This window comes from Marinibactrum halimedae, assembly GCF_021234875.1.
Classification (GTDB): Bacteria; Pseudomonadota; Gammaproteobacteria; order Pseudomonadales; family Cellvibrionaceae; genus Marinibactrum; species Marinibactrum halimedae.
The window spans coordinates 1-57,671 of the sequence record NZ_JAJQVM010000007.1; the positions used below are offsets into that span (position 1 = coordinate 1).

General features: G+C 44.1%; 46 protein-coding genes (1 of these 46 running past the window's edge). 30 read left to right on the plus strand and 16 right to left on the minus strand.

The genetic code is table 11. The annotated features are described in order from the left end of the window. From LU351_RS05635 to LU351_RS05675, 9 genes are all read left to right on the plus strand, one after another. Positions 1–1,124: thioesterase domain-containing protein (locus LU351_RS05635; RefSeq protein ID WP_232593085.1), on the plus strand; the 1,124-nt coding region annotated here is incomplete at its 5' end. Positions 1,125–1,175: 51 nt separating this feature from the next. Continuing rightward, entirely contained in the window at positions 1,176–1,907 is a 732-nt protein-coding gene (locus tag LU351_RS05640) for a thioesterase II family protein (protein ID WP_232593086.1), read from the plus strand. Between the two features lie 223 nt (positions 1,908–2,130). Next, positions 2,131–3,510 carry a sigma-54-dependent transcriptional regulator gene (locus LU351_RS05645; RefSeq protein ID WP_232593087.1) on the plus strand — a complete coding sequence of 460 codons (1,380 nt, stop codon included), beginning with the start codon at positions 2,131–2,133 and terminating at the stop codon, positions 3,508–3,510. Beyond that, the gene (locus tag LU351_RS20880; protein ID WP_232593088.1) at positions 3,494–4,774 is read left to right on the plus strand and encodes a sensor histidine kinase; all 1,281 of its coding nucleotides are present in this window, start codon (positions 3,494–3,496) and stop codon (positions 4,772–4,774) included. Before LU351_RS05645 ends, LU351_RS20880 begins: the two co-directional genes overlap by 17 nt. Positions 4,775–4,935: 161 nt before the next feature. Then, entirely contained in the window at positions 4,936–5,919 is a 984-nt protein-coding gene (locus tag LU351_RS05655; protein WP_232593089.1) for an aspartyl/asparaginyl beta-hydroxylase domain-containing protein, read from the plus strand. A gap of 522 nt (positions 5,920–6,441) precedes the next feature. Next, positions 6,442–8,868, plus strand: coding sequence for an ABC transporter permease (locus tag LU351_RS05660; protein WP_232593090.1), 2,427 nt, complete (start codon positions 6,442–6,444; stop codon positions 8,866–8,868). 93 nt (positions 8,869–8,961) lie between these two features. Continuing rightward, the gene (locus LU351_RS05665) at positions 8,962–9,855 is read left to right on the plus strand and encodes a cupin-like domain-containing protein (RefSeq protein ID WP_232593091.1); all 894 of its coding nucleotides are present in this window, start codon (positions 8,962–8,964) and stop codon (positions 9,853–9,855) included. 38 nt (positions 9,856–9,893) lie between these two features. Further along, the gene (locus tag LU351_RS05670; RefSeq protein ID WP_232593092.1) at positions 9,894–11,150 is read left to right on the plus strand and encodes an efflux RND transporter periplasmic adaptor subunit; all 1,257 of its coding nucleotides are present in this window, start codon (positions 9,894–9,896) and stop codon (positions 11,148–11,150) included. A 41-nt stretch (positions 11,151–11,191) separates the two neighbouring features. After that, positions 11,192–11,911 carry an ABC transporter ATP-binding protein gene (locus LU351_RS05675; protein WP_232593093.1) on the plus strand — a complete coding sequence of 240 codons (720 nt, stop codon included), beginning with the start codon at positions 11,192–11,194 and terminating at the stop codon, positions 11,909–11,911. Positions 11,912–12,173: 262 nt separating this feature from the next. Here the strand turns inward: LU351_RS05675 and LU351_RS05680 are convergent, their stop codons facing one another. The 3 genes from LU351_RS05680 to LU351_RS05690 form a co-directional block, all read right to left on the minus strand. Further along, positions 12,174–15,620: an amidohydrolase family protein gene (locus tag LU351_RS05680; RefSeq protein ID WP_232593094.1), complete on the minus strand. Its 3,447-nt coding sequence runs from the start codon at positions 15,618–15,620 to the stop codon at positions 12,174–12,176. A gap of 258 nt (positions 15,621–15,878) precedes the next feature. After that, on the minus strand, positions 15,879–18,260 hold the full coding sequence (locus tag LU351_RS05685; protein WP_232593095.1) for a bifunctional serine/threonine-protein kinase/formylglycine-generating enzyme family protein: 2,382 nt from the start codon (positions 18,258–18,260) through the stop codon (positions 15,879–15,881). A gap of 17 nt (positions 18,261–18,277) precedes the next feature. Further along, on the minus strand, positions 18,278–19,555 hold the full coding sequence (locus LU351_RS05690; RefSeq protein WP_232593096.1) for a PP2C family protein-serine/threonine phosphatase: 1,278 nt from the start codon (positions 19,553–19,555) through the stop codon (positions 18,278–18,280). A gap of 648 nt (positions 19,556–20,203) precedes the next feature. Between LU351_RS05690 and LU351_RS05695 the strand changes: the two genes are divergently transcribed. Next, a complete protein-coding gene (locus tag LU351_RS05695) occupies positions 20,204–21,097 on the plus strand; it encodes an FHA domain-containing protein (protein WP_232593097.1) in 894 nt (297 codons plus the stop codon). Positions 21,098–21,125: 28 nt separating this feature from the next. Further along, positions 21,126–21,410, plus strand: coding sequence for a glutaredoxin family protein (locus LU351_RS05700; RefSeq protein WP_232593098.1), 285 nt, complete (start codon positions 21,126–21,128; stop codon positions 21,408–21,410). 101 nt (positions 21,411–21,511) lie between these two features. Here LU351_RS05700 and LU351_RS05705 read toward each other — a convergent pair whose 3' ends face one another. After that, positions 21,512–22,315, minus strand: a complete 804-nt coding sequence (locus tag LU351_RS05705) for a TatD family hydrolase (protein ID WP_232593099.1) — start codon at positions 22,313–22,315, stop codon at positions 21,512–21,514. A 377-nt stretch (positions 22,316–22,692) separates the two neighbouring features. Here LU351_RS05705 and LU351_RS05710 point away from each other — a divergent pair, with 377 nt between their 5' ends. Next, complete coding sequence (locus LU351_RS05710) at positions 22,693–23,646, plus strand: chemotaxis protein (RefSeq protein WP_232593100.1); 954 nt, start codon at positions 22,693–22,695, stop codon at positions 23,644–23,646. A 419-nt stretch (positions 23,647–24,065) separates the two neighbouring features. Further along, complete coding sequence (locus LU351_RS05715; RefSeq protein ID WP_232593101.1) at positions 24,066–24,584, plus strand: hypothetical protein; 519 nt, start codon at positions 24,066–24,068, stop codon at positions 24,582–24,584. 84 nt (positions 24,585–24,668) lie between these two features. On the opposite strand, the gene LU351_RS05720 is transcribed toward LU351_RS05715, so the two are convergent. Further along, positions 24,669–25,262: a carboxymuconolactone decarboxylase family protein gene (locus tag LU351_RS05720; RefSeq protein WP_232593102.1), complete on the minus strand. Its 594-nt coding sequence runs from the start codon at positions 25,260–25,262 to the stop codon at positions 24,669–24,671. A 277-nt stretch (positions 25,263–25,539) separates the two neighbouring features. On the opposite strand from LU351_RS05720, the gene LU351_RS05725 reads away from it, so the two are divergent. Next, positions 25,540–26,250: a hypothetical protein gene (locus tag LU351_RS05725; protein ID WP_232593103.1), complete on the plus strand. Its 711-nt coding sequence runs from the start codon at positions 25,540–25,542 to the stop codon at positions 26,248–26,250. Positions 26,251–26,256: 6 nt separating this feature from the next. Next, a complete protein-coding gene (locus LU351_RS05730; protein ID WP_232593104.1) occupies positions 26,257–27,003 on the plus strand; it encodes a hypothetical protein in 747 nt (248 codons plus the stop codon). A gap of 149 nt (positions 27,004–27,152) precedes the next feature. On the opposite strand, the gene LU351_RS05735 is transcribed toward LU351_RS05730, so the two are convergent. The 8 genes from LU351_RS05735 to LU351_RS05770 all read right to left on the minus strand — a co-directional run bounded on the left by LU351_RS05735 (position 27,153) and on the right by LU351_RS05770 (position 41,210). Further along, complete coding sequence (locus LU351_RS05735; protein ID WP_232593105.1) at positions 27,153–27,917, minus strand: enoyl-CoA hydratase-related protein; 765 nt, start codon at positions 27,915–27,917, stop codon at positions 27,153–27,155. Between the two features lie 57 nt (positions 27,918–27,974). Next, positions 27,975–29,369 (minus strand): ferredoxin reductase domain-containing protein, encoded by a 1,395-nt coding sequence (locus LU351_RS05740; RefSeq protein ID WP_232593106.1) that lies wholly within the window; start codon positions 29,367–29,369, stop codon positions 27,975–27,977. Position 29,370: 1 nt separating this feature from the next. Continuing rightward, the gene (locus LU351_RS05745) at positions 29,371–31,017 is read right to left on the minus strand and encodes an amino acid adenylation domain-containing protein (protein ID WP_232593107.1); all 1,647 of its coding nucleotides are present in this window, start codon (positions 31,015–31,017) and stop codon (positions 29,371–29,373) included. Positions 31,018–31,290: 273 nt separating this feature from the next. Further along, positions 31,291–32,961 (minus strand): tetratricopeptide repeat-containing sulfotransferase family protein, encoded by a 1,671-nt coding sequence (locus LU351_RS05750; RefSeq protein WP_232593108.1) that lies wholly within the window; start codon positions 32,959–32,961, stop codon positions 31,291–31,293. A 133-nt stretch (positions 32,962–33,094) separates the two neighbouring features. Then, positions 33,095–35,509 (minus strand): TonB-dependent receptor, encoded by a 2,415-nt coding sequence (locus LU351_RS05755; protein WP_232593109.1) that lies wholly within the window; start codon positions 35,507–35,509, stop codon positions 33,095–33,097. A gap of 507 nt (positions 35,510–36,016) precedes the next feature. Beyond that, positions 36,017–37,495: a methyl-accepting chemotaxis protein gene (locus tag LU351_RS05760; protein WP_232593110.1), complete on the minus strand. Its 1,479-nt coding sequence runs from the start codon at positions 37,493–37,495 to the stop codon at positions 36,017–36,019. A gap of 66 nt (positions 37,496–37,561) precedes the next feature. After that, the gene (locus LU351_RS05765) at positions 37,562–38,791 is read right to left on the minus strand and encodes a transporter substrate-binding domain-containing protein (protein WP_232593111.1); all 1,230 of its coding nucleotides are present in this window, start codon (positions 38,789–38,791) and stop codon (positions 37,562–37,564) included. 262 nt (positions 38,792–39,053) lie between these two features. Next, positions 39,054–41,210 (minus strand): S8 family serine peptidase, encoded by a 2,157-nt coding sequence (locus LU351_RS05770; protein WP_232593112.1) that lies wholly within the window; start codon positions 41,208–41,210, stop codon positions 39,054–39,056. Between the two features lie 497 nt (positions 41,211–41,707). Between LU351_RS05770 and LU351_RS05775 the strand changes: the two genes are divergently transcribed. Next, positions 41,708–42,901, plus strand: a complete 1,194-nt coding sequence (locus tag LU351_RS05775) for an MFS transporter (RefSeq protein ID WP_232593113.1) — start codon at positions 41,708–41,710, stop codon at positions 42,899–42,901. A gap of 68 nt (positions 42,902–42,969) precedes the next feature. Then, complete coding sequence (locus tag LU351_RS05780; RefSeq protein ID WP_232593114.1) at positions 42,970–43,149, plus strand: DUF6435 family protein; 180 nt, start codon at positions 42,970–42,972, stop codon at positions 43,147–43,149. 63 nt (positions 43,150–43,212) lie between these two features. Here the strand turns inward: LU351_RS05780 and LU351_RS05785 are convergent, their stop codons facing one another. Beyond that, the gene (locus LU351_RS05785; RefSeq protein ID WP_232593115.1) at positions 43,213–43,431 is read right to left on the minus strand and encodes a hypothetical protein; all 219 of its coding nucleotides are present in this window, start codon (positions 43,429–43,431) and stop codon (positions 43,213–43,215) included. A gap of 67 nt (positions 43,432–43,498) precedes the next feature. Then, positions 43,499–45,202, minus strand: a complete 1,704-nt coding sequence (locus LU351_RS05790) for a protein adenylyltransferase SelO family protein (protein ID WP_232593116.1) — start codon at positions 45,200–45,202, stop codon at positions 43,499–43,501. 387 nt (positions 45,203–45,589) lie between these two features. On the opposite strand from LU351_RS05790, the gene adk reads away from it, so the two are divergent. The 8 genes from adk to LU351_RS05830 all read left to right on the plus strand — a co-directional run bounded on the left by adk (position 45,590) and on the right by LU351_RS05830 (position 53,242). Continuing rightward, positions 45,590–46,243, plus strand: coding sequence for an adenylate kinase (gene adk / locus LU351_RS05795; RefSeq protein WP_232593117.1), 654 nt, complete (start codon positions 45,590–45,592; stop codon positions 46,241–46,243). Between the two features lie 140 nt (positions 46,244–46,383). Beyond that, positions 46,384–47,082, plus strand: coding sequence for a tRNA (adenosine(37)-N6)-threonylcarbamoyltransferase complex dimerization subunit type 1 TsaB (tsaB, locus tag LU351_RS05800; RefSeq protein WP_232593118.1), 699 nt, complete (start codon positions 46,384–46,386; stop codon positions 47,080–47,082). Between the two features lie 221 nt (positions 47,083–47,303). Continuing rightward, on the plus strand, positions 47,304–48,101 hold the full coding sequence (locus LU351_RS05805) for an undecaprenyl-diphosphate phosphatase (protein WP_232593119.1): 798 nt from the start codon (positions 47,304–47,306) through the stop codon (positions 48,099–48,101). Between the two features lie 88 nt (positions 48,102–48,189). Next, positions 48,190–49,068 (plus strand): NAD(P)-dependent oxidoreductase, encoded by an 879-nt coding sequence (locus tag LU351_RS05810; RefSeq protein ID WP_232593120.1) that lies wholly within the window; start codon positions 48,190–48,192, stop codon positions 49,066–49,068. A gap of 574 nt (positions 49,069–49,642) precedes the next feature. After that, positions 49,643–50,737, plus strand: coding sequence for a cyclic nucleotide-binding domain-containing protein (locus tag LU351_RS05815; RefSeq protein WP_232593121.1), 1,095 nt, complete (start codon positions 49,643–49,645; stop codon positions 50,735–50,737). 63 nt (positions 50,738–50,800) lie between these two features. Beyond that, entirely contained in the window at positions 50,801–50,944 is a 144-nt protein-coding gene (locus LU351_RS05820; protein ID WP_232593122.1) for a hypothetical protein, read from the plus strand. 9 nt (positions 50,945–50,953) lie between these two features. Next, positions 50,954–52,111, plus strand: coding sequence for a tRNA-queuosine alpha-mannosyltransferase domain-containing protein (locus tag LU351_RS05825; RefSeq protein WP_232593123.1), 1,158 nt, complete (start codon positions 50,954–50,956; stop codon positions 52,109–52,111). A 123-nt stretch (positions 52,112–52,234) separates the two neighbouring features. Then, positions 52,235–53,242, plus strand: a complete 1,008-nt coding sequence (locus LU351_RS05830; protein WP_232593124.1) for a tryptophan--tRNA ligase — start codon at positions 52,235–52,237, stop codon at positions 53,240–53,242. 103 nt (positions 53,243–53,345) lie between these two features. Here LU351_RS05830 and LU351_RS05835 read toward each other — a convergent pair whose 3' ends face one another. Further along, positions 53,346–54,773 (minus strand): PhoH family protein, encoded by a 1,428-nt coding sequence (locus LU351_RS05835; RefSeq protein ID WP_232593125.1) that lies wholly within the window; start codon positions 54,771–54,773, stop codon positions 53,346–53,348. Positions 54,774–55,154: 381 nt separating this feature from the next. On the opposite strand from LU351_RS05835, the gene LU351_RS05840 reads away from it, so the two are divergent. The 5 genes from LU351_RS05840 to LU351_RS05855 all read left to right on the plus strand — a co-directional run. Continuing rightward, positions 55,155–56,318: a permease gene (locus tag LU351_RS05840; protein ID WP_232593126.1), complete on the plus strand. Its 1,164-nt coding sequence runs from the start codon at positions 55,155–55,157 to the stop codon at positions 56,316–56,318. A gap of 231 nt (positions 56,319–56,549) precedes the next feature. Continuing rightward, the gene (locus LU351_RS05845) at positions 56,550–56,780 is read left to right on the plus strand and encodes a hypothetical protein (RefSeq protein ID WP_232593127.1); all 231 of its coding nucleotides are present in this window, start codon (positions 56,550–56,552) and stop codon (positions 56,778–56,780) included. Beyond that, positions 56,777–56,929, plus strand: a complete 153-nt coding sequence (locus LU351_RS05850; protein ID WP_232593128.1) for a hypothetical protein — start codon at positions 56,777–56,779, stop codon at positions 56,927–56,929. The genes LU351_RS05845 and LU351_RS05850 overlap by 4 nt, the downstream gene beginning before the upstream one ends. Then, positions 56,916–57,170, plus strand: a complete 255-nt coding sequence (locus tag LU351_RS21020; protein ID WP_416053933.1) for a type II toxin-antitoxin system RelE family toxin — start codon at positions 56,916–56,918, stop codon at positions 57,168–57,170. Before LU351_RS05850 ends, LU351_RS21020 begins: the two co-directional genes overlap by 14 nt. A 310-nt stretch (positions 57,171–57,480) precedes the next feature. Beyond that, positions 57,481–57,671, plus strand: the beginning of a protein-coding gene (locus LU351_RS05855; protein WP_232593129.1) for a hypothetical protein. Its footprint extends 295 nt past the window's final position; the window shows 191 of its 486 coding nt (coding positions 1–191); the start codon lies at positions 57,481–57,483; the stop codon falls past the right edge of the window.

Here is a 57,671-nt window from a genome sequence, read left to right on the forward strand (position 1 = left end):
AGCACGAATACGTCGCGCCGAGAGATGAAACCGAGCGGCAGTTGGTGGCCATTTGGGCGGAGACCCTGGGGCTGGAGGCAGATCAGATAGGGGTGAAGGACAACTTCTTTGAGCTGGGTGGTCATTCTTTATTGGCAGTACAGCTTATGGCAAAAATTAACGGTCAGTTTGCGCAATCACTGCCACTGGCCATTCTCTTTTCTCACTCTACTATCGCATCGTTGGCTAAGTTAATGAGCAGTGGTGACAAACTAAATACGTTTGAGATAGTGGTGCCTTTGCAAACGAAAGGTCAAAGGAGGCCGATTTTTGCGGTGCCCGGTGTGGGGGGGAATGTGTTGTCTTTCCAGCCTTTGGCAAAAGCGTTAGAAGGTAAGGCTCACCTGTATGGTTTGCAAGCTGCCGGCCTTGACGGTAAAGCTACACCGTTTAGTAGTGTAGAAGAAACGGCTCATGCGAATATTCAAGCGATGCGGTCAGTACAGTCCAGTGGGCCTTATCGTTTAATGGGGCATTCTTATGGAGGTGTGGTTGCGTTTGAGATGGCTCGAATTCTTATACAAGAGGGGCAACAAATAGAGTCATTAACGCTACTGGACTCCTTTGTGCCTTCGGTATTGGAAGGATTGCAAAGGACTGATGAAACAACAATGTTAATTGATGTGTGCCACGCCTTAGCGGAACTTTATGGGGTTACGCTGACATTGGATATGGACCAATTGCACCAGGTATCTCAGGAAAACATGAGTGGTTATGTTTCGGAATATTTCGATGGATTGGGTATTGCTATTAGCAAAGAGCAGTTCTCCACCTTCTTTCGGGTGTATCAGGCGAGCCTTGAGAATTATAGAGCTTACAACCCATCTGTATTGACAGCTGATATTGATGTCTCTTTGTATCGGGCGGTTAAGAATAAAAGCGCCATTGAGAATTTACCGAAAGATCATGGTTGGAACCCATTGTTATTGAGCTCGATTACTATTCATGATGTTGGCGCGGGACATTTTACAATGCTTGAAAAAAACCATAACCAGCAGATAGTTGATCGGCTGGTAGACACGTTTTTTTTCGAAAACAATACATTCGACATACCCTCCAGAGAAGACACCGTACTCAGTGAATGAGCAATCGTATTGAGTTGTAATAGTATTTAGTTTTGGAACGGTGCTTCAACAATGAAATCAAATTGGTTTTCAAATTTTAGTCAGAAGCTAGGGAAAACAAAGCTCTTTTGTTTTCCCTATGCCGGTGGCAACGCCTCAACTTTTGCGAGATGGCATGAGTCTTTGCCTCAACACTTAGCGGTATTAGGGTTACAAATGCCAGGTAGAGCTAGTCGTTTAATGGAAGCGCCTATTGATAATATGGAACAACTCACTACGATGATTGCGGATCAAATGAGTTTTCATATCAATGGTGACTACGTGATGTTTGGCCATAGTCTGGGAGCCAGGGTTGCGTTTGAAGTTGCCGTGAAATTAATGGAGCGAGGCGTGCCAAGCCCTAACTATTTTCTTGCCTCAGGGAGTCCTGCGCCATCCCTAAAACGGACTGAGGCGCCGATATACGATTTGCCCGAAACAGAATTTATTGAGGAGTTACGTAAAAAAGGAGGTACACCGGAACTAATATTGCAAAATGAAGAATTGAAATCCATTTTTCTACCGGCCTTAAGAGCAGATTTCAAAATGGTTGATCATTATCGGCAGAGTGATCGCAAACTTAAAGTGCGAGCACATGTCTTTTACGGTGTTGAGGATAATACCATCTCAACTGAGAGTGCTATGGGTTGGAAATATCATTTTACTGAAAGCTGTGCATTTCATGCTGTAAATGGCGATCACTTTTTTATTGATAACAATCGAGAGGATGTATTGAGCCTAATTAGGCAGATCCTAGTTGGGTAACTCCTAGCTGGGTAAATCCTTGGAGCTTCATAGTGCGGAATTGGTTGGTCTCGTCTGGTAGTTGAGATGAAGTCATTTGAAAGCACTTGGCATTCTTGACCCTTCTATCGATAAGTGTATGATTTTGTCTCTGCCGACTACCAAATTTTCTACTTGGAAATTATTGGTTGTGGATGAAACCTATTTTGCAATATTGATTGACTGTGACTAAATAAAGATCGCTTTGAATAAACCCCATATCCTGATTGTTGATGATAGACACGATATTTTCTTAAGTGCCAGTTTTGTACTAGAAGATAACGGCTATTACCCACTCCAAGCAAAAAGCCCCGGCGAAGCGCGTGCCAAAATTAAACAGAATCATATCGATCTTATTCTGTTGGATATGAATTATTCCCTTGATATCAACTCTGGTGAAGAAGGGCTGGCATTTTTATCCTGGTTGTCCGAATCCTCTTTTATGATTCCCGTTGTGGCGATGACCGCTTGGGCGAATGTTGAACTGGCGGTAAAAGCAATGCAATTAGGGGCTGGCGATTTCATAGAAAAGCCCTGGAAAAATCAGCGCTTATTGCAAATCATAAAACAACAACTCAAGTTGTCGAACTTGCAGAATCAGAATCAAAAACTCAAACAACGCTTAGAGCCTAAAAAGCAAGAAAGTTTTACTTGGCGTTCTGACTGCATGGTACAGCTGATGCAGCAAATTGACAGTGTTGCCGATACCGAGGTGAGTATTTTACTGACCGGCGAAAACGGTACAGGCAAAAGTCAACTGGCCGAGAAAATTCATTCTCTGTCTTGTCAGAAGTCAGGCCCTTTTATTGCTGTAAATATGGGCGCGATCACCGATAGCTTGTTCGAAAGTGAAATGTTTGGTCATAAAAGGGGCGCTTTCACCGATGCAAAAAGTAATCGCATTGGCCGTATAGAGTTGGCCAAACAAGGCACGCTATTTTTGGATGAAATCGCCAATATCCCTCTTTCCCAGCAAGCTAAATTGTTGCGAGTGTTGGAGTCTGGGCAATATGAAGTGTTGGGTTCGAGTCAAACCCAACAGATGAAAACCCGAATTATCAGTGCCACCAATGCGGATCTTCATGGATTAATTGCGACTGATAGATTTCGTGAAGACTTATATTATCGTTTAAACACGCTGGAGTTTCGAGTACCCGCTTTGCGTGAGCGGGAAGAGGATATTATCCCTTTAGCAGAACATTTTATTGCGATTTACAGGATGAAGTATCAAAAACCCACGATGACTCTTGGTGAAACCTGTCAACGAGCGTTGTTGAACTATCCTTGGCCAGGTAACATCCGGGAGTTAAGTCATTTAATGGAGCGAACGGTATTGCTAGCCCGAAATACCGAGCTTTCGGAGAATGACCTCCCAATTACTCCCAAATCGGCTACTGCAAAATCAATATCTGTAACAAGAGAAGATACTTTTTCTACTATGACACTGGAACAGTCAGAGAGACATTTAATCGAACAAGCGTTGGCCCGCACAGACAATAATATTACGCAGGCTGCTAAATTACTTGGTCTGACGAAGTCGTCCTTGTATAGACGATTGGAAAAATATAGTGATATTCAAAGGTAAAACCTTAGAAGGGTTTATAACCTTTTGGCTCTCTTTTTTTGCGGTATTGTTTTTAGCCCTTTTGTTTTTGTTGATGTGGCAGTTTAACCTCTGGGCATGGAACATTGCTCTGGTGTCTGCGTTAACCGCTTTAATTTATATTGTGGCTATCGTTCGTTTTCGGAACCGGATTATTTCCAGTTTTCAGCGCGCCCTACTGCACCTGGAAGCGGTGCACCAGGAAGATTATAAACAATACGCGAAAGCAGTTTTCCCCGATGGAGTTGTGGGTAAATTTCATCATCAATTACGAGATTTCAGTTTAGACCTATCTGAAAAAAAACAACGTTATGATCAACATGCCTTTTTGGTTTATCAGTTAATTGATCAGCTAGAAACTCCGGTATTGGTATTTAATAATAAAGAGCAATTGAGTTACGCTAACGGTGCTTTCAGCCAACTGTATACTGGGCAGCCATGGCAAATGTTCCGACATGCTTCTCCTCAACTATTGGGATTAGTCAGGCAGGAAAGTGGGTGGCAGCTCAAAAATGAGCAGGAAAAACAGCAATGGCAGATTAGCCACAGTGTCTTTATTGATGCGGGTGTGGCGCATCAGCTGTTGGTGTTTACGAATATCGGATTTGCTTTGAGAAGCAGCCAGGTTAAAGCTTGGCAACAAATGATAAAAGTGATGGGGCACGAGATCAGAAATTCACTCACGCCGATTTCAACCATCGCTGAAGGGTTGTCTGAGAGGGCCACTTCTGAGCGCGATAAGAATGCGCTAGCATTAATATCAGACCGTTGTGTCCATTTGCAGAGTTTTATTAACCGGTACGCTTCCTTGTCTAGAAAAATCAATCTGGTTTATCAAGACATTTCGGTTGCTAGGTTGGCGGCTCGAGTTCAGGGGTTGTTCTCTGATCAGAAGCCTGAGACTGTGTTTAATGTGCAGAGCATTTGGGCAGACCAAACGATTCTAGAGCAAGTACTTATCAACCTAGTGAAAAATGCTTGGGAAGCGGGAGCCCACAAAGTTATTTTAGAATTCAGTGAAGACAACAGCCAATCCATCATAAAAGTCATTGATGACGGGCACGGGTTTACCAATCTGGAGAATCTTTTCGTCCCATTATTTTCGACGAAACAGGATGGACAAGGAATTGGTTTAAGCTTTTGTCGCAATATCATTGAGCAACATAGAGGGAGTATTAGCCTGGTCAATAATTGTACAAAGGGGGTGACCGTTACCCTAACGTTGCCTTTGAAAACAGATAAATAATGCAATATGGGTGGGTAAAGCGTCCTGTGAATCGATTCAAATATTCCTATAAAAGCTTTTTTTGATATCTGACAACAAAGTTTGGCACGTTATTCGCTCGTGTATGCACTCATTATTTCTTGGTGTATTAAAATGACAACGTTAAAAAAGGAAATAACGGCATGCCTAGACAATCTCACATTTTAAGAGAGTTGTTCCCCCGATCTTTACAGCAAGTTGAAGAAATATTATGGACGGCAAAATCGAAACTAGAAATGCGCTGTACCCTTAAAAGTTTATCTGAAACCCAGGTTGTTCTTGAAGTTGAGAATGACGTTCCGGAAGTGGGTACGCCTGGTATCGTTTGGTTACCTTATTTTAGAATCTTTCCTGTAGTAGTAACAGCGTCTACTGATCATGGCTTCACTGCGGAGTTTGATGGACTCGACGATGTGATGAAAAAATCTTTGGATTTTTTCCTAGAGTCAAGAGAAACAGGCACTCAGCAAAGAAGACCTGGGTGGGTGGTACGAACGCTTTACAAGACGGTTTATTCTATTGAACAGAGAATGAAAGGAATTGAGAATAGAACTTTTTTACCGCAAGACTATCCTTGGTCACTAGACTTTGAGAACCATTACGCATCCATTCGCAGGGAGGTGGATAATATATTCAATAACGTGGATGTAGGGTCGATTCCACTAGGGGTTGATCAGTTTCCGAAAGCGCATTCTGTATTGGTTGCCCAACAAGGCAAAGTTGAAGAAGAAGCAAAACAACTTCTTCCCACTCTTGCTCAAGTAGTGGGAAATGTGCCTTCATTGGCCAATGCAGAGTTGAGTATTCTTGCTCCCGGCGCAGAACTACGATTGCATAAATCTGCATTCAGATGTTTTTTGCGAATGCACTTGGGTATCATCATTCCTAAAGGTGACGTTTGTCTGGAATTAGAAGGGGAACGGCTTGAATGGCAAGAAGGTAAAGTGATGATATTTGATGACTTTTACCCTCATCGTGCATGGAATAAAACAGAGCATACGCGCGTTATTTTAATGGTTGATCTATTTCGTCCTATGCCTAAATGGCAAAAGTATTTTCTTCGTTTTGCTCAGCAATATGCTATTCCTCGATTACCAACAATTCCAAAAGAATGGTTGAGCTGGTAGATTGACGGCTCATTCTGCATAAGTGGATTACCCACAGCACAACTTATTCAATTCACTTACTTTTGATTGAAAGTGTTTGATATTCTCAAATTCAAGTTTACTTTGAACGTAAGTCAATTTGATCGTAAGTTAATTTGAAAGCAGAAAACGTCCGATTTCGGAATAGGAGTCCGATATCGGACTCCTGTTCTAAAGCCGAATACTTTCGCCTTTCTATTTCTTTGCTTTTTTCCATTTTTCAAAACCTCATTCTCTAAATAAGTCTGCTCTCTTTCTTGAATCATATTCCCAACCCCTTTGTGCAGCTAAGGTCTATTATGTTTGGTGCGTTTAGGGAGTTTGAATGAATGAAGCTTTACTGGATTGGTATTTGATCATCACATTGGATTCTTGTCACGATTCAGTTCAATAACAATTGGTATGTTATTCGCAAGAGCTTTAAGAGTAATCTGGAAATTCAACACAGAATATAAATAGTATGACTTACTTAAATGTGCTAGACCACAGAAAAGAGAAAACAGGATGAAGCATAGCAGCTATCAACTCAAACAAGCATGGGCCGGCTTAAGCGTAAGAAAAGGCTTTCTAGTCACGGTTGTATCCACACTGGGGATAACCTTAGGTGCTTTATTGTGCATTTTGACGTTAGCGTATGTAGTGATCGTTAAGCCCTTACCTTACTCGAATCAAAATAATTTGTATCAGCTGAATGCGAATTTATTCAACGATAAGAAAGAGATGATGGCGGCCAGCTTCACTTATCCAAGCCTGATACATCTTTATGAAAATCAGTCTGTATTTCAGCAATCTGCATTGGTCCATTATGGTGAGGGTGTTATCAGCTCCTTGCCGACGCAACCGAGAGTCAAAAGTACTTTCGTTACCCCTGACTGGTTTAAATTGGTTGACAGTAAAATAGAAATGGGGCGCTTGTTTGAAGAATCGGAAAATAAAGAGACGTTTAATCCTGTTGCCATATTAACGTACAGCACTTGGAAGAATACATTTGGTGCAGACAGTAATATTCTGGATAAGACGATTTTAATCAGTGGCACTAATTTTCGTGTTGTTGGAGTATTGAGCCAATCTTTTATCGAGCCAGAACTGAATGGTGTGGGTATAAAAACCGATATCTTTTTACCTTGGGATTACAATCCCACTAATGAGCAAGTTCGCAATAGTTGGGGGCAAATAGACCAAAATCGTCGTTTTGTCGGTATGTTGGATACCGATTTAAGTAACAACCAAATTGAACAGTCTTTAACACCATTAGTGAGTGATAAATGGCAAGAAAATGTTGCCGGTGTTGAATTTTTCAGTGGCTGGTATATTGAGATGGAATTACTGCCATTTAAAAAGGCTATTCTGGGTGACAGTCAAAATTCAGTTCTATTGTTATTAGCTGGAATGATAGGGCTAGTCCTTATCGCCTGTGCCAATATCACCAATTTATTTATGTCACGTACCGCTGAGCAACATCGCCAGCTGGCGATTCAAGCGGCTGTGGGGGCCAATAAAAGCCATTTATTCTATACCCTATTAGCACAATCTGGTTTGCTGGTATTTTTATCCATCATAGTGGCTTTGTTTGTAGCAAATGCTGGATTTTGGGTATTGCAACACTATCTCGAACAGCGTATGCCAAGAGTGGACGAGCTAGCAATTAATGCCGTAACACTTGGCGCTGCACTGCTAATAGCCTTGCTTTTAGGTTTATTCTTTGCTCGCTTAAGTACCAGTTTAGTCAACTATCGTGCTTTAAATTCTGTCTTACAATCCAGTGGCAAAGGTACCGGAATTCAGGTTTCACAAAACGTCAGAAAATTACTGGTTGTCTCTCAAGTGGCTATCGTGACGGTTTTGATTTTCGTTAACCTGGGCCTTGCACGCGATTCACTGAAAATTATTAATACGCCAATGGGCTTTGAAACTGAAAATATTACCAGCTTGACGGTTAGCTTTGGTGCTTCAGGTGAATTTTCTGAAGAAGAAATCGCTGCCATGTTGGCAGAATTGAAAAGTAAATTTAAAGATTTACCTCAAGTGGACAGTGTTTCTCAGTCGCTTGCGCCATTTGGCTTCTTAGGTATGTATGCTCAAACAATTCAGGCTACACAAGAACGGATGGTTGTCGAAACACGCCCTGTTGATAATGCGTACTTTAGTATGCTCAATCAACCCTTAATTGAAGGCGACTTTTTCACCCAATCTGACGTTCAAGACCGTAACCTTCTACTCATTGTTAATGATGTCTATGCTGACAAAATCGCACCGCAAGGCAGTGCGCTAGGCAGTAAAATAGAAATGGGCAATAGCGAATATACTATCAGTGGGGTGGTGAAAGGGATTCAAATGCCAGCGGCAGCTGATATTCCTATGCGTGCGTACCCCGTATCAAGAGTTACGCGTACCTGGTTTATGCTGAAATTGAAGCCACAGCAAAGGTTATCTCGTGAACAAGTGGTATCTGTGCTTGAAGAGGTGAACGGACGAATTGATTTAATGGAACTCGGTTCGCTGGATAACCAGAAGGTACAGTTATTGTTTACACAATATACCACGGCGATTACAAGCGTAGTATTGGCAGTATTAACCTTCTTTATGGCGTCTATTGGTTTATTCGGTGTTGTTAATTACACCACTCAAATGCGCCGCTTTGAATTAGGGACACGCCTTGCCATTGGCGCTAAACGTGCTGACTTAATTGGCTTAATTGTTAAAGATAATGCGGGTGCGGTAGGGATAGGCGTTATCGTGAGTGTTCTGATTTTGTTAGGTCTTTCTATTGGCTTTTCTGAAAGCTTATCCAGTTATATTACTCTGCAACTGATACCTTTATTTGTCTCTACTCTGATGTTAATTGGCATTATCGTTTTGTATGCTTGTTATTGGCCTTTGCGCCCCATTATTAACGCACCGCCTATTTACTCTTTGCGCAATAGTGAATAATCAACGCATCAGTAAGCAATTTAACAGTATTCACGCTGTTTACATTTCCAAGAGTGAGTATGAATAAATTAATTATTGTGAGTAAAGCGTAAAATGATCGTAAAAGTTAATGATTTAGTGCCCGGTGAAACGCGTCCTTTGGATGAGATAGACGTGACGAACCTCAGTGAAGAGGAATTTTGGTCTACCTATGTTTGTAAACATAGGCCGTTAGTCATTAGGGGTGGAATAAAACACTGGGCTGCCTGTGAGAAATGGCAAGAACCACAATACTTACAGTCTATAAGCAATAGCGTTAATGGGAGTGTTAGATATCGACGCGCTTTCAATTCCAATCCCGTTCCACCTATTACACAAAAAATGGAGTTGAGAGAGGCTCTCAATGCGTTGATTGAAACACCGCATGATAAAACCTTTGCTATTCCAGGAATGAATCTTCCTAAGCGTTGGAAAGAGGACATAGGCAACTATCCATTTTTGCAAAGTCGGATAAAAAGAAAGCCGATTTTTTATCAGCTAAATCGACTTTTTTTATTCAGAAATGCCTCCACAGATTGGCATACTCATCCGGCGGATGAAACGATTTGTAGCCAGATAGTAGGATCGAAAAAAGTGTCGATGTTCAGATGCACTGATAAAAATTGGGATAAATATGCCCCTTATATCGAAAAAAATATTCATCATATGTCGCTGGATGAGTCTTATTTTCCCGACAAATCAGATCTAATCAAGTTTGAAGGCGTTCTTCAGGAGGGAGATTCGCTTTATATTCCTCCGTTTTGGTGGCATGCCTTAGATTCCAACGATACAGAGTTTGGGATTAACCTTGCCAGATGCTTTCGTTCGCCACTGAGCCGAGTAGGAGACTTCAATGAACCGGTACTCAAAGATCTCAGAAAATATACGAGTATTCGACAGCAAATCTGGGTAGATAGCTTGATTATTTTAAGCTCGTTAAATAGGAAATTTAAGGGTGAAACATGGTAGTGAAGATTTTTAGTTTTGTGATGTTTGGTGGATAGAGTATGGATGTTGTCAAAAAGAAGCCGCAAAATAAAATATTTCAGAATAAATATCAGTTGGCGGGGTTCGTGACGGTACTATTTGTTGCGTTATTTTTATGGTCTTGGAAAAAATCCGCTTTGGTATCTGTATCGCGTAATGAAATTTTGATTGAGCGTGTCGACCAGGGAGACTTGGATGTCATCACCAAAGGCTTCGGAATTTTAAGCTCCAATAAACAACAATTATTAACCACATTAACTCAAGCGTCGGTTAAAGAGATTGTGCTCAAGCCCGGCGCTTATGTAAAGCCGGATAGTATCATTGCTCGTTTGGAAAACCCTGAGTTAGTGCAAGAAGTCGAAAGTGCTCGCCAAGAGCTAGTGCAAAGTAGGGCTAATTTGCGCCAAATTAAGTTGAATAATCAGCGAGAAATACTGAATGAAACGGCGAATTTAGCGGAAATGACCGCGCTTTATGAATCGGCAATGCTGACGCGTCAAGCCGAAGAAGAGCTGGTTGAAGAGGGTATTGTATCGCAACTGTCTTACCAGGAGTCGGTGCTGGAAGAGAAGCAATTGGCCAAACGCATCGATCTCCTACAACAGCGCATAGAACAGTTAAAGCTGGTACATCGAGAGTCTATCAATGTTCAACAAGAACGTATTAAACAACAGCAAGGGCAATTAAATATCAGACAGGCTAGAGTGGATGCGTTAGAGGTTAAAGCGGGGATTTCAGGTGTGTTACAGCGGCTTTCTATTGAGTTAGGGCAAAGTTTGGCCGCAGGACAAGAAATTGCCCTGATTGGTAGTGTGACTGATTTAATTGCCTTGATTCGAGTGCCGCATGGTCAGGTGCAACAGGTTGTCGTCGGGCAATCAGCGGTGATCGACACCCGGAGAGATAAAATTGAAGGTGTTGTTACCCGCATAGATCCCATTGTTCAGGACAACACTGTCGAAGTGGAAATTAAACTCCCTGAAGATTTGCCTGCCAGTGCTCGTCCGCAACTTAATGTGGATGCCGATATTATCGCTGATAAGCTCAATAATATTGTTTATATCAAGCGCCCTGCAAACGTGAAACCGTTTAGTGAAATTTCGTTGTACCGCCTTGATGCAGAGACTTCAACAGCAAACTTACGCACCTTAAAATTGGGGCGTCAAGCAGGACGGTACATAGAAATTGTTTCAGGCGCAGAAGCTGATGATGTTTTCATTATTTCAGATTTGCCCAATCTAAAAAGTACGGTTACGAAAATCAATATTAAATCTTAAATGTCAATCGAATAAAATTTAGAGAAGCTGGAAAAATCATTATGAGCGAAATTAAAATACAAATGAAAAACATCTCTAAAGTCTTTGAAACTGAAGAAATGGAAACCCATGCACTAAAAGACGTTAACTTAACTATTAAAGCTGGTGACTATGTTTCTATTTCTGGACCATCAGGTTGTGGTAAGTCAACGTTGTTGGGGTTGTTGGGGTTGTTGGATATGCCTTCAGGGGGTGAATACTTTGTTGAAGGCGTTAACGTTTCAAGTCTTTCTCTGAATGAGGCCGCTGAAGTAAGAAATAGTAAAATTGGTTTTGTTTTTCAATCTTTTAATTTAATTGATGAAATTTCAGTGTTCGATAATATTGCGCTGCCGTTACGCTATAGAAAAGATAAATTGAACACTCAGGAAATAGAGCAAAGAGTTAATAAATGTTTAGAGCTAGTCAGTATGACTCATCGAAGTAAACACAAACCTAATCAGTTGTCAGGTGGTCAGCAGCAGCGTATTGCTATTGCTAGGGCGTTGGTAAATGAGCCAGCAATTTTATTAGTTGACGAGGCAACGGGTAATTTGGATTCTAATACTGGCGATCAAATTATGGATGTATTAGATGAATTAAATCAAAAAGGCACTACCATCTGTATGGTAACTCATGAATCTCGTTATGCGGACAGAGCGACTACGCAGCTAAAGTTGTTGGATGGTGCGATTTTGACTACACCAGAATTGACCTCTTGCAGCGCCCTCCAATATGTCTGATCCATTTTGTGGTATTTGATAGTTTAGTGAGTATTGCCAGTGCAGTGGAGCGGTTCAAAATTTTGTGTTATGTGCTTTGTAATATGTACTGCTTCTGTTCGACCTGAATACGGCTTTATTCTCAGTGATGTAAGCGGCCCCTCTTTTCTAGTGAGAGGTTTCCAGCTTTGATGTGGGAAATGGAATGGCGCTTTCGAAATTTAACCCGGCGAATAAAAAACCGAGCAAACGCTCGGTTTTTTATTGAGCCAACTCGTCGGACTCAATGGCGCCAATGGTGCCGTTGCATTTTGGCTTCCATGGCTTTGGCGGTGGCGGTAGGCAGTTGATTGCCGCCGTCTTTTTCAAAGAAAAAGGCTTGGCGTTGGTAATTACCGCTGGCCACTTCGTTCATGGTGGAGACATCGTACAAGCGACCGTTAATCATCGTGTGGCTGATCATTTCCGATTGACGAATATCCGTTAAAGGGTCGCCATCGATAATCACTAGGTCGGCTAATTTGCCTGGTTCAATGGAGCCGATGTCGTTGTCCATGCCCAAATGAATGGCGCCATCAATGGTGGCTCCACGGATGGCTTCCCACGGGGTAAACCCACCTTGTTCCATCATCCACATTTCCCAATGGGCGGCGAGACCTTCCCGTTGGCCGTGGGCGCCGATTAAGACACGAACGCCTTTATCCCGTAATTGCTTGGCGGTGGTGGCCACATTGAAATGGTTGTAATGGTGGTCTGGCGCGTGTGTACGGCGCATGCTGCGTGGTTCCACAAACTGTTTGGGGGAATAGCGCATTAGACGTTCGTTCATCCACACATCAGTGCGGTCATACCAGTAGTTTTCCCCGGAAATACCCCCGTAGGCGACTCCAAAGGTGGGTGTGTAACCGGTATCGACCTGTTCCCATAATTGTTTGATGTCATCGTAAATATGGGCAATGGGCAGGGCGTGTTCGATACTGGTATGGCCATCCACCAATTGATTGAGATTGTGTTGTAATTTCATGCCACCTTCGGGCATGACCATAATCTGGTGTTTTTCCGCTGCTTCAATAATTTGCTGTCGAGAGCGACGGCCAAGCTGATTGTAACTTTTTACTGATATGGCACCGGCTGCTTTTAATCGCTCGATATGAAATTCGGCGTCTTCTAAGCTGTTGACTTCTGAGGTGTAACCGGGGGCATTGGCGCCGTACAAAATGGTGCCGGTGGAGAAGGTGCGTGGGCCGATGACTTTTCCGGCTTTTTGTAATTCTGCATGGGCGAAAATTTCGCTGGTGTCGTTACTGGGGTCGTGAATAGTGGTCACGCCAAACGATAAGTTGGAATACTGCATCCAATTTTGTTCTGGGGTGATTTCTTCCATACCGGCACCGCCGTGAGCATGGGCATCCACCAGCCCTGGAATAATGGTTTTACCCGTGACATCGATAACTTCCGCGTTTTCAGGCACCTTGGCGTTGTCTTTGGTGGTGACGCTGACAATGCGATTGCCTTCCACAATCACAACGCCATTTTTGATGATTTCCTGTTGAGTGTCTGCGTTTTTCATGGTGACGATATTGGCCCCCACCAACGCTAGAGTGCTGTTGGGTTTATCGGCTTTGACCGTAAAGCCTAAATCCACGGTGCGAATATTGGCTTCTTCTGAATCTTCTTTTGCACCGTTTTGTTCGAAGAAGACAAAGGCGTCTTTTAACGGACGATTATAGAGCAAAGGGCCGTTCGACCAGTTTAACGATTGGCTATCAGCCGACCAATGTAAAAATTCTCCGGCCCGTTGTGACACTTGTTTAACGGGCACGGATTTAGTATTGCGGCTCACCGATAGGGGTTTTCCGGCTGGGGTAAATGGCATGACAAACGCATTAAAGTGTTCGGTAAAGGCGAGCCATTGGCCGTCTGGTGAGACGGTATAACTGGTGACTTTTTCTCCTTTGGCCAGGACGCGTTCATCGAATCCATTTAAATCGACACTTTTTAATTCCAACCCAGAGTCGCCTCGGCTTGAAAAAAGAATGCGCTTGCCATCGTGGCTAAATTGCGGGTGAGTGCCGGTATGGGTGATTTTTTTCGGTGTGCCGCCTTTTGCCGATACCACATAAATACCGGGTTCCGCTGACCATTGTGGTGACAATAAATAACCGCCGGTTATTTTTCTATACACCACCCATTTTCCGTCGGGCGAAAATTGAGGCTCTACATAATGGCCGGGGGCAGACACCAGCACTTTGCCACGACCTCCTTTGCTGCTCACGGTACGAACGGTACCTAAGGCTTGATCATCCCATGTGGTGTAGACCACACGTTTACCATCACGAGAAAGCGCAGGCCAAAATTCGAAATGGTCGTTTTGTTTTGTTAGACGTTTTTGTTTTTTGCTGCTTTGTTGTGGTTGGCTATTGGAAGCTGAGGATGTGTTCTCGATGGTCGATTGGTACAAATGACCTAATGTTTGAAAAATGGCGGTTTTACCGTCGGGAGTTTCTTGTGCCCAGCGTAGCATCTTGGTTTTAAATTCATCGGGCGCGACGTCTACTGTATAGCGTAAGGTTTTTCTTACCTGCTTCGTGGTTTTGACGTGCAAAGGGATTTCGCTAATCGCTTTGGTTTCGGTATTTAAACGATGGATTTTTCCTGCCGTCCAAAAAACAAGATCCCGATTATTGGGCATCCATTCGAACGAAGTGGTGTTGCCATGGGAGCCGGCGGTTTCTTGATTGTCACGTTCAAGTTTATTAAAAACCGCTTCTTCATTGCCCGAGGCGAGGTCTTTGATGTAAATGGCGCTGTTAAAGTCCGACAAACGTTTGACGAACGCGACTTTTTTTCCGTCTGGGGAAGGGGTGGGGCGTACCGCGCCACCGGGGCCGCCAGTTAAGGTATCGGTTTTGCCAGTGGCCAGTTCTAAACGTTTAATGGAAAAAATTTCACCGGTGGAATCTTTGTTGTACTGCCAAACCCAGCCGGGGGTGGTGTCTTTGCTGTAATACACGTATTTGCCATCGGGTGAGTAGGCAGGTTCGCCCATGGATTTCTGGGCTTTTTTTCCATCCGGGTGATTGACCAATTCGACACCCGCACCACCGTTAATGTGATACATCCAGATCTCACCGGAGGGAATACTGCGGCTATATACCGTGCCTTTGCGGGCAGCGATCCATTGGCTGTCTGGTGACCAGGCTGGGTTGTGAATGTTGTGGCGGGTTTCTTTGGTAATTTGAACCGGCTCGCTGCCATCGGCATTGATGACCCAAATATTGTCGTAGCCGTCCCGGTCGGAAATAAACGCAATTTTTTTGCCGTCGGGGCTAAAGGTGGGCTGAAAATTCCACTCTATGCCCTGAGTAAGGGCAGTGGCTTCGCCGCCGGCGATGGGGAGAGAATAAATATCCCCGAGCATATCAAAAATCAGGGTTTTGCCATCGGGGCTAACATCGATAAATGACCAAGTGGTGGTTTGGGTATCAATAGTGATGTCACGCCATTGGCCGGGGGGGGCAGACACATCCCATGCTTTGTTTTTCTCTTCGTTGACGCTCTCTTCGTTGACGCTCTCTTCGTTGATGTTTTTTTCTTGCGCATTTGGTCGGCCTGCTTTTGTTGTGAGCGAAGTCTCAGTGGTTGCGGCCAGAACGGACACAGAGCTTGCCGTTAAAAGGGGGAAGCTTAGTAAGGCGCCACACAGGGCATGCGCTATGCGATTTCGCATTTGAATCTCCTAAAACAGTGTGTTTCGTTATTGTTATGGGGCGCACAACAGCGCTGAATTCTTTCTATAACGTGCGAGAGTACACTTGTCTCAACGTTAGGTTCATCTCAATAGTGATACTTCACACGTTTGGTTTAGTCTCGGTTTAACTTAATACCGGTTTAACTTAATACCGGTGTAAATTTTCTACCTAGGCGGTGGGGAGCAAATTGGGAGGGCGCTGGAGCTAAGGTGAATAGTTTGAGGCGAATAGTTCCGCTATAGCTCCAGAACAACTCGAAAGCCAATACTCTTATCGCGAAGTTTGGCTGACATGGGGGATCGACGAAACACGTTCAGGTCTTCGGCTTTGTCGATCATGCTGCCACCACGGACCACACGATCTCGGCAGTTTTTGGGTGTTTTCGCCTCGTAGGAGGGTTGGTAACAGCTGGAAGTCCATTCAGCAACATTACCGGCAAGATCGTAAATACCAAACTCGGTTCCAGTAAAATGGGCCACAGGAGCGGTTTTAATGGTGAACAGATTATTGAATGGACTGTTGCAGCCGCGCTTGCAGTTGGCGGTGCCTCGTGCGCCAGCGGCGTTGCGGCCCCATGGGTATTCATGATTGCCTCCTTGGCTGGCAACGAATTCCCATTCGGTTTCCGTAGGTAGGCGGTACGTCTTGCCTGTGCGTTGGGAAAGCCAGCGTGCGTAGGCTTGGGCATCGTCCCAAGAGATATTGATCACTGGGCGTTTGCCTCGGCCCCAGTTATTGTCATCGGGAATAGGGCGTTTGGTGGCTGCGGTGAAGATTTGGTATTGATCAAACGTGATTTCGGTAGCGCTGATGGCGAAGAAATCTTTAATGGTAATATCTCGACGAGGTTGGGTATCGTCATAGCGAGTACTGCCCATAATGAAAGAGCCTGGCTTTTGAACCACCATGTTGGGCCCCATGACGCCACCACCCACTTCATGTCTAATGATTTGCCCTTCCTCATAACTGCGCTTTAAGGCTACCGACAGAGTACGGTCGTCCCGTAATCGCACCCAGCGGCTGTAAGTACGATAACCCGTGTTGGAGACTTCAATATGGTAGCTGCCTGGTGCCAGTGCGATCCCATCTTCGTAACGTTCTTTAATGTTCATGATTCGAACACGAGCCGATGTGGGGGAGGGTTTCACTGTGAGTTGATAAGTGGGCGAGGTTGATGTTGTTACAGAGGTTGATGTTGTTACAGAGGTTGATGGTGTTACAACAGGGTTTGAGCTGATTGAGGCAGCTTCTGGTGAGCGTGTAGAGCGTTGACTGTTTTGGAAGTCGGTCTCGATGGGTACACCAGTGCTAGGGTTTGTTTTTTCTGGGGTGGCAGTTTGAGCTGTTCGTTGAATATTCCCCTTAGGTTCTGTGGTGTTATCTGTTGTGGCAGATGACACGACCTCTTCTGGAGTGGCGGTCTTTGAGGGTTGGTTGTCTGAAGACTGTGTGCCTGAAGATGGGAGATTTGAAGACAGTGGGGCGTTTTCTTCAGACCCAGTGAACATGATGCCGGCGCCAACCAGTAGTAGTAGAGTCAGAACCGCCGCGCTATACACATAGGTGGTGCGATTGACACGACGCTGTACGACGGGTTTATGGGTTGTGTCTGTGGCGGCAGGGCGAATTTGGGTGTGCTCGCCGCTGGCGGCTGACTCGGGTTCATCAGAAAGATCGGGAGCCGAGTAACTTATGCCTTCTGCCGTGGCCAGTCTGCGTTGAAAAGCTTGGGTGATATTGGCAGCGGTGGTCACCAATAAGGCTTTCAGTAGTGGCCAGGTACCGAGTTCCTCGTCTTCTGTGGTCGTTCTGAGTCGTCCGCGATTCAATGTAGTTTGAAGCTTGTCCACCATTGCCACAATATCCGCGCCCGTTTGAAAGCGGTCTTCAGGGCTTTTCGCCAACATTTTGGCCAGCATGGGCTGCAGGAGTGCTCGTTCAGGTGGTAGTTTCGGAATGGGGGCGGTTAGGTGTTTGATCGCCACGGCGACGGCATCTTCTGCCTTAAAAGGCGGTTGTCCGGTTGCCATTTCATAAAGGACGACACCCAAACTATAGATATCCGAACGGCCATCAGAGGGCTTACCCCGAGCTTGTTCTGGGCTCATATAATGGGGTGTTCCCACGACGGTTCCTGCGGTGGTCATGGAGTTATCAGCACTGATGGCTTTGGCAACGCCAAAATCGGTTACCACCGCTGAGCCGTCATTGCGAAAGAGGACGTTTTCGGGCTTGATATCTCGATGAATGTATCCTTTGCTGTGCGCGTGCTCCAGGGCTTGGGCAACTTGCTTGATGGCGGTTAAGATTTCCCCTATTCCCATGCCGTGGTGGATGCGATCGGCCAGAGAACCACCGGGTAAAAAGTCCATGGCGATGTAATTGAGGCTCTTATGTTTGCCAATATCGTAAATTGAGACGATATTCGGGTGAGATAATTGCCCAACAATGCTGGCTTCCCGTTGAAAGCGTTCTGAAAAAACCGGGTCTGAATTAAGGGCCGGTGACATGATTTTTAAGGCGACTTCGCGGCCAATTGAACGCTGCACGGCCAAGTAAACGGTAGACATTCCGCCTTGGTTAATGCGTCGAAGAATTCGGTATCCGGGTAATTGCATGAGTGTGTCTGTTGCGCTCAGTGTTTGTGATTTGGAAACGAAGAGTGTTGAGTCGTGTCGTCAGTATCACGTCTGGGCGCATTGCTCCGAGCATTGTTGCTGTCGGGGCGAGCCCCATGAGTTGTTTTGATGTCATGGTCTTTTTTTAACATACCGCTTTTATCTAGCATAGACTGTGGGGCATCTCTTTCTGTGTCATCGCTGGGGCGCACCTTGTGCTCTACTTCCAGGGGTTCGATTGACAGAGGTTCGATTGACAGAGGCTCATCCCCTGCGTCTTTTACTTTTAGTACTGGTGTTGCCAGAGGTGTGTCGTGCTCTGAGTGCTGTTGGCCTTGAAATATCTGATTTTGGCATCTTTGGTTTTTATGCCCCTGATATTCAATTTCATCGTCTGTAGAGAGAAAGACGGGCGTGTCTACGTTATCGACGTGAGCAGTAAGAGGGGACGGTGAGGATAAGGCCCCCCGTTTGCCATTGAGCTTTCGCGACAAGCTGTGAGTGTTGGGCCTACGGTGGTACCACTTTTTTAGTTTTTGTTGTAATCGCTTGAAGGCACTCGGTTGATTAAGAGGCGATTCAATCACCACCACAGTCACGTTGTCATTGGCGCCCGAAAGCAGTGCGGCGTTCAGTAATTTTTGGGTTGCCTCTTCTGTGGTGCGACAGCCCAATAAAATATCGGCCATTTGTCCATCGGTCAGCTCTCCGGTTAAGCCATCGCTGCATAGGATAAGCCATTCATTTCGACGCCAGCTTAGGTGACGCTTACCGACTTTGATGCGTGGAATGTCCCGACTGCCAAGGCATTGGGTGATAATGTTGCGCTCTGGGTGGACGCGGGCTTCTTCGGGTGTGATTAGTCCCCGATCGACAAGTTGCTGTACTAAAGAGTGATCGTGGCTAAGTAATTCTAGGGCGTTGACACTACCGCCAAAACGCCATGCATAAGCGCGGCTGTCTCCAACCCAGGCTAATTCGTAATGATGATTGTTCATCTGAGCCGCGATGACGGTGGTACCCATGTACAAATCTTCGTCAGCAGATTGATCTACAATAACCGCATGGGCCTTCAAAATGGCCTCTTCGAGGTGAGCACCATCGGACATGGCGCAGTTGATTTGTAAAATGGCGGTCGCGCTTGCTACTTCCCCTGCTTGATGACCTCCCATGCCGTCTGCGACGACAAAGAGGCCTTTTTCACTGTTGCCACTGTAAGAGTCTTCATTGCTGCGCCGCGTACAGCCAACGTGGCTCGTACCAACAAATCGCGGGGTTCTCAACTCACTTTCCATGCTGGCGTCTCCGGGGGGGCAAAGCACTGGAGGTCAGTACTTCGTGGCGTCTTCCAGTGGGGCTCACTGAAAAACTTACCGTTGCAACATTGTCCGGAATCTTAGTGTCCGCTTCTACAGAGTCCATTTTCACACAGTCCACTTTATACATCGTCCATTGTTATTGAGTTCAACTGTTATTGAGTTCAACTGTTATTGAGTTCAACGTTTTTGAGATCAATATCGTCATTGAGTGTTATCGTGCTATCGCTCTTTATTCATCGCTCTTGTACCCATAGAGTGTCAATAGGCACATTCCCACTCATCCTAGTTTTAACAATACTTTGCTTTTAACGACACAGTGTTTTTTGTTGCGACACTGGGAGTCAATACTGGCGTCAGTATCATTTCAAGTGCAAAGAACGTCACAATTCCCGAATGAAGACACAGAAATCGCCTATTGGCTATCATAGCGCTAGGTGGTGCTTTGGCGCAAAACACAAGATGACGATTGTCTGAAAAACTGCCACAATATTGTCGACATAGAACAGTCGAACTCCCTTTTTTGATGATGTTTTCATCAATTTGACTTTTTTTTTGCAAATCGTGAACAACCAACGTAATTTACAAAAGTTAACCGATTAGACAAAAACAGCGTGATTGGGTGCCATGTTAAAACTGCGAATTGAAGGCCAAAAAGCCAGTGAAATCTGGTTGGTGGAGCCAAAAGTTTTGATCGGCTCAGATAGCCAGGCGAGTATGGTAATTAGGGATGAGAGCGTGGCTCCTCAGCATTGTGAGATTTATGCCAAGGGAGAGAAGCTTGCCATTAAGCGCCTGTGTGATGGGCAAATTCTTATTAATGGTCGTAAATTAGGCCAGCAATACTCTCTGAAAATCAATGATCGGCTAACGGTAGGGCAGACGAACCTGGTTGTCGTTGATCCTAAAGTTGATAGCGCCAGTGAGTCTGCGAAAACTCACGAGAAGGCACAATCAAAAGTGGCTTCAGTATCAGAAGCCCAATGGCATTTGGTGGGTAAAAACGGGCCGTTATTGGGGAAAGCCTTCCCAATTACCGATGGCATTACGGTTGGTCGCTCTACCGAATGTGAAGTGTCGTTACCTGAGGCGCATCTGTCACGTCGGCACGCCCAATTTCAAGTCATTGGCACGAAACTCCGAATTGTCGATTTAAACTCGGCCAATGGCACTTTTGTTAATGATCAACCGATCGTTACTGAGTCCATCAGTCATGGTGATGAAATTCGTTTTGATCAACTGGCTTTTGTCATAAAAGGTTCGAAAGAAGATCTAGACAAAACGTTTGTTCGCCCTGCCATTGATGACAATATGATCAATGCTGCGATGGCGGCGTCCGCTTCAGCGGGTGTGGATGCCACCACTCGCCGATCTCACAGCTCGATGAGAGAGGATGAGTTCCCTGTAGTTGAGAATACCCAATTGACAGAGCTGTCTTCGAAGCACACTAGGCTGCCCCTACCATTAATGTTGGCAGGAGCAGTAGTAGCGGCGGGAGTGGTGTGGTGGGCGTTAATGTAACCGGCGTAAATCATCAGGCACGGGTTTTATGACGGCTCCCAACCCACCCCGCACGACACTTTATTTGTTGACCACGCTCGGTTGTCACTTGTGCGAAAAAGCCAAGCAACAACTGTGGCCCATTCTTTCCCATGATGCTTTGGTATTGGAAGAGGTGGAAATTGCGGATAACCCTTCTTGGGTTGAGGCATTTGGAACCTCTATCCCCGTTGTGAGCATGGCAAAGCCAGATAAGCAGGCCAATATTGGTTCACATCTCAATTGGCCTTTTACCTCCGAAGAGGTAGCTGAGTGGTTATCCTCCTCCAACTGACCCGCCGGTTCTGATGTTAGTTGTTATGACGATAGTTGTTATGACGTTAGTTGTTATGACGTTAGTTGTTATGACATTAGTTGTTATAGTGTAGGAAGCCATTAGGAGTCTATCGCAAATAGTTGCATGGCATTGTTGAATGAGGCTTGAGCAATGGTTTCGGATGGCATCTGATAGCATTGGGCCAAGGTTTTGACGACTTCAGGCAGAAAGGCGGGTTCGTTTCGGCCCGACTTCGGTTTGGGTTTCAGGGTTCTTGGGGTGAGGTAAGGCGCATCCGTTTCAATCAGCAGCCGGTTTAACGGAATGCGATGCACAATATTGGCTAACGGGGTTCCTCGGCGTTCATCACATACCCAGCCTGTAATACCAATGTGCATATCCAGTGAAAGGTAATCCTGAAGGGCAGCTTCTGAATCGGTAAAACAGTGGACCACGCCACCTGATAGCTCACTGCGATAAGATTTTAAAATATCAAAAAAGTCCCGATGGGCGTCTCTTTGGTGCAAAAAAACGGGCTTTTGGATTTCAATAGCCAATTCGAGTTGCTTTTCAAAGACAGAGCGTTGATTTGATGGGGTGGAAAAATTTCGATTAAAGTCCAAGCCCATTTCGCCGATGGCTTTAACGCATGGGGTCAAGGCAAGTTGGTGCAGCTGCTTGAGCATATCGGGGGTAACATCATCTGCGTGATGAGGATGAACACCTACCGTACTATAAAGCGCCCTCGGAAATTGGGTCCCCAAGTTTCGGCAAAGTGAAATGGCTTGTTCACTGGAAGAAAGTGTTGTGCAGGTAATCAATTGATGGGTCACTCCAGCCTCAATGGCGCGCTTGACCACAAGTGTTCTGTCTTTATTGAAGCGTTTATCGGCAAGATTGACCCCGATATCAAACAATGACATACATACCTCTTACTGGTTGTTTAAAATGTTTTTTAGGCGACATAATTTTGTATCTAAGGGTATTTTGAAGGAATTGGCACTTCTAGTGAAAGCAAATAGTGAAAGCAGAATGAACGACAAATGGAGCTACTAACTAAATGGAGCTGCTAACTGAAAGGTGGCGATATTCAAGGCAAATCGAACTAACGGCCTTTTGGTGGTCTTGGTAAGCAGGGAGGGCGAACCTAGACTACGCTTGTCGTAGTCTGTGTAAGTTTATTGCCGTCTGCGTAGTTTTTCTACTCAGCTTTATCATTGTACATGGCGGTTGTACTGCTTTTAGCCGTTGTATTGAATGTAACCGTCGTACTTAACTGTTGTATTTAACCACAGGTATTATGTCTAAATTACTGCATTCCATTGACCAACGAACCAAACTTGTCGGTGAAAACCGTTTAGAGCTTTTGTTATTTAATTTAGGCTCTCAACAGCCTTTTGCGATCAATGTGTTTAAAGTTCGAGAAGTCATGCAGTTACCTGCGTTAACGGCAATGCCGCAGCGCCACCATGCGGTGTGTGGTGTTGCACATATTCGTGGCACGAGTTTTCCGGTGATTGATCTGCGTGCGGCACTTGGCCGCTCACCCCTTTATGGCTCTGATGCCACCACGAATTTAATCATCACCGAATACAACCTCTCTGTTCAGGGTTTTTTAGTGGGGGAGGTAGACCGCATCATTAATCTCAACTGGGAGGAAATTTTGCCTCCACCTGCCACCAGTGGAAAAAACCATTTTTTGACTGCGCTGACCAAACTTGACGATCGTATAGTACAAATTGTCGATGTAGAAAAAGTATTGGCGGATATTTCACCCTATCACACCAATGTGTCTTCTGATTTGCTCAATGAAGAGCTGCGAGATTGGGCAGAACAGAATCAGGTAACGGTATTGCTTGTAGACGATTCCGCCACAGCAAGACAACAAGCCAGCGCAACCCTTGCGAATTTGGGCGTGCGATGTATTCAGGCGGGTAATGGGGCAGAAGGCTTGGCGTTATTAAAAAAAATGTCTACTAAAGGCGCTATTACCGATCAATTGTTAATGTTGATTACCGATGCAGAAATGCCAGAAATGGATGGTTATCGACTGACTTCAGAAATTCGCCAAGACCCGAATTTATCGCCACTTTACGTTGTAATGCACACTTCTTTGAGTGGTAACTTTAATAAAGCCTTGGTCGATAAAGTCGGATGTGATGATTTTCTTTCAAAATTCCAACCTGATGAATTAGCAGCCAAAGTCCAAGACCAATTGGGTAAATGGAAAGAAGAAATCACACGACAAGGGTGAGCTATTGGTCACGATATTAATCACTGAAAGACAATTTCTGTCATAAGAATCCTCTTTTGCCTTCTTTTTCTCATAACAAACTGTTACCTTTCTAATCATCCTAAAGCGATTAATTGATAATCGTTTTTTTGATGGCTGTTATTCAGTAGTGTTTGTTCAATAGTCATTCAAAGTGCAGTTTCAGGTAAATTGTTATGTGGTGAAAGGATCGACCACACCTTCCTCGACCAGGATGGCCGTTATACACCTCACCATTACTTTACCTTCGTTCGATACCAGTAAGACCATGCTTTGACGGATGAATACGCCAAGCAAAAAAACGAGAAAATTTACAACGTTTTGTTATTGATTGGCTGATATTATTAAATCTTGGTTATGAGTAAATGAGCGCCAAATTAGGCGTTATAGGGTGACTAACAATGCCACAACAAAAAGTTCAAGTGGGTGATTTGCAAAGTGCAACCATGGTGGGTGGGCGCTTACCGGGTGGTTTTCGGCCTGTGGGTGGAAAAATCATCAGTAACGATCTTCGTTTTCGTTGCGTTAAAAAAGGCCAGTTCGATTTATGTGTCGTGCTCGGCCAGTTTGAAGACGCCGGCCGACCTTTTGCCACACTTGAAACCTTCACCATTGCCGTAAAAGATTTGGCGGAAAAAGTAGAGTTACCACCAATATCTTTTAAATACGCCCGTGGATTAAATTATTTTAAAGTTACGCATAATGTAGCTGGACAAAACTTTTCTGATTTTAAAAGCAGCCAATGGTACCAAGGCATGGCCCAGGCAAAAAAATTGGAAATTTGCCAAATGATTTATCAGCAATGGCGAGCGCTATGTGGTTTGTATCTTTATGATTTTAATATGCGTGCAATTCCTCCAGAATTAAAAGCAGAAATTGACCTGTTGGCGTCGGGTAATCTGAATGCAGTAGGGGCTTAGTGCCCCTCATTATTGTTTTTTAAACTTCTTTCAATTTCAACTTTTTCTTTCTTCTGTTTTATCAATAATAAAAAGCATATTGATTTATTTTATATGCTTTCCCCCAGTCCACCCGCCTGATTTAAGCACCATTTCTCCCAGCGCTTTGGGGGCGTCTTCAAGATCCGTAGCCATGGAGTCATTCCAGCGGTTTAAAAAACCGTACAAGCAAATGGCTCCAAGAATTTCAACAATTTCATCTTCGCTCCAATAAGTTTTCATTCGTTCCATCAAAGACTCGTCAACATTATTTGGAACGGACCCGGCAGCCAATGCGTAATCGAGAGCTACTCTTTCTTTATCTGAATACAGAGGGCTGCTTTGATAATCCCAGACGGCAGCCACTTTTTCGTCGGAAATACCATGAATTTTGGCTGCAATGAGAGAGTGCGCCTCGCAATATTGGCAGCCGGCGGCGCGACTGGCGAAATGGGCGAGTAATCGTTTGAAACCTAAATCAACCTCGCCGTCTGGTGCCATGACGGCTTTGGTAAGCACGCCAAAGCCTTTGACGATAGCGGGGCGGCGTTGCATTGTGAGTAAACTGTTTGGAACAAACCCCAATATTTTTTCGAAGATGGCAAAATCTTCGGCTAAATCTGGATTAAGGTCTTTAGAGAGAGGAGAGAGATGTGCCATCGAAGCCTCTTTTTTGTTTATGGTTTTGTGAGAAGGGGTAAATTAACATTTGAAGTTTGGTGGCGCCAAGGGCGAATTTGTCCTCGGAAAAATCAGTGGATTGACTCAACAGGAATGATTTCCAAAAAGTGTGACACTCTTCGTATGATTGTCGTCTGCTTAATCATGTTTTGTTTGATTTTTGATCTCTGAAAATTGCTATTTCACCGCAACCGCCTTAAATTACGTGCAGACAATCGAACTGCCACCCCGATCATATAGTTAAGGACGATAATCAATGACACCTCAAATTATGGGGTTAAAATTGGCTCAAATAATTAAAACCTCCTTAGCAAACGCCCCCTCCGCTAAAACCAAGTGGCTTATCCACGGTACCGGGACCGCCATGTTCCAATACGCTTTACCCTACCTTGAAGGTCAAAACCTGAAAAATATGGAAGTGTTCTTTGCAGCGCCTAGAGACGCGGTTGGCCCCATGCTGCCACAAATGAAAAAGCTGGGCATCAAGCTGCATGATGATGTGATGAAATTTAACAGCCATGACTGGAGTTCGTTAATCAACCGCTGCCAACTAGGCGGCTTCCATGAGAATTTGAAAGCCTATGGAGAGGAGCACAACGATAGACGTGCTGTATTGAGAGAGCAACAGGCTCGAGATGGCAATACGCTTTTAGGATTTGTAAAGAAAACGTATGGGAGTGCCGTAAGCTTCGGCGCCTTTGCGGTTGGCGGGTTTCATTTTGGCGGTGTTATGGGTGCTCTTTCTGGAATTTCTATTGCGGCGGTGCCTGGCTTTCTACAAAAAGCCAAATCCGTACGTAATATGGCGGGCATTATGACGAATGATGCGTCTCTCAACCCCAACATGCACCCCTTTAAAAGCCCAGATGAATTTAATGCGCACGTAAAAACACAACACGGCGGCCATGGTAAAGCCTTTTTGGCGTTGGCTCGACAATTAGTGACCGGTAACAGCGGATGGGGTTAACGTTAGATGCTGTCAAAACTCTTTGAAAAGAAAATACATCAGCCCAATCTTCAAAGTGCACCAGATAAGTCTGTTGACTTATCTGGCAGTGCCCTCACGTTTAAAAATCCTCCTAAAACCACCCCTGCTGACTATAAAGAACTGGGTAACCAATTTGACTTGTATGACTTAACTCAATACGACTCAATGTATGGTCATCTTTTTTTAGAGGTATATTCCAGTAGTTGGATGTTTTACAAGGGGTTGTTGAAAAGTTTTGATTCTGATCGTTGCGGGACCTGCTTTACTGATTTAATGATTTTTAGGCCAGAGACAATTCCTTCACCAAATTTTTCATTCTTTTGTGAAAAAACATTGAGACATTGGGTACACGCAAGAGAAGCCAAACTTTTACAGGAATCCAACGACCAGTATAAAGATGATGAAGAGTATCCCGAGGGGACCCTTAACCATTATTTATATCATATTCCTGAATCTTCAGAAAACTATGAGATAGTAAATTATGCTGGTGCTAATTGGATAGAATTGACCCCTACTTTAGTAAAAGATCTCAATAAAGAAGTACCCAAGCCTAGGAGTCACCTCTATTACATCCCCATTACAGAGCACTGTGTCTTAAATTTGAGTTTCACTTATTCCTCTCAATGCGATTATATTCATCAAAAAATGATTGAATTTAAAGAAGCCTTTATGAATTCGGTAACGTTATCACTTTCTGAAGAATCGTTAAAACAAAAGCGTCGATTTGAATAATTTTTAAATAAATTGAGTTAACGTTAAATATTTTGCTTACATTTCCTTATGCTTATTGAAATAGAGAGCTGATTAATCTGTATGGCGAATAAACACCCCCGTCTTTTGGTGCAGGGGTGTTTATTAAAGTCAGTACAAACTCCCTAATGTCAATACCCCCTAAATTGTGGTGAGCGTTTTTCAATAAAAGCCGACATGCCTTCCTTTTGATCTTCTGTGGCAAATAAGGCATGGAAAATACGTCGTTCAAATAAGATACCGTCTTTTAAACTCATTTCTTGTGCTTGATCAACGGCTTCTTTAGCGGATGTGGTGGCAAATTTGCCATAGCCGGCAATGACACTGGCAGCGGTAATGGCTTCATCCAGTAGCTGTTCAGTTGGGCATACCCGCGATACTAGGCCGGCTTTTTCGGCTTCAAAAGCGGATAAATGTTTTCCTGTTAAAATCATATCCATGGCTTTGGCTTTTCCAACTGCTTTGGTGAGTCGCTGTGTGCCGCCGATGCCTGGTATAACGCCTAAGGTAATTTCTGGTAACCCCATTAAGGCATTTTCAGCGGCAAAGATGATGTCGCACATGAGTGCCAGTTCGCATCCGCCTCCCAATGCAGGTCCACAAATAGCGGCAATTTTGGGGGTGCGTAGTGTGGTGAATTGCTCCCATTTTGAAAAATAATCTTCTTGCACCATCTGGTGGTAGGATTTACTCCGCATTTCTTTTATGTCGGCACCCGCAGAAAATACGGTATCCGACCCGGTAATGATAAAGCACCCCACTTCAGGAGACTGGTCTAATTCTTGTAGTACGCTGACAAGCTCTGATAATAATTGCGTGTTTAGGGCATTGCGTGCTTTAGGGCGATTTAATCGTATGGTGACAACACGATGATTTTTTTCAATAAGGATGGACATGGGTTTTCCCTTTTTAAGAGTGAAAGATTGAATTTCATACTTCATGAATTTGATAAATCATGAATCCCAAATGGCTCCATAGGCGGGTATGCCACGACTCTCCATTCCGTATACAACTTGTTGCGTGAGTTTTTGGTTGGCGATGCAAATAACCGCTTCTGCTTGAAAGCTAACATACGCGGCATAAGCTAATTTCACCATATCGGGTTTGCCTCGCTCTATGGTATCCCAGATAACCGCATTCGGTTGCACTTCCATAATTTCATCGACTAAATTGTCTCCATAGGTGGTGCGTGGTGTGCGTGTTGACCACACTAATAATGAGGGGACTTTTCTGGCCAGTAAGTGGGGCAGGCATGGGCCAATACCGCTGCCGGTAGCGACATAAACGACGCGTTTAAACAGAACTTCAATATTGGCAACCCCGGCGGTGGGAATGCCTTTCACCCAAACGTGAGAAGGGCAGTCGTCGATAAATTTACCTGTCCAGTCTCCTGCACGGGAAATGGTTAACCGAAAACCGGATTCCCCAGGCGCGGGCACATTCGCAAACGAGTGCCACTCCATTAATGGGTTACGGCTAATGGCTGTTGAAGAACCGGCAAAAGGAGTAACGCCATAATTAAATTTGGCCAATACCGCATGAGAGGAAGGGCGCACAACCTCTACCGACACTCTTCGAAGTCTTAACCACGGTAATACAATACTCAATGTAATCAGTGAAAGCATCCAAACGGTAGGGGTGGAAAAAAACGTTGTAAAAAACGAACTGGTTTGAGCTGCATATGATTGAGTTGTGATTAATGAATTCTGAGCGACATCATCATTGAGAGCATAATGATCGAGATGAAAAAAATACGCTTGAGTCCAAAAAAGTAGTAATGCTGTCCAGCCCCCAAAGCGATGACACTTCTCAAAAATATTATGATACTTTGCGCGAAAGCGGGGTAGCGCCGTGAGAACAATACCAATAAGCAAGACCACAATACCATAGCTGGTAATGAGGGTATTAAAGGATACCCCGGGTATGGATTTTGAGTAATTGAGGGTGGCTGAATAGACAAAAATCACAAACCAAATCGTTCCTGATGTTGCGCAACCACTGTGTATGCCACCAAAGTGAAAGACCTTGCCAAGTATCCAGCGAAGGGACAGTGGCCAAGTAGTGGGGGCGCGAGTGGCAAGCCAAAATAATGCATTTATTACATAGTGTTGCCGGATGAGTATGGCAATAAAAAAATTACTGATGATCAATGTGGATAGTATGGGTAGGTTACTGCCTTCGGGTGTCCACCACTTTCCGTAACTTATGCCGTAAATGAGAAAAGCGATATTGATAATCACCGTTAATAGCATCAGTCGCTTGTAATGCTCCATGTGTGGTTTTTTGGTGACTCGCCGAAAAAACGCTTGTTGTGCAGGCAATTGTATATCGAGATCATTGGAAATCATGTTAGATGAGCTCCTCTGAAGGGGTTGGCGAAAGCGTTGATACCCGCTGTAATTTTTCCGCAAAGGAACGTAATTTTCGTTTGTCGACCTTACCTCTATCGGTTAGCGGCAAGGTTTCCATTGTATAAATGTGTTCAGGAATACAATAATAGGGCAGATTTTTTTCTAGCGTTTTTCTTACCTGTTGGCAATCAACATTTGACGGTGTGATAAACGCAACTAATTGATGACTGTTGTATTTTAAGGTGGTCGCTTGAGTGCAATTGGGCGTTGACTCGATTACAGAAGATATGCCGTCAAGTTCTATACGAAACCCTTTGAATTTGACTTGATCGTCGGCGCGACCGAAAAATTCCAATTCCCCGTCTTTTGTCCATCGGGCTAAATCACGAGTTCGAAACATCATTCCATCGTTTAAGAAAGGGTCTGGAGCATATCGCTCATTGGTTAAGGTGGGGTTGTTTAAATAGCCTGCAGAGATGCCTTTCCCCCCTGCCCAAATCTCTCCAATCTCGCCAATTTTGCAGGGGAATTGATCTGCATTCAGTATATAAATGGTATTGTTGGGCGTGGGTTTGCCAATGGTTAATGGTTCACCTGTGCCTGTGTAATGTTGAGCGGTATTGACGATGGTGGTCTCGGTGGGACCACAACAATTATAGAAGGCACACTTTTGACTCCATTTATCGGCTAATGGTTTAGAGCAGGGTTCTCCGGCAACCGCAACTGTTTTTACATGTGTGCATTGTTCTGGATCAATATTGTGAAGGATGGACGGTGTGGCGATGATGACATCGGCATCGTTAGCAACCGCTTGCATGTTGCTCTCTCGAATTAAGAGTGTGGCCCCGTGAGACAGACATCCAAGTATTTCCCATGCCGCCATATCAAATGCAATGTTTAATAATTGAGAGACTTTCATGCCGGGCTTCATGCCTAGGTCACCGGGTTCGGTGAGAAGAATATTGCACACATTTTCATGAGTGACTTTTACGCCATTGGGTTTGCCGGTAGTACCTGAGGTAAATAATATGAAGCAAGGGTCTTTGCTGTTGGTTTTTCCGGTAATATTGCCTGTTATTATCTTTGTTGCCAGAGGATTTGTTGTTGAATGGTTTACCTTGTCAATGCACAGTGTTTTTGTATTTTCAAAATGTTTGATTTTTGAATGGTAGGCAGAAAGTGTGAGAATAACGGATATTTTTGCTTTATCAATGATGTAACGTAATTGATTTTCCGGTGCCAGCTTAACATCCTGTGGTACATATGCAGCTCCTATTTTTAATACTGCCATTATCCCGATGAGCATCGGGATTGATCGTCGTACAAATAATCCCACATAATCGCCAGGGCCTATCCCTTGTGTGGCTAGGTAGGTAGCGAGCAAATCTGCGCGTCGATTTAATTCACCGTAGGTAATTGTGTCTTTTTTATGAATGGCTGCAATAGCGTTCGGTGTAGTGCGCGCATAAAATTCAAAAGCGTGATGTATGCAGGTTGTTGGGAGTTCGCAAATCGGGCCTGCGGCAAATTTTTTAAAGAGATATTTGTCGTGAGTGGAAAGATGATTAAAAGAATCAATATGGCCAAAGGCTATATGATTTTTATCAGTGTGTTTTTCGTAAGTGAAGAGAGCTGGATCTGACATTGTGTTCTCCTTTTGTGAAGGGGTTGTTTAAGGAGAATATCCATTTCGCACATCTCAATAGTTTATTTTTATGGGTGTGATAAATTTTTACTGTTTGAAAAAAATTTACAGATTAATTTTCACGAAAGTATCACAAGTGATAAGGAGTTTGTCGCGATTTGGTACAGATTGGGGCGTGGGTTTTTGGCGTAATTTTTAATTGATTTAAAATAATTCAGTGATTTTGATGCCGATTCTTTTGATGGTGTTATCTGTGTTTTATATGTTGGGTTTTTATTGTTGGGTGAGTTTGGCGTTGTTTAAAATATTTATGGCAGGTTTTAATTCATTTGAATATTTTTTCCATGCGCGAATGGCATTCTTATAGAGGGGTTTTCTTACCTGGACGGCACTGGCGGTAGAGACAGGTTGTTGATTTTTTTCAAAATCAAGGCATTGCTCTTGCCATGGGAGTTGTAAAAACTGGGTAATAGCTTTGATGTGCTTTTCAGGTGCTTGTACGAGATTTTCATATTCGATTGTGGTTACTTGATGCTCTGGGATGATATTTTGCCAGTGTGATATTAGGTCTCGGAAGGCAGTGATGTATTTTGCGCAATCTGTGATGTCATATGAGTAATTATAGTAAGAAAAATTTACCGAAAAGAGTTGTTTGAAATTTCCTAAACAGACATCCAAAGGATCACGCAGCATAATCAGTATTTTTGCTTCTGGCCATGTTTTGGCAATGAGGTCGGCATTAAAAAAATTCAGTGGCAGTTTGTCGATAAAATATTGGCATGATGGGGGTAGGTTGCTGATGTGGTGTTGTATTCGGCGATAATATTCGTTTCTTAGTTTTTCTGGTGGCAACGATTGTGAGGCAAAAATGGTTGCCTCATCCATCACGACCGATGAAGGGGTTTGGCTTAGTGTTTTTACCGCGATGGGGAAATCCTGCAGTTCACCAAAACTTTCAATACGCTCATGATTACTGAGCATACGCTCTAGTAATGTGGTGCCACTGCGTGGTAAACCAATAATAAACAGTGGGATCGGGCCATTGTTTTGGGGTGATGATGTCTTTACAAGGTGAGAACCTGATATGGGTGTCATCAATGAGGGGGTTCTTTTTTTTACAGCATTGAATAGCGCGATATCTTGATGAATGTGATAAGGCAGTGTTTTTCGTTTTTCATCATTGCCTGTTTTCCACCAATAAAAGGCTTTTGAAAATTGATGTAATGCTTCAAATTCACGAGCCAGAGAGTGGCATAAATGTAAGTGTGCATCACTTGACGTTTCAAAAGAGGGTAAGACACACTGAATTTTATCGATGAGGTGGTTATCTTGTGTCGCTTTGCGAAGTTCTGTAATTGGAAGATAGGCTTTATAGAAAGTGGGTGTGTGTTCAATAATGTGCTGGAAATGGTGAATAGCACTATTGAAGTTTCCCAAAAAGCGCTCGTTACTTCCTAAATTATACCGATATTCACTGTTCTCTGGGCACATGGTTACCGCATGGAAAAAATACGGGTGTGCTTCATTGTGCTGATTTAATCGACTTAGTAACACACCGAGAGTATCGCTCTGCCATCCGTTTAAGTCGTTCAGGGAAACATTTTGAATGAGGGTTTGGCATACCGCTTTAGCGTCTGTATTGAGATTGAGTAAAGTGTAAAGGCGGGCAAGTTGCAAAGCATAATCGGCGTTGTTCGGGTGATTACGACACGCGACGGTTAGCAAGGTTTTGGCTTTTTTGAACTCACGCCTTTCCATGGCATTCATTGCCAGTAAAAAGTGCGCTTGACTATTATTGGAGTCTTGTTTGAGTGCTTTTAAGCAAAGTTCATGGGCGAGACGGTAGTCTTTTTCATGTAAAGCTTGCTCGGCATTTTCTAATAATTGTTGAGTAATCAGTGCGCTCATAGAAAGGGGTGTGGGTAATTCATTTAGAGTAAACATACACAACCTCTGTCTTTGTGACCACCTTTTTACTGTGGTAGCGGAGAAGTCGGTTGGTGTAGGCGGGCTGAGTTTGCCGAATAAAAAAGCGACGCTAAGCGTCGCTATCGCCAATGTGTTTACTTTTCTTTTACTAGAAGCTGTAATTCACTGCTAAGCCAATCGTGCGTGGTGTAGTGACGTACTGGCCGTAAGAACGAAGATTAAATCCATTGACATCACGGATGAAGGAGCGATCTGCTCGTACGGCTGTAACCGCGTATTTATTCGTCAGATTGTTGATGAATAGGCGGGCTTCCCATCGATCATTGGTAGAAATGGCCGCCGAGAGGTTGTGTAACGTATAACCGGGCACCACTTCACCTGAGTTGTCATTGCCTCTCGCGCCAACGGAGGTGTATACGTCTCCGGTATAGGTGCCGAGATAATTGATGTTTAAGCTGTAATTATCAAAAATTGAGGTGTTATAGTCGACAGACAATGAGGCAGATTGGTCTGGTGAGCCCGGCAAGGTATCTCCAGAAAGCGCATCATCGTTACGGACTAAACCTGGTGCATCTTCACTTAAAAAGGCATCGTTATAGGCATAATTGGCATTGATTACCCATTGCTCATTGACGTAATACGTTGCTGATAGCTCAAGGCCTCGTGAAGTCGCTGAACCGCCATTAATGGTGATGGGCAATGAGCCATTTTCGGTTGCACTGGGTACTTGAACCTGATCCCAGTCGGTGTGATAAATCGAGCCATTAACAACCAGACTACCTTCTAACCATGTGCTGCGTACACCGATTTCTTTATTTAATGTTGTATCGGGCGAGTAGGCGACTTCATTGGGTAATGCGCATAAATTTTGCTCGGCATCATTTTCGTCTCCCGTACAGGCCGGTACACCATTAATACCTCCTATGCGGTAACCTTCACTGACTGTGACATACACCATTACATCGTCTGTAGCGCGGTAGGAAAGGTTTCCTTTAAATAATGAGCCGCTGTCTTCAGTATCAATGGTGGTGAGGTCGGGGGCGATAACACCGTCATCGACACCGCCAAATACGGTATTAAATAAAGGTAAATCAAAACCTTGGGTGACTTCGTCTTCATAGTCGTAAACACGAGCGCCAAAGGTAAACGTAAACGGGCCAGTTTCGTAACTGATTTCACCAAAAAAGGCGCGTTCAGTCAGCTCCTCGAAAAATTCACTGTAGTATTCGAGGTCGTCTGTACGATTGATGTCGGCTTGATCGGTTTCAATTAACCAGGTGTCGAAGCCTGGGGTGAATTCAGAACTGTATTGTTCTGCTTCTAAATGGTTGTAATACACTCCGGTAATCCATTGGATGGGGCCGGAGTGATTAGAGACAAGACGAATCTCTTGGTTGAGCGTTTCAGTAGTTTCATCTTCACGAGTAAAGGCGGAGAACGACGGAAAGTTTTCGTAACCGTATTCGAAATCCAGCAATAAGTCGGTTTGATCTCGTTGCCCCCCTTGCTCATTTTTTGACACGCCTGTAGCGGAGGTTAGGCTTGCAAAGCCCAGATCAATATTGACATCTAATGTGGTGAGTTTGTCTTCAATCAGGTTGGGCTCTTCGTAACGTAGTGCAGACTCGTAATCGTCAAGATCAACGAGGTTTGCCATGGCATCTTGATGAACAAGACTGCGACCTTCTGCATCTAATTCTTGATGCCAGTAAGTCAGTGTGGCGTCAATGATGTCGTTGGGTGCCCAACGTGCAGCAAGACGAGCTGTTAAGGTTTCTTCGCCATTGGCATCTTCAATTTGTCGTAAATTATTACGCACATCTGTGGTGTTGCTAAAGTCGGGCTGGGGGTTGGATACGCCGCCTTCACGAACCACATAATTGTAATCAATAAAGCCTGAATCTTCTAAGCGTTGCACCGAGGCCCTCAGGGCAAACGTATCATTAATGGGTACGTTTATGGCTGTGCCGGTAATATAGCTTAAATCACTGGCTTCACTATTTTGTGAAAATTCTCCCCAAACATCTGCACTGAAGTTGTCAAATTGGGGTTTATTGGGTATGTATCGTATCGCTCCAGCTAAGGTTCCAGCTCCGTATAATGTACCTTGGGGGCCGATCAACGCTTCAACACGTTCTAGGTCAAAGGTACGAATATTGACATAGACAGGGGTTTCCCCCAGATAGGTGGCTACGCTGGTTTTGAATGTGCCACTCATACCGGGACCGGTTGAGCCTGTGTTTAACCCTCTTACAATAATATTGTTGCCTGACCCTCGTGCCCCTTGATCAACGAATGCCATACCAGGAATTGTGCGAGCAATATCATTTAGGTTATTCAGCCCTTGTTTTTCAATAGTATCGCCACTCAGTGCAGAGATATTAAAAGGGATATCTTGAATGCTGGTGCTGCGACGTGTGGCTGTCACCACCACTTCTTCAATGCCGTTTGCCTGTTGCGCCATGGCACTTTCACTGGCGGAGAAAGCGATAAATGGGCAATTTATTAAGGCAATGTAAGTTGCTATTTTTTTTCGTGTGAATGCTCCGCAAGACCCTTTCATGGATGACAAATTCTCCGTCTTTAAATAAGTGATCTGAACACAAAGAGATTTAGGTGGGCTGGTTGATTTATATTCTGTCTGTCGTTGTACCGATATTGTCTATGAGCTAATACCAGCAGCCTAAATCATTTTTCATTGGATGCTCAGCAAAATAAGTGCCATAAAAACAAATGACTTATTTGAGGCAGAGAAAAAAATAATTGGTGTAAAAAGCCTAAAATTTGAAATAATCTGCAAGTGTTTGTGCGATTTAGTCAATTTATGAGGCTTTTACGTGCGTTGTAGAGTTTGTGTGACTCAAATTGGTGCTTAAGAGTAATAGAATTTCGGGTGCGGGCTAATGGGGTGTGATTGTGATTTAGCCTATAAAATAGGCTAAATTTATCGAGTTGAGCGTCCATGCTTAATTTCGATTGAGAGTGTTGTGAGTTGAGAGCGTTGTGTGGGGTGGCGCGTAGTGTAATCTTTTCACCTTGGCCACTCTCATCTTGGTCACTCTCTTTATAATTAATATCGAAAACGCTCAATGTATTTTGTCAATTGGCCTCCCACTTCTACGAGATTGGTGGTGGAAGTTTTCAGTTCCTGCATATTTTCGGTAAGCGTATGGGCGCCGGTGCTGATTTCCTCAATTAAACCTTTCACATCCATCGTAACGGAAGATTGTTCTTCGGTGGCGCTGGCCACTAGGTGATTCATTGAGGCAATGGTTTGCATACTGGAGGTGATCTTGTCTAATGATTTATCAGCTTCTTCAGCAGAGTGAATAGTGTCAGTAACTAAACGAGTGCTTTCTTTTGTGGATTGGACCGAGGCCTCTGCCTTGTGTTGAAGCTCATAAATAATTTGCTCAATTTCGGTGGTGGAATCGTGGGTTTTTTGGGCAAGGGCACGAACTTCATCGGCCACTACGGCAAAGCCTCGTCCAGACTCTCCTGCTCGGGCAGATTCTATAGCGGCGTTGAGAGCCAATAAGTTGGTTTGTTCTGCAATACTTTTGATGACGACCAATACAGTACCAATATTATTGCTTGAGGTTTTTAATTCGTTAACGACTTGTTCAGTGTTTTCTAAGTTGGTCACGAGCTTTTCAACTTGAGACATGTTGGATTTGATGCTTGATTGGCTTAATTTTGAAAGTTCACTGGCATTTTGTGTATTTTCTGATGTTTCTTCAGCGTTACGTGCAATCTCTTGTGTTGACTCGGCAAGTTGTCGAATATTTTCTAGTGATGTATCTGTCATTGTCAGCTGTTGTTTACAGCTGTGTGATGAGGATTGGCAAATGTTGTCTACTTGTTGTGAGACGCCTGATAGGTTTTCTACAGCTTGAGCCAATTCGGTAATAATGCTCTGTACGGTTTTAATAAATTCATTAAAATTGTTGGCAAGGGTACTGAACTCATCATTACTGGTAGCGGGAATTCTAGCAGTGAGGTCACCACCACCCTGGGCAATATCGTAGACGATGGCATTTAATTGCTGTAAAGGATGTGTGACAAGACGGTTTAAGCCCAGTGTAATAAACAAAATAATGCAGCCTAACGCGACAGAGACAGTAATAATTTTATCCAGTAATAAAAAATTTAATGTGTCGTTCATGTAGTCGTGGCTGAGGCTGAGCTCGACACGGCCAACCGGTCTCTTTTCCCATTCTAGATTAACGGTGACTACTTCATGGGTTTCAAAATTTTCAGCCTGATTTGTAGCGAGTATTTCATCACGATGGTCATACACAGTAATGCCGGATAAAGGCTCAACAGAATCAAAGGAGAGCGTTGTTTGCTCAATGATAGCGGTGTCATACACGAAAACGGGCTCTTGTAGAATCACGCCCAATTGTTGCATTAAGGCCTGCTTTTGTTGCTCGTATTGAGAAAGTTGATCTGATTTCGCAAGGCTGTAGGATATAGCGGTTACCCCCGTCATGACGATAAACGTTGCAGCCAGGATAACGGCCATCATTTTCATTGCAATTGAATTCATAATTTCACATTTCCTAACGGTCGTTGATTCTCAACTGTGCGGTGTCCATTTTTATAACTGAGAGGCCTAGTGTGTTGTTTTTTCTTGTAGTGAAGGGGGGAGCAATGTCCGGTTATCGTTCATTGGGTCGAACCAGTATTCAGGTGGAATATTTTTAACTTCTTGACTTAAAAACGGGTTGTTTAAATCAATAATAATCCGATCTCGTAAATGAGAGAGTTCTAATGCATTCTTTACTTTTTTATCTTGAAAAAATAACGTGTCAAAGGTGCCATCTTTTTTCATTTCTTGAAACACTTGGGTGATATGATCAGACAATTCTGTATTGTCTTTCTTAACAAAAAATAAGAATGGCATGGTGTAACGAAGTAATACATGGGTATCCACTGTTAAATTATATTGATTCTCTCGTTCTATTTCTGACCATGGTTCGAAAATGGCTCTAGGGAAATAGTCGCATCGGTCAGCCGACAGCATTTTGAATAAGTTGGGATACTTCAAACTTTTTGCCACTAAGATATTGTTTGCTTCTAAAATGGGGGTGTCTGCCCATAACTTGCCTTGGCATGCCACATAGTGCAAAAAGTCGTCTTTATGGGTGATGTGGGAAAATTTATGTTTATCATTCTGGTTAATAATGGCCAAGCGCATCCCTAATGTACCTTGATAGATAGGTATGTAAATGGCCTGGAAGTCAGTTTCATAATCTTTGGATGTTGCCGTCCACATAATATCCAGTGCCCCAGCATTGATGTCAGCCAAGGTTTGAGAAAATGAAGCCTCTCCTTTGTCGCCATAAGCAAACTCAATGGTGTCAAAGCGATCACTACGTTGAATGAATTCATTTAACAGCATGTATGGCAGGTCTTTTGAATTGGTAGCTTTGCCAGGGATCATTAGGGGCGTTGACCATGCAGAATGAGCAGCAGAAAAAAGCACTACAAAAAACGCAAAAATAAATAAGTTGAAGGGGGGGGATGATATTCTCATTGTCATCTTGTCACTTGAAAAGAAAATGTTTTTTAGCGCAAGCATGAAAATAATAGCGTTTGTAATCTTGGATGCTAGTGTTGTGGGTGCTAGTGTTGTGTAAGTAGCGGCCTTGCTTTGTGTTTTTTGATACATCTTTACGGTAATGATCCATTTATCGGTTTTAGTTGGTGTGCAAAATTGGAAATTATTCGCCTGCATTTTTAGTGCATTTGTAACGAAAGCTGTTGATGTGGAGGCCGTAGAAATAAAGTCGCCTAAATCAACATTGGTTTGATTTATAAGTGTTTGAATAATTGGGTGCAACCTTTATTTTTATGTAAACGTTTTCATTTTAATGTATGAGAGTTTGTAGAAACCGTTAGGCTGTTCTTTCAAAACTTTTCAAGAAAAAGGTAATAAAAATAGTAATGACTTTATAGAAAGCCTTTTCTAAGGGGGGAGTTAAAGGCACATCCATGTGCTTGTTACGAGTGTCTATTTTTGTAAATCTTTACCAGCTAACACCAAATGCTTCATCTTGCTAAGCAATAAGGTTTAGTTATGTAAAGTTGGAGGCAAGAGTCACTTAATTAGAAATTCGAACATTGCTGACGGTAACGCTATTGGTTGTAGCGCCGCTGTCTTTGTCGTTGGCAATAACAAAGCTCATACCCGTACCCGTGTAGTATTCACCAACAGGAATACTGATGGTTTGTGTGCCACCGTTATAGTTGAAATCTCTAATTCCCCAATTTTGTGTTCCGGTTAATTGGAAAATACGATTTGAACTGGCGCCGCTGTCGGCATCAAAGCCCACCCCTTGAATTTCGCCGCTGCTGCCGCTAGTACTGAAGTCAAAGGTAATGACGGTATTCGCTGTCACTTCGAATTCTTCATCAGTAATGCGCCATTCGTTACCGGTAAGGGTAATGGTGCAGCCACCGTTAGATACTTCTGCTGATCCGGGTGATGAGTTGGAATAATTATCAGAAGTATTGGTGAAGTTAATAGAGCAATCAGAAGGATCAATCACGCTTACTGTGACAGTTTCTGTTACGGTATCGGTTTCGTTTTCACTGTTTGTGACGGTGAGAGAAACGTCATAGCTACCGGCAGATGCATAAGTGTATACCGGGTTTTGTAAGCTGGAAGTATTGCCATCGCCAAAGCTCCAATTCCAACTGCGAATTTCTCCAGAAGGTGTGCTACTGGTATCGCTGAAGGAGACAGAAAGCTCGGTGGCGGAATAGTTGAAAGAGGCGTTAAGTTCTGCACCAAGGGCGGCTTCGACGGCAGCTTCGGCGTTAATGATGCCATAACCAAAGAAGCGATCTGGGTTGGAGGCTCTGTCTGCGGTATTACGCAAAATATCACGAACTTGTGCGGCAGATAGGTCTGGGTTGGCTTGTAAAACCAGAGCGGCTACGCCTGCCGTTAATGGACAAGAAAAAGAGGTGCCGTTAACGCTGCTATAGCGAGTGTTGGAGCTGGCACTGGCGACACGAACACTGGACCCCATGGCCATCACGTCGGGTTTAATTCGCCCATCGGCAGACAAGCCTACAGAACTGAATGAAGAACGAGAACCGGATGAGGTGACGGCACCCACCGCTAAAACAAAGTGCCCGTCTGACGGTGCACCTAAGGTATTTTGAGAGGAATTACCGCTGTTGCCGGCTGAGTTAATCACAACAATACCGTTCTCGGCGGCGTTGTCGGCACAGATGGTGACAATGGCCGTATCGCCGTCCATATCGGAAGGTGAATAGTCGCCGCCACGATCAAAATCATTGTACCCTAGTGAACTGGTAATAATGTCCGCACCATTTTCTTCAGCCCATTCGGCGGCGGCACACCAGTTATCTTCCTCTATATGCAATTCTGATTCAGTATTTTCGGTTTTCGCCAAATAATAAGTAGCGCGATACGCCGGTCCAATTAAATCTCCGGGACTATAGCCGCCAACCGTACTGAGAGTGTTGGTACCATGGCTTCCTGTACCCATGCCGCCGTCACCGACGTCGCTGTCTCCATTCACAAAATCCCAGGTGCCGGCAATATTTATTTCGTCAAAAGCCTCATGGGTTAATCGATTAAAACCAGAATCAAAGATGGCAATCACCACACCTGAGCCATCGTAACCCATGTCATGAACTGCGGGCACATTAATTTGATTGACCTGAGTAAATGAGTTGCCATAGTCGAGCATATTCACTTGTGTTGGTGCCAATAATTCATTCAGTGAGGGCACCAGTATGGAAGGAGAGTCTACCGGGTCAGGTTTGCGCTTGAGGGTTTTGACGCGTGTAATTTCTTTAATGAAAGGTAATGAGGTTAATTCACTTAATTCAGCCGGTGTGGCCTCGACAGAGATGGCATTTAAACTTTTTAAAACATGTCGAACGGTGGAAACTTTCGATGTGATGGTATCAAGGTATTTTGCATCCACAGGAATATCGGATTCATCTACTACATTATCCGCACCTCGGTTGATCATTCTTCGGTGCAAGGCGCGTTGAGAAAGTGCACTTTTGGCTTCTAATAGTTTTTTATCGATATTGCTGCCTTTGTCCTTAAGGTAAATAAAGGCAGCTACTTTTTCGTGGGCTTCTTCACTGGCTGCCATCGCCTCAAGTTGCTTTGATAAAACGTTTGGTGTGGTTTGTGCCAAAGCGTTTAAAGAAAAGGCAGTTGCCAATACTAAAACACCGCTTGCCAATGTTGTTTTTTTCATTGTTAGCATTGATATTTTCTCCGTTGATTAGGAAGCTCAGGCCGTTAATGAATAACGTTTGATTATGGGTTTGCCTGAGGGGTGGTGATCAGCAAAACGTGTACCAAATAAAAAATGGTTTTTTTATTAGAATTTTTATTGAATATAAGTTTTTAAAAGAAACGGTTGTCGCTTCAGGTTTGGTAAAAATAATAATGATGAGTTGTGCGCCTAGTTTCAATTTTATAATAAGTTGATTAGGCGGTGCTAAGTGTAGAGTGATTTTTGTTGTTGAGAAAGCAAGCTTGTGAAATTTAATTTTTCTTGAAGTGGTTCTAAGTTGCCTTTTAATTAGAAGGGGATTACCAATATTTTTAAATGGAGTTAAAAAGATAAGGAAGGATAAAAGTTAAAAGATCATTTAATGATCTAATTGTTTTTATGTGCAAGCTTTCACCCCAAGCGTTAGACACCTATAATGCGTCGTATATTGTTTGTTGGTTTATAGGGTGTTATCAGACGTCAGTATGTCAAGTTCGCTTCAAATTCTTAAAGGGCCGGGTTGGGTTTATTGTGTACTCAGTGGGCTAACCGGGCTGGTGGGTGCTTTTGTTCACCCGGTAATGAGTTTTTTTCTGGTAGAAGGGCTGAATGTCCAACCGATTTGGATTGGTGTGTACACCATTTCAGTCACGCTTGCGGGTATGGGGGTCAGTCAGTGGCTCGGAGCGCTGGCCGATAGAGGTGTGAGTGCGCGTAAGTTGTACATGGCAGCCATTTTCGCTATGTCCATTGCATTACTGCTATTTTCCGTTGTTCGATCTTTTCTATGGGTGTGGTTGGCGGGTATTACCTTTATGGCGATCGCCGCTGCGGCCACACCGCAAATGCTCACCTTGGGGCGGCAATGGGTTGGTGAACAAAAGCAGATTAATATTGCGCAATTTAATGCGTTAGTGCGTGCGGCAATTTCTATGGCATGGATTGCGGGGCCTCCTCTGGCGTTTGGTTTGGTGGCGTGGTTCGGATTTTCCGGTTCTTTTCTTGCCGGTTTTATAGTGGCGTTGATGGCGGCGGGTTTTGTTTGGTGGCGTATTCCAGAGCACAAGAAGGGTTCTTCTAACTCAATATCGAAAGAGCAGGCGACAACGGTATCGTCGTCGTTTTGGTTGTTGGGTGCAGTCATGTTTTTTGGTTCCATGGGCAACATTATGTACTCCTCCTCTCTGCCTTTATACACCGTCAAAGAACTTGGTTTACCTACTTACTTACCTGGGTTGTGTATGGGGTTGGTGGCAGGGCTGGAAATTATGGTGATGGTGAATGTGGGCCGATTAACGGTGCATTTTTCACCACAACGTTTAATGGCCTTTGGGTTTTTCTGTGCGATTACCTTTTATGGGCTGATTTTTTATGCAACCCAGCCATGGGAATTTTTAGCGTTACAGGGGTTAAACGCCATTTTTTATGGGTTGTATGCGGGCTTAGGCCTAACCATTATGCAGGCTCAATTACCGAAACGTATTGGTTTTACTTCCTCTTTTTATTCCAATGCCATGAAATTTGGTATGGCAGGGGGCACGACGGGCGCCGGAATTATTGCTCAATATTCAAGCTTTCATTTTGCCAGCCTAGGATCGTTTAGTGCCGCATTGTGTGGGCTAATGGCATTGGTCGGGTTTGTGTTGTTGAAGAAGCGAGAAAGTCAGATTATGGAGTAATTAATGTTAATTGATTTAATCCATCTGAGTCCTCTTGCGTAATAAACCTAAACCAAGAGGACCTTATAATGTTTTCACTATTTAAGACAGACCCAACCAAAAAGCTTAAGAAAGCCTATTCGGCAAAGCTCGAACAGGCGATGCAGGCACAGCGTAATGGTGATATCAGAACTTACTCTCAGCTAACCTATGAGGCTGAAGAGATTGATAAAAAAATTCAGGAGATTGAACAGTCTAAAAGGCAGTAGTGGGAAGTATTCATACTGCCCACCTAATTAAAGGGATAAAAAATTAAGCCGACTTGGAAAACCTCAGTGACCCTGCTCAGCTTGCTCGAACCATTGAATCACTTGTTTGAGGTAAGCTTGCCCGTATTTAGCAGAAAATTCTTTTGTGTGTGAATCGTTCGAGTTGCGAAGTGCTGCAATTCGTTTGCGAGCGTAGTCTGGAGTCAGGTCAATATTACAGCGTTTTGTTAAAGCATGGCGCCATTCTTCGTAACTTTGAAAGTAAAAGTTATGATCATTCATTATGGTTTAATCCTCTCTGCTAATTGTTCAATACGCTTTAAAGTTAAAAGATTGTGAGAAGAGCAGTTCAAGAAGAGCAGCTATAGTGCGATATTCCTCCGGCCTGAAAAAATTCAGGTGGTCGTAAATGATAGTACTTTTCTTCGATTTCTTTTGATTGCTCTTCAAAAGGTTCGGTTAGTACAGTTTGTAATTCATGCATCAGTGTAAAATCCCCTTTCATGGCTTGTTGGTACGCAGGCACCACTAGCCACTCTCGCCATATGTATTTGGGGTTAACTTTTTTCATTTTATTTGAGACAAGCTCAATGCCTTGGTCAGTATTTATCTGAGTTCGCCATGTTTGCAGCCACTGAGACCACTGCTCTTGTAATTCACTTGAGGGGGTTCTGTAAAAGCTCTTTTGTACCCCTTTGATGTCATCGGGAATATGAGATAACTGCCTAAAGAAAATGGTGTAATCAACGGATGTTTGAACCATTAATTTTAATAATTGAAGCAGTAACTCAGAATCCAATACGTCAAGACCCAGTTTGGCTGCCCACATTTCTTCGATTTTTTCTTCCATTAAAGCGGAAAAACCATATCGGATTTCATTAAATTGTGTTTCTGCGTCTGCATCATTGACCAGTAACGGTGCTAATGTGGTACAAAATGTCTCGAAATTTTTCTCGGCGGCTAAGGGTTGATTAAGAAAAGAAAAATGCCGTCCACCGCCGGTCCATGGTTGAAAAACAGGATCGAAACGTTCGCAGAAACCAAAAGGGCCGTAGTCCAGTGTAAAACCTCCTGCTGCGCAATTATCACTATTAAAATTGCCTTGGCAGTAACCGACACGAAGCCAATCTGCAACCAGTGAGGTGAGTCGGTGGCGAAAGGCGCCGGCTAGCGCCACGAGTTTATTGGCCGTTGATGCTTCTTTATTTATGTCATGCTGATACTCTCGGTCAATCAAATGTAGCAGAAGCATCTCCAGTTCTTCTTGGGCTTTGGCGTGCGCATTATTGCGAACCCGGCGACTAAATAACTCTAATTGACCTACGCGCAGAAATGACGGTGCAACACGGGTTGAGATGGCAACGGGCTCGGATACCAACACATCGGGATCAGTAGAGTGTGAATCGTCACTGTACCAAGGGCGATTTACCCTCTCGGATTGGGAAGCAAAAAGGCACAAAGATCGAGATGTCGGCACGCCCAGTGCGTGCATATGCTCTTGTGCTAAAAACTCTCTAATACTAGAGCGTAATACCGCACGGCCATCGGCACCTCGGCAGTAGGGGGTTCGCCCCCCGCCTTTTAATTGCATTTCCCAGCGTTGGCCATTTATGACCGCTTCCAATACTGAAATGGCACGGCCATCTCCATAGCCATTCCCCGTTTGAAAAGGGCATTGCTCGGTATATTCGTTACCAAAAATAGAAAGCGCATAGCCGGTGGCCCAACCGGTTTGTCGCATGGGTTCAGGTACGTGAGAAACATCGCCTGAAAAGAGTCGAATAAAGTCCTCGGTGAGCGCCAAGCTGTCATCGAATGCCAAGGTTTGGAATAGGGCTTTGCTATGGGCAACATAGACAGGGTTGCGGATGGGGGTTGGCTTTACCGGTACGTAATGCCCGGAAAAAACCTGTCTTGGCTCGTGATCTTCGCCATTTGTGGTGGCTTGGGGGTCACTGTTGAGAGACTCCATTAGGGAATAGTCCGCTAACTGGGCGAGATCCTTGAGTGTGATTGTGGTTGCTGAAGTCTCTTTTTGGTGGTGTTTATTCATGGCACTGGGTAACCGTATTGAGCCGAGCCTGTTTACACTAATCCGTTTTCAATTACGTCGTTCAGCAATTACGTCGTTCAGCGATTGAGGCAAAGTGAGTGATAAGTGACTTTTATTATGACGTTTCTTAAGATCATGGTCTAACTTGAGCTACGGGCCATCTGCGTGTAATGTACGACCCCTCTTGTTTTGGGTGTTTTCATGTTGCTATCGCAGGTTTTAGCGCAATGATAGAACAAATAATCACCAAAAAACCAATTAACGCTGCTGTAGAGGTGTGTACGTACGTTACGTCGGTTCATTCCTAGACAGTCCATTTCTCTGTTCTTTCAGCGGGTCACTTAGCTTAAGTCGGGGAAGTCAACGTAGAGTAAGGAGTCATCCATAATGCGGATTATTCTTTTGGGCGCGCCAGGCGCGGGCAAAGGCACGCAAGCGAAGTTAATTACGGAACACTACGGTATTCCTCAAATTTCCACCGGCGATATGTTGCGTGCAGCCGTTAAAGCAGGCACACCCTTAGGATTACAAGTGAAAGACATCATGGATTCTGGGGCATTGGTATCGGATGAGTTGATCATTGCCTTGGTCAAAGAGCGTATCTCTGAATCGGATTGTGCTAAAGGCTTCTTATTTGATGGTTTCCCAAGAACCATTCCTCAGGCAGAAGCATTGCTTGAGGCCAATGTTGATATTGATCGTGTCTTAGAAATTCACGTCGATGACGAAACCATTGTCTCTCGCATGAGTGGTCGCCGTGTGCATGAAGGATCTGGTCGTGTGTACCACATTGAGCACAACCCTCCTAAGCAAGACGGGGTGGACGATGAGACCGGTGAGCCGTTGATTCAACGTGAAGACGATGCACCAGAAACGGTTCGTAAGCGTTTAGCGTTGTATCATGAGCAAACCGAGCCGCTGGTTGATTTCTATTCAAAAATGAGCGCTTCTGCTGACAGCAAAACTCAATTCGCAAAAGTGGAAGGGGTTGGCGATGTTGGTGAAATTAAAGAGCGAGTATTTTCTGCCCTAAACGGTTAAGCAGAAAACAAAAAAAGGCCTTCGGGCCTTTTTTTATGTCTGAATGCTTCGCTCACTTTGCGTCTTGTAGTAAATTTCTTCACGTTTTTCATTTACCTATTTATTCAACTATTTATTCACGAATTGGTGATTGTACTTTCATGGCCAACATTCTTGCTCTGGATACTTCCGGAGAATCTTGCACTGTCGCACTGCGTATTGAGTCGAATCTGTTTTATCGTCGCTCTGATGAGGCGCGCCAACACACCAAGTTATTATTGCCATTGGTGGATGAGCTGTTATCGGAAGCGGGCGTGTCTTTAAATGACTTGGATGCCATCGCGTTTGGTTGTGGCCCGGGTTCGTTTACCGGTTTGCGTATTTGTCTTGGTGTGGTGCAGGGGCTGGCGTTTGGTTGTGGCTGTAAAGTCATTCCGGTTTCTACTCTGATGGCGATGGCACAAGGAGCGTCTCGTGAGGGGGTTGCTGAGGTAGGGCAAACGGTGGTGGCGGCATTAGACGCACGCATGAGTGAAATTTATACCGGTATCTATCGCATCACCGATACGATTCCTAAGTTAGCAGCGGGTACACAAGAATGTGTTTCTCCTCCGGCTGAGGTGGCTTTGGATGATTTTTCTGGGGTTATTGGTGTGGGCTCTGGTTGGTCGTACTCTGAGCTGTCCCGTGAACAAGCGGTAACGGTTAAAGAATCCCTATTGCCGGATGCAGCCGATATTATCGTAGTTGCCGAAGAAATGTGGCAGCAGGGGCTGGCACAGGATGTGATGTCGGTTGAGCCGGTGTATTTGCGCAATGAGGTCACGTGGAAGAAGCGTGAGAGAATTCGCGCACAATAGTTTTTATTTACGTATATTCCTTATCGAAGTATTTCGTCAGAGTTTTTCAGTGTTTTAGCGCTAACGTTTTAGTATTCAAACCAAGGTGTTGAAATGAAGTACTTCAATAACGTTCTTCGATGTGGTGCTGTAATGCAGTGCTTGGTGATGAGACTGTAAACTCGCTCCTCTCGAAGTCATTTTTACTGTCCTTTCTTACACTTGCACAAGGAATCTTGCCTGTGGATCTTCTGCAAATCATTATTTTGGCATTATTGCAGGGTATTACTGAATTTTTACCCATTTCCAGTTCCGCACATTTAATTTTACCTAAAGAGCTGCTTGGTTGGCCGGATCAAGGTTTAGCTTTTGATGTGGCGGTCCATTTTGGTTCGTTGTTAGCCGTGCTGTTGTATTTTCGTAAAGACGTCTTGCAAATGATTCAAGCGTGGTTTGGCCATGTCAGTGGAAAGGGGGTGACACCAGACAGTCGTTTGGCATGGATGATTGTCGTTGCCACCATTCCTGCGGGTTTGGCGGGGTTAATCTTCAGTGATTTTATTGAAGAGAACCTACGTTCAAGCCTCGTGATTGCCGCTACTACTATTATTTTTGGGTTGTTGTTGGCTGTGGCAGATCGAAAAAAACAGCTCACTAATACCATTTACGATATCGGCATTGCTTCTGCACTTATTATCGGTGTTGCTCAAGCCATGGCGTTGGTTCCGGGAACCTCTCGATCGGGTATCACCATTACCGCCGCGTTATTTTTAGGCATCTGTCGCTCCGATGCGGCTCGGTTTTCATTCTTTATGTCTATTCCCATTATCGTGCTCAGTGCTCTATTCAAAACCGTAGAGATGCTTCAAGAAGAGACCATCTTGTGGGTGGATATTGCCATTGGAACAGTGGTGTCTGGGGTGAGCGCCTATTTGTGCATCCACTGGTTCCTCAAATTTATTGAGGCCATTGGCATGATGCCATTTGTGATTTATCGGCTTGTGCTTGGTGGTGTCTTAATTGGCATGATGTGGGTGTAGTTCGGGTTTGGTGATCCAAAATGGATAGTAAGAAACCAAACATGAAGTCAGAAACCAGCGAAAAAAGAAAAGATAAGGAGAGACGCGCATGACAAGAATCAAAACAGTAGGCTTTGTCGGGCTGGGTGTGATGGGTTCGCCGATGGCGCGTCATGCTTTGCAGGCTGGGTATGATGTGGTGGTATTCAATCGCACCACAGAAAAAGCCAAAGCGTGGGTAGAGCAATTCGGGGGAGCGTATTCTGATGATTTGCCGTCAATGGCAGAGCGATGTGATGTGGTCTTAACCTGTGTTGGCGCCGATAGAGACTTAGAAGAAGTTTATCTTGGTGAGTTTGGATTGTTGTCGGGTAATGTGAGTCAGACATTTTTTGTAGACCACACAACGGCCTCCGCCGAGATCGCAAGGCAACTGTTTCAATCTGCGAAATCGCGAGGCGCTGCGTTTTTGGATGCGCCGGTATCGGGTGGTCAAGCGGGTGCTGAACGCGGACAGCTCACCGTGATGGTCGGAGGCGATGAGAGTGCCTTTGATATTGTGAAGCCGGTACTTGAGGCTTTTTCCCGGGCCGTTACTTATATGGGAGAAAGTGGCAGTGGTCAGCTTTGCAAAATGGTGAATCAAATCGCCATCGCTGGTGTGTTGGAAGGGCTTGCCGAAGCGTTGAATTTCTCAGAGAGCGCTGGCTTAGATACCAAAACCGTGTTGGAAGTCATTTCAAAAGGAGCGGCCCAATCGTGGCAGATGGAAAATCGGGGTAGCACGATGGTTGAGGGTAAATACGATTTTGGTTTTGCCGTCGACTGGATGCGAAAAGATTTAGGACTGGTTTTGGATGAGGCGCGAGAGAAGGGGGTATCGCTTCCGTTAGTGGCGTTGGTAGACCAATTTTATGGCGAAGTTCAAAAGAAGGGCGGTGGCCGTTGGGATACCTCTAGTTTATTGACACGCTACGTCAGCAGGTGACAAAAATGGAAACTGGATCAAGTATCGGGTGTTAACTCGCGTCTATAATCTGAGGCATAATCATCGTCAATATTTCATAACCTGAATAATTGCTGACTTACTATGTCAAACTGGAATACTTGAAGGCGCGATTTTTCAAGGTCAACAGTGACAAAGATGTGGTGGAAAGGTTATGAAGAATCAATGACTTATTTGGATTATGCCGGTTGTGGCAGCCGTTGATTGAATCCAGAGAAAACTGAACTGGATATCATTAGAGGCGAATTAAGAAAAGCGTCATTATCTATTGGCCTGAAGAAGGCGTTGATTGATCATTAGTGGCAGTAGGGTGACAAAAATTGTCGCAGTTTGTATGGATGAAACTCCTGTCCAACGAAATGGCAGCCTCATGGGGCGTTCATTTGAAAAAGCCCCTTAACTAGGGCCTATGAGTTTAAAACCTTTGAACAAAGGGGCAATCAAACTTACGGGCTGTCAATTCAGGGGTATCAATCACAGTAGAGATGCTTAATTTCTTGCTATCAGCGGCAATGTTTATGTTTTTTGGCTTGATCTCCCGGAGTTTTCAACTGTCATGCCCGTACCTGTTAACGTTATTCAGAAACTAAATCCTATCTCAGAGCTGTCTGATGAATTCCAGCAGAAAATCGCAGAGTCCAGTCAGCGTCTCACCTTCAGTAAAGGCAAAATCATTTTCAAGCGCGGTAAAGACCTTAGTGTTATTTACTACCTATTATCCGGCTCGGTTAACCTTATTGATGCTCAATTTGAAACCGCATCATTGAGTGCAGAAACCCATGGGGCGGATGCACTCAATGACATCAACCCTAGCCGAGTGTCTGCCGTGGCAGCCAGTGAAGTCACTGTCATTGCGGTGGATCGTAAGCAGTTTGATTTGGTGATGGCGTGGAGTGAATCTGAAGCTCATTCTGAGACGAGTGAAGCTGACGGCAATGCCTCTGAGCCGATGATGCAAACGGCTGAAATCGATTATCTTGATGCGTTTGCGATGCCCCAACCCATGCTCAGTGACGTCGTTGAAACCAGTAGCGATTGGATGTCGAGCTTGCTGGAATCGCCCTTGTTTACGTCGATACCTGCGGGCAATATTCAAAAGCTGTTCGGCCGCTTTGAGGAGGTTGAATTTGAGGCCAGTGAGATGGTTATCGAAGCGGGCCAAGAGGGCGATTTTTTCTATGTGATTGCTAAAGGCGAAGCGGTTGTATTATTGCCGGGTTCTACCGATTGTGTGGCGCTGGCGGTTGGTGACTATTTTGGTGAGGAGGCCTTAGTTGGGGACACCACCCGTAATGCCTCGATTCAAATGAAAACGCCGGGAATATTAATGCGTTTGGCGAAAAGCGATTTTATTGAGTTATTACAAGAACCCTTATTTCGTTACATTGAAATGAATGATGTGGATGAAATGGGGCCTTTGGTGCAATTATTGGATGTGCGCTTGCCAGTAGAGCACCGCCATTTTCGTGTAAAAGGCAGTCGCAATATTGCGTTGAGCCGTTTACGCAACCAAATCCGAGATTTAGACCCGGGTTTAACCTACATCGTGACCGATGATGGAGGCAGTCGCAGTAAGGTGGCTGTTCAGTTGCTTTTACAAACGGGCTTGTCTGCAGCCATACTCAGTCATTCGGAACAGCATTACCGTTAGCCAGTTAGAACAGATTCATCTCTATTGCCTAATGAAACCGCTTCCAAATTGGAGGCGGTTTTTTTGTTTAGTGGTATGCCATTGATTGACATTGTGTTGATTGACATTGTGTTGATTGAAACTGTGTTAATTGAAGCTGTATTAATTGAAATCGTGTTGATTGAAATGGTTCGATGGTTTCTTGGGAATTGCAATGGGTTTGAATAGGTTGGGTGTGTGAAAGTCTTATTATTATCGGCGTACAATGCGCCTAGTCATCATCGATGGTGTAACGGCCTGATTCGATATTTTTCCCATTGGGAATGGTGTGTACTTGCATTACCAGCTCGTTATTTTTCATGGCGAATGAGAGGTAATAGCCTGACATGGGGCTTTTCAGACGATGAGCGTTTACGAGATCAGTATGATTTAGTGATTGCCACGTCGATGGTGGATGTATCGGCGTTAAAGGGCTTTCGCCCCAACCTGGCCACTTGCCCTTGGCTAGTGTATTTCCACGAAAACCAATTCGACTACCCCGATAGCCAGCATCAAAAAGGGCTATTAGAGATCCAACTTACCAGCATTTACACGGCGCTTGCCACAGACAAAATCGCTTTTAATTCTCCCTACAACCAAACCACTTTTCTTCGCGGTGCACAGGCGCTGTTGAATCAAATGCCGGATGGTGTGCCGACTCATGTGCTTGATGCCATAAAAGAAAAGTCCGCCGTATTGCCGGTGCCCCTTGAGGACACTCTATGGAAGCCGCTCTCGACGGAATTGAACACGGCTGAAAAAAGTGAGGGTGAAAATCGATTGGCTAAAAACTCGGATGCAGTGACGGTGGTGTGGAACCATCGTTGGGAGTACGACAAAAGTCCAGATCGATTATTGAACTTTGTTAACGCGCTTGCTAAGTGCTCAGATCGGCCTGCGGTACGGTTTCATATTATTGGTCAACAATTTCGTAAAGTCCCTCCGGTATTTGACACATTACATCAGCGGCTGGGAGAGTTGGGGTGGTTGGGGCGTTGGGGGTTTATCGAGGATGTTCATGAATATCGTTCATTATTGGCACACAGCGATGCGGTGTTGTCGACGGCGTTGCACGACTTTCAAGGCCTTTCGGTATTAGAAGCCTGCGCCTTGGGTTGTTCACCGCTTTTACCAGATCGTCTCGCCTACCCGTATTTTGTCGGTGCGGAACATTTATACCCATCGTTCATAGAAACTCCACAAAGAGAGGCTGAGGAGGCAGTTAGTGTATTTCTTAATCGTTGTTTGTCGGGTTTCAGAAAAAAATCGGAAAGCTCAGAGAGGATGAAAGCCTGGAGTTGGGCCGAGTTGGGGCAGCAATACCAGTGTGTGATTGAGTCATTGGTGAAAGGGTAAACCCAAAACTCAGAACGACAGAGCGTTACTACCGTGGCATTCCCGAGAAAACAAACGCATAATGACGGCCAAATTAATTCTATGATCCGAACGACTAACACAACCACATAAAGACTAGATTCCATGAGTAAACAACGGGTATTAACGGGGATAACCACAACCGGTACGCCGCACTTGGGCAATTACGTCGGTGCCATTCGACCGGCCATTCAAGCTAGCCAAAATGAAGACAATCTGTCGTTTTTTTTCTTGGCCGACTTCCATGCGTTGATTAAATGCACGGATCCAAAACAGTTACATCAATCGACGAAAGAAATTGCCGCTACTTGGCTGGCCAGTGGCCTGGACCCAGATCGAGTGATTTTTTATCGTCAGTCGGATATCCCTGAAATTCCAGAATTGTGTTGGTTGCTTACCTGTATGACGGGAAAGGGCTTGATGAATCGTGCCCATGCCTACAAAGCAGCGGTAGCACTTAACGAAGACGCCGGGGAAGACCCAGATTTTGGTGTGAATATGGGCCTGTACAGTTACCCTATACTGATGGCGGCCGATATTCTGATGTTTAACGCCAATAAAGTGCCTGTGGGCAAAGATCAAATTCAACACGTTGAAATGGCTCGTGATATTGCAGGGCGTTTCAATCATCATTTTGGCGATAAATTTGTGTTACCGGAAGCCGTGGTGGACGATAACGTAGCGGTGCTGTCTGGATTGGATGGTCGCAAAATGAGCAAAAGTTACGGAAATACTATTCCACTTTTCCTACCAGAAAAACAGCTTCAAAAACACATCAATAAAATCAAAACCAATTTGTTAGAGCCGGGCGAGCCGAAAGACCCTGAGACATCCACCGTCTTTGAAATTTGGCGTGCCTTTGCGACGCCTGAGCAAACGGAGTCAATGCGACAAGCATTTGCCGATGGGATTGCTTGGGGCGAGGCGAAAAAACAGTTATTTGAATTAATTAATGGGCAATTATCCGACTCCCGTGAACAGTATAATGCATTAATGTCTGATGGCGAGACCATTGAAAAAATCTTACTGGAAGGCGCTGATCGTGCGCGTGGTTACGCTTCACGTTTATTGGAAAAATTACGTAAAGCGGTAGGTATTCGAAAAATCGTGTAATTTTTACATCGATTTTTTATTTGCGTTACCTCTGTAAAGGGCTCCTAAATAGGAGCCCTTTGTTGTTAAGAGTGAGAATGAACAGTGAGAGTGAAAAAGTGCGTTATAAATTGGATTCTGCAAAGGCGGCTAAAGGAGAACGTGGAATACCTTGGAGTTGAATATTTCCGCCGTGTTGAAATCCTTTAAAACGTTCCACTAAATACGTTAGGCCTGAACTGGTGGCGTTTAAATAAGGCGTATCGATTTGCGCTAAATTCCCTAAACACACCACTTTAGAGCCGTTGCCTGCACGGGTGATGATGGTTTTAATTTGGTGTGGTGTCAGGTTTTGACATTCGTCAATTAAAATTAAACTGTGTTGAAAGCTTCGCCCTCGAATATAATTCAACGATTTAAAATGCAGGGGAACTTTATTTAAGACGTAATCCACGCTCCCCGAACAATCTTCGTCATCGCAATGAAGGGCTTCCAGGTTATCGGTGATCGCACCGAGCCAAGGTTCCATTTTTTCTGCTTCGGTGCCCGGTAAAAAACCAATATCTTCATCCAATCCTTGGGTGCTGCGTGTGGCGATAATACGACGGTACATTTTATTGGCCACCGTCATTTCAATGGCAGCCGCCAAGGCTAAAATGGTCTTACCCGAACCGGCGGCTCCCGTTAAATTCACGAGGTGAACGTCTGGATCTAATAATAAATTTAATGCACAGGCTTGATAAATATCTCGTGGTTTCAAACCCCACGATTCGGTTTCCAGTAAACGATGGTGATCAAGATGGAGCAGTGTGACACGCTCTTCGGTGACTTCAATGACTCTCCCTACAAAATTCATTTCATCCAGAATAAATTGATTGGGCATGACGTTATCAATTGGCGCTGTGCGAGGTAAATGTTGTAGGGTTTTTCCTAGTTGTTGTTCGGTTTCGACTTTTTCAATTAAGTCCCAAAAGCTGCCACTGAATTCTAAAAAGCCTTTGTTGAGTTGTTCGATGTTGGTGAGTGATTGGTCGCTGTGATAATCCTCGGCTTCGATACCGCAGCCTCGTGCCTTGAGGCGCATGTTGATGTCTTTCGAGACCAGGACAATCCGATGATCCGGGTTGTGTTTTTGTTGTTGGACAAGGTCGTTAAGGATTTTGTTGTCGTTGATGTGTGTGGGGAGGGGGGTAATGGCTGGGTCGTTATCGCTCATGAGAACAGCGATACTTCCTAGAGGTTGATCGTGTTTCCCTCGAAGAATCGGCACCCCTTTGGCGATTTCTTCTAGGGACGCACGGCCCAATAATTTGTCCAATTCTCGTATGGCATGACGACAATCGGCAGCTACGGCATTGCGGCCACTTTTGAGTTTGTCGAGTTCTTCCAATACGGTCATTGGGATGATGACTTGATGTTCTTCAAAATTGAGTAAAGAGGTAGGGTCGTGAATGAGAACGTTAGTGTCTAGGACGTAGCGGACAGGATTTTCAGGATTATTAGTAACGGCATTTGTGTTTTTATTAGTAACAACCAGCTGTGGTTCACCCATAAGCTATGCTTCCTTTTTTGGTGATCATCGATTGATTTATAACAGTAAAATGCAAAAGCAGCCAGTAAAGGGGAGGAATTATTTTTTGAGGAAAAGAGTCATTATTTGAATTTTTTATGACAAACCGCCAAGGTGGGTAAAAAACTATGACATGGGTTTTTCAAAAATGCTACTGATTTTTTATATTTAAAGAATAAAAAATCGTTAGTAAAGTATTTGGATATGGAAATTGCCTTATGAATCAATCTCTTGATTAATATTGTTAATAAACGAATGAATTATATTGCTGTGAAAGGGTTCTAGGACAATGATGACATTTTAGTTAAAATTTTTAATGAAAAAGAAGGTGTTCTTTTACCACTTTAATCTCAGGGGGGTGGAGTGAAAACCGACGAATCAAAAACGGTGGGGTGTTCAGATCACGGAGCTTCTTGTCATTCAGGCAGTCATCAAACTTCACCGTGCGCCCATAATACCGCTTCAGGCCACCATTCAACCTCAGCAGACCATTGCTGCGAGTCAGATTCCCATTCGATTGACCTCTTTTTTATTTGCGTGAGTGTTTTGGTCATCGTGGGGTATCTGGCGGGTGCGTTTTATCATGGTGATATCGGTATCGAAGGGGCTTGGGGCGTGCGTGCAGCCCACAGTATTCATGAGCTGCTTAATACCATGTGGTGGGGGGTGATTGCAGCCATTGCGTTCGTGGGCTTATTGGCGCACATACCGCAATCGATTGTTCTTGGATTGCTGGGGAAGGGCGGCAGCCTTCAGGGTATTTTTCGTGCCACCGCAGCTGGGGTGCTGTTGGATTTGTGCAGCCATGGCATTTTAATGGTCGGCACGAAGTTGTATGAAAAAGGAGCCAGTTTAGGCCAGGTGATGGCCTTTTTAATAGCCAGCCCGTGGAATTCGATTTCGTTAACCCTGATCTTAATCGCATTGATTGGGTGGCAATGGACGTTGGCGTTTATTGCCTTGTCCATGTTGTTGGCGTTGACTGTCGGGGTGTTGTTTGAGTGGTTATGTCATCGTGGCGTGTTGCCCCAAAATCCCCATACGATGGATCACAATTCTGAGTCATCGTTAACGTTTCGTCAGGCGTTTAAACAATTGTTTTCGGGTGATACATGGCAGGGGGTATCTTTTTTGGGGGTGTTTAAAGCGGGCTTCTCTGGCGCTCGTATTGTCTTACGTTGGTTATTTTTCGGTATTTTATTGGCGGCAGCGATTCGGACCTGGGTAGACCTCCAGTGGTTTCAGCAATGGTTTGGCCCAACGCTGGTGGGCTTATTACTGACCATGGTGGCGGCAACGGTCATTGAAGTGTGCTCAGAAGGCTCGACTCCCATTGCGGCAGACTTTTTAACCCGAGCAAACGCGCCGGGTAACAGTTTCGCCTTTTTAATGACGGGAGTATCCACGGATTATACTGAGGTAATGGTGCTAAAAGAGACGACACGCTCTTGGAAAATTGCGTTATTTTTGCCGTTGCTGTCGTTGCCACAAGTGATAGTGATTGCTTTTTTATTAAATCAGTTTTAAATAAAGCTTTTTTGAGTAGTTGAGTAGTTGAGTATTGAGACTATAGAAACGACCGCACGGGTCGTCCTACGATTTGCTTGCTTGTTGATCAGTCTCTAAAGCGATGCCAGAATATTAGCATTGTTTAGTTATTTGACGCGAAAATAAACAATTTGTTAAAGATGTAGAGAAGGTATAGTTTGAGTTTTTCTACAGTCTTGTTAGGCCCTTATCCGATATCGAGGAAATTATATGAGAGAAATTAAAATCGAAGACGTTGGTAATACGTTACAGGAACTTTTGTTGGAGAAAGACCCAATTGACGAGGATGTCGGTATTTTTGATGGAAGTGGTGAAATCGTCGGTGTTGTCATACCTAAAAAAGCATATGACTTCTTTCTTAAGAAAGTGGAAGAGGAAGAAGACAGAATAGATTCTCAATCAGTAGAAGAATTTAATAATTCAGGAGAGAAAGACATATGAACAAAGATATTCAAGAAGATTTCAAGGATGTGCAAGAAATTTCCAAGCAAAAACAAGAACAAAAAAAATCGGGTGAAAAATTGGAGAAATGGGAATTTGGAAAAGGAGTAAAACCAGAAAAGGATTCTAAGCCAAATGTACGAAGTTAAATTTAGCAAGAAGGCTAGTAAGGCATACAAAAAGTTACCCGGAGATGTTCGAATACGCATCGACCAAAAATTAAATTACCTTAGAAATTCTCCCAGAGGGCCGGACACCAAGAAGTTGGCTGGTATGCAAAATGCCTATAGAACGCGTGTCGGTACATATAGAATTGTATATGAAATTGAGGATGAGAAACTTATAGTATGGATTGTCGATGTGGGGCACAGAAGCTCAATATATCAATAGCGTTATTAGCTTAGGGCCCGTTAACACTAATAACTCGGTCAACGATTAATGTAAATTTGATAAAAAATCGAAAAACAACATCTAATTTTTTAAATTGGGTAAAATTTAGTCGAAAGCTTTTCAGCTGTCTGAAGAGGCATTCCGCCTCATTACGCTTTTTGTTGTACCTAAAACCTTTGATAAAGACTCGGGCCGTCTACCCATTTATACAGCTCCAGCAGAAAAAGCCGGCTCAGAAGCCTAATATAGAAGACATTAGCATTAAATTAAAAGCAAGGTAAAAAAACAGAGTTGAATAGCGAGTTAAACAATGGGTAGTCATTTTATAAAAAACAGCGCTAAAACCACAGTAATAACGAAAATTCTAGTGCTTTTTTTGGGTGCTATGATAAATCAAGCCTGTGCGAATCAAGCTAATGGACGACTAGAGTTTCTAACCGAATCTGTCTTGAGCACTTCTTTTACAGCAGTGGTATCCCATAAAAAAGTAACGAAACTATC

What these genes read in the sequence shown, in the direction of transcription:
- LU351_RS05735 (WP_232593105.1), bottom strand. Translation starts at nt 27,917, where the DNA reads ATGTCCATCCTTATTGAAAAAAATCATCGTGTTGTCACCATACGATTA.
- LU351_RS05700 (WP_232593098.1), top strand. Translation starts at nt 21,126, where the DNA reads ATGACGGCTCCCAACCCACCCCGCACGACACTTTATTTGTTGACCACG.
- LU351_RS05665 (WP_232593091.1), top strand. Translation starts at nt 8,962, where the DNA reads ATGATCGTAAAAGTTAATGATTTAGTGCCCGGTGAAACGCGTCCTTTG.
- LU351_RS05770 (WP_232593112.1), bottom strand. Translation starts at nt 41,210, where the DNA reads ATGCTAACAATGAAAAAAACAACATTGGCAAGCGGTGTTTTAGTATTG.
- LU351_RS05675 (WP_232593093.1), top strand. Translation starts at nt 11,192, where the DNA reads ATGAGCGAAATTAAAATACAAATGAAAAACATCTCTAAAGTCTTTGAA.
- LU351_RS05670 (WP_232593092.1), top strand. Translation starts at nt 9,894, where the DNA reads ATGGATGTTGTCAAAAAGAAGCCGCAAAATAAAATATTTCAGAATAAA.
- LU351_RS05710 (WP_232593100.1), top strand. Translation starts at nt 22,693, where the DNA reads ATGTCTAAATTACTGCATTCCATTGACCAACGAACCAAACTTGTCGGT.
- LU351_RS05685 (WP_232593095.1), bottom strand. Translation starts at nt 18,260, where the DNA reads ATGCAATTACCCGGATACCGAATTCTTCGACGCATTAACCAAGGCGGA.
- LU351_RS05750 (WP_232593108.1), bottom strand. Translation starts at nt 32,961, where the DNA reads ATGTTTACTCTAAATGAATTACCCACACCCCTTTCTATGAGCGCACTG.
- LU351_RS05725 (WP_232593103.1), top strand. Translation starts at nt 25,540, where the DNA reads ATGACACCTCAAATTATGGGGTTAAAATTGGCTCAAATAATTAAAACC.
- LU351_RS05715 (WP_232593101.1), top strand. Translation starts at nt 24,066, where the DNA reads ATGCCACAACAAAAAGTTCAAGTGGGTGATTTGCAAAGTGCAACCATG.
- LU351_RS05830 (WP_232593124.1), top strand. Translation starts at nt 52,235, where the DNA reads ATGAGTAAACAACGGGTATTAACGGGGATAACCACAACCGGTACGCCG.
- LU351_RS05740 (WP_232593106.1), bottom strand. Translation starts at nt 29,369, where the DNA reads ATGATTTCCAATGATCTCGATATACAATTGCCTGCACAACAAGCGTTT.
- adk (WP_232593117.1), top strand. Translation starts at nt 45,590, where the DNA reads ATGCGGATTATTCTTTTGGGCGCGCCAGGCGCGGGCAAAGGCACGCAA.
- LU351_RS05655 (WP_232593089.1), top strand. Translation starts at nt 4,936, where the DNA reads ATGCCTAGACAATCTCACATTTTAAGAGAGTTGTTCCCCCGATCTTTA.
- tsaB (WP_232593118.1), top strand. Translation starts at nt 46,384, where the DNA reads ATGGCCAACATTCTTGCTCTGGATACTTCCGGAGAATCTTGCACTGTC.
- LU351_RS05810 (WP_232593120.1), top strand. Translation starts at nt 48,190, where the DNA reads ATGACAAGAATCAAAACAGTAGGCTTTGTCGGGCTGGGTGTGATGGGT.
- LU351_RS05660 (WP_232593090.1), top strand. Translation starts at nt 6,442, where the DNA reads ATGAAGCATAGCAGCTATCAACTCAAACAAGCATGGGCCGGCTTAAGC.
- LU351_RS05785 (WP_232593115.1), bottom strand. Translation starts at nt 43,431, where the DNA reads ATGAATGATCATAACTTTTACTTTCAAAGTTACGAAGAATGGCGCCAT.
- LU351_RS05790 (WP_232593116.1), bottom strand. Translation starts at nt 45,202, where the DNA reads ATGAATAAACACCACCAAAAAGAGACTTCAGCAACCACAATCACACTC.
- LU351_RS05780 (WP_232593114.1), top strand. Translation starts at nt 42,970, where the DNA reads ATGTTTTCACTATTTAAGACAGACCCAACCAAAAAGCTTAAGAAAGCC.
- LU351_RS05815 (WP_232593121.1), top strand. Translation starts at nt 49,643, where the DNA reads ATGCCCGTACCTGTTAACGTTATTCAGAAACTAAATCCTATCTCAGAG.
- LU351_RS05850 (WP_232593128.1), top strand. Translation starts at nt 56,777, where the DNA reads ATGAACAAAGATATTCAAGAAGATTTCAAGGATGTGCAAGAAATTTCC.
- LU351_RS05640 (WP_232593086.1), top strand. Translation starts at nt 1,176, where the DNA reads ATGAAATCAAATTGGTTTTCAAATTTTAGTCAGAAGCTAGGGAAAACA.
- LU351_RS05730 (WP_232593104.1), top strand. Translation starts at nt 26,257, where the DNA reads ATGCTGTCAAAACTCTTTGAAAAGAAAATACATCAGCCCAATCTTCAA.
- LU351_RS05720 (WP_232593102.1), bottom strand. Translation starts at nt 25,262, where the DNA reads ATGGCACATCTCTCTCCTCTCTCTAAAGACCTTAATCCAGATTTAGCC.
- LU351_RS05775 (WP_232593113.1), top strand. Translation starts at nt 41,708, where the DNA reads ATGTCAAGTTCGCTTCAAATTCTTAAAGGGCCGGGTTGGGTTTATTGT.
- LU351_RS05755 (WP_232593109.1), bottom strand. Translation starts at nt 35,509, where the DNA reads ATGAAAGGGTCTTGCGGAGCATTCACACGAAAAAAAATAGCAACTTAC.
- LU351_RS05695 (WP_232593097.1), top strand. Translation starts at nt 20,204, where the DNA reads ATGTTAAAACTGCGAATTGAAGGCCAAAAAGCCAGTGAAATCTGGTTG.
- LU351_RS05680 (WP_232593094.1), bottom strand. Translation starts at nt 15,620, where the DNA reads ATGCGAAATCGCATAGCGCATGCCCTGTGTGGCGCCTTACTAAGCTTC.
- LU351_RS05760 (WP_232593110.1), bottom strand. Translation starts at nt 37,495, where the DNA reads ATGAATTCAATTGCAATGAAAATGATGGCCGTTATCCTGGCTGCAACG.
- LU351_RS05705 (WP_232593099.1), bottom strand. Translation starts at nt 22,315, where the DNA reads ATGTCATTGTTTGATATCGGGGTCAATCTTGCCGATAAACGCTTCAAT.
- LU351_RS21020 (WP_416053933.1), top strand. Translation starts at nt 56,916, where the DNA reads ATGTACGAAGTTAAATTTAGCAAGAAGGCTAGTAAGGCATACAAAAAG.
- LU351_RS05690 (WP_232593096.1), bottom strand. Translation starts at nt 19,555, where the DNA reads ATGGAAAGTGAGTTGAGAACCCCGCGATTTGTTGGTACGAGCCACGTT.
- LU351_RS05835 (WP_232593125.1), bottom strand. Translation starts at nt 54,773, where the DNA reads ATGGGTGAACCACAGCTGGTTGTTACTAATAAAAACACAAATGCCGTT.
- LU351_RS05745 (WP_232593107.1), bottom strand. Translation starts at nt 31,017, where the DNA reads ATGTCAGATCCAGCTCTCTTCACTTACGAAAAACACACTGATAAAAAT.
- LU351_RS05845 (WP_232593127.1), top strand. Translation starts at nt 56,550, where the DNA reads ATGAGAGAAATTAAAATCGAAGACGTTGGTAATACGTTACAGGAACTT.